Genomic DNA, 45,859 nt, shown 5'->3' on the forward strand with positions numbered 1-45,859 from the left:
GATTTCACTAATTGCAAACAGGTAAAAAATGACTTATTTGGACACAATCATCTATATGTAACACTTCCAACTATCAATGTTTCTTCACAATAATGTAAATAATAATAAACATAAGGCAATATTTTTATACTTTGCTTTTGAAAACTAAATATTAACAAGCATAATTGGGGTTTATAATATGGAATTCAACATAGTCAGGGAATTGAATGGGAAATTTGACCCGATAGTTTTAATCAAAAGCGACGAAAAGCCGGATGATGCACTTTCACCTAAAGCCGGAAGAGGAGGATGCATAATGGCATTCATCGCACAGACAATTGCCAAAAGAAAGACAACAGCATTCGGACGTGAAAACATTACCTGCGGAGGAATCGCAACAGGAATGGGGTGGGGTGACGGCTTTGACAGCCCCGAAGCAATGGAATTTCAGGCTACATTTTTATCTTTAGGTAAGGATTCGGCTAAAGATAAGGATAAGTACCTTAAAAAATTAGAAAATCGGCCAAAAAATGTGTATGAGATGTTTAAGCATGGTGAAAGAATATATTGTGACTTTGATACAGCTTTGGCACATATCAAAAACAGGCCGGTTTATGATGACAAGCAATATGTCATCTTCAAGGCAATTGAAAACCTGAAAGAAGATGAAATTCCTGATTCCGTTGTATTTACATTAAACACGATGGAATTGTCTGCAATATTGCAGCTGAACGGATCTTTCAGAACAGAAAATGCAAATGTTGTCACACCTCAGGCATCGGCATGCCAGGCAATCGGATCTTTTACATTCCAGCAGGATGAAAAGGACATTCCAGATCCAGTTTTAAGTCCGCTTGACTTCGCCGCCAGACGCCACATGAAGCATTTCATACCAAATGATTATCTATGTTTGTCAATGCCGTGGAGATTGTTCTTGAAACTGGAAGAGCTAAGCAAAAACAGCGTTTTCCAGACTGACTTCTGGTCAGAATTCGGAAATGAAAAATAGAAAAAATAAAATGATTAGCTGATTCAACTAATCATTCTGGCCTTTTAGTGTTGAATTCGTCTTTGGATTTAATTCCAACCAATGATGCGAAAATGGCCAATATGCATGCAGCAGTACATATTCCGCATATTATCCTGGATGACTGAACAATCATGCTTGCATATTGCGGAGCCAGATCCAGGCTGCCCATCACCCATGCAAACACCAAGGTCAAAAGACCCAAACTCATTGTCTGGCCTATTGTCCTCATCGTAGCCTGTGAAGCGGATGCGGTTGGCGCGTCCTTTGGAGGAACCGAACTCATTATGGCATTCATGTTCGGGCTTGAGAACAAACCCATGCCAAGACCCTGCAAAATCATGGCCAGTACCACAAGATACAATGGTGTATCTGCATTCAGGAATGTCAGTATTGAAAGTGCAACTGTTGCAATCGCCATTCCAATGGCTGCCAGTTTCTGCGGATGAATCTTATCCGAGAGCTTTCCTGCATTCGGAGCCATTATCGCCATGATGATAGGTGTTATGATTAGTATCATTCCGGACATCTGGGCATCCCATCCCCTGACATACTGGAAGTGGTAATTCAGGATTGTTGTAACCACCATCACTGCAATATAGCTGCACAATGCGGCAATGTTGGATGAGGTGAACTTCGTATTCTTGAACAGCTTCATATTGAATACCGGTGATGTCTGCCTTAGCTCATAGGCACCAAATCCTATCAGTATTATCAATCCCAAAACGGTCAGAACCAATCCGTTTGCTGTGGTCAATGTTGTAAATCCATAGATGAATGCCAATATCCCGATGCCGTAGAGTATGGATCCGAGTTTATCGATCTTGTCCTTTTCATATGTCTTCCACTCGCCGGGTATTTTAAGAAGCATTAACGCTATGCACAGCACAAGGAATGGAATCACAAAGTAAAACATTGATCTCCAACCAAGATTATGCACCAGAAATCCGCATAGCACCGGCGATAGGGATGTAGCCAGGTATACTCCTGTTACCGTGAAGCCCAGTGCCTTTCCCCTGTTTTGGGGTTTGACTGCCTGAACCACCATTGCCATTGCTGACACGTTTAGGAATGCAACGCCCGCTCCCTGAAGAATTCTGAATATCAGAAATGATTCGGTTGAAAAGGACAGGCATGCCCCGACAGATGCAATCAGATACACGATAACGCCTGCAAGCAATGATTTCTTGACGCCGAACTTTCCTGAAATCTGTCCTGCCGGAACTGTAAAGACAGCCACAACCAGGAAGAATATTGTCGGCACCCAATTCTGTATCACATTATTCATTGCAAACTCCGCTGCAATGGCAGGAACACCTATAATTATCCCGTTTGACAGGAACACTGCAAAAAATGATGTGATAAATGACACAAATATTACATATGTTTCCAAATTCAGTTTCATAATTTTCCCTCTTTTATATGTTGAATGAATCCTTTGATTTGATGCCCACCAATGATGCAAATATTGCGATTATGCATATTGCTGTGCATATCATGCAAATCAGTTGTGAAGATTGAACGACCATGTCGGCGTATTGGCCGGATATTTTTAAGCTGCCCATTATCCATGCAAACACCAATGTCAGAATGCCCAGGCTCATAGTCTGGCCTATTGTCCTCATGGCTGACTGGGCTGCGGATGCGTTTGAGGTTTCCTTGGGTGGAACCGAGCTCATGATTGCATTCGTATTTGGGGAAGTGAAAAGTCCCATTCCCACTCCCTGAAGAATCATCGCCGCAACAATAAGGAAAAGCGGTGTGTCCGCATCCAAAAACACCAATATCAATAATGCAGCTGTCGTGATGCTCATCCCAATGGCCGCAAGCTTTTGGGGATGTATCCTGTCTGACAGCTTGCCGGAATTTGGAGCTATCAGGGCCATCAATATCGGTGTGACAATCAGCATAAGCCCTGAAATTTGCGCATCCCATCCCCTCACGTATTGGAAGTGATAGTTCAGGATTGTTGTAATCGATGCAATAGCTAGATAGCTGCAGAGAGCCGCAACGTTTGATGATGTGAACTTCATGTTTCTGAAGAGGTTCATGTTGAATGCAGGGCTGTCAGTCCTCAATTCATAATATCCGAAAATAACCAGAAGAACCATTCCGATGACTATTGATATGACTCCAAATCCATTCATGAGATTTGTAAATCCGTAAATGAAAAGCATTATTCCGATTCCGTAGAGCACATATCCCACCGTGTCGATCTTGCTTCCCTCATGGGTTATCCACTCGCCGGGTATCTTTAAAATCATGAGCACCACACAAAGCGCCAAAAACGGAAGCACAAAATAAAACATCGCTCTCCAGCCGAAATTGCTTACCAGAAATCCGCAGAATACCGGTGAAAGGGAGCCTCCCAGATACACTCCGGTCACTGTAAATCCGAGTGCCTTTCCTCTGTTCTGCGGTTTGACGGCTTGCACGACCATCGCTATTGCCGCAACATTTGAAAATGCAATTCCTATTCCCTGGGCGACTCTGAAAATCAGAAACATTTCTGTTGAAAACGACAGGCACGCCCCCAGGGATGCCAACAGGAATATTGAAACGCCGATAATCAGTGTCTTCTTAACACCGATCTTTCCTGAAATCTGGCCTGCGGGAAGCGTGAACACTGCTATCACCAGTGCGGTCAATGTCGTAATCCAGTTTTGGATGATATTGTTCATTCCAAATTCCGCCGCGATTGCAGGAACCCCCAGAACAATTCCCGCCGACAGGAACACGGCAAAAAATGATGTTATAAAAGCTACAGATACGGCATATCTTTCAGAATCAAGTTTCATGTTTATCAGTCCACCAGTCCCATGGCATTAATGGCTATCTCCTTAATTCTTTTCTTCACTTCATCGTCCCCTTCCGTTATTCCGACTTCCTTTTCCCAATCGCTTGAAATCTGTCTGATTTTTGGAACTATCTCATCACCCCTTTCGGTTGTCTTGAGTATGTATTTTCTTCTGTTTTCCGGATTTATTTCTCTTTTGATGTAATCTTGGTCTTCCAGCTTTTTTAGGGTCTTTGCAATGTTGGCCTTGCTGTGGCCGGAAATTGCTGCAAGGTCGTCCTGGGATATGTTGGGATTGTCGTAAATCATCATTATGAAACGCATTTCATGGCCCAAATCAAGTTCATCAATCTTTGAATTCAGGTATTTCATCTGATTCTTGCTTAGATTATGGATCCATGCGATAAACGGGGATGAATCATATATCCCCTCATAGCTTTTTTCACTCATGTTTTCCTATTTGTGCCGAATGCAATATAAATGTTTCTAAGTGAACAGTTAATATTGAAACAGTTAAAGTTTTAAATAAAATAATTTACAAATTAAGAGTAATGTCTTTTAATGTGATTTCAGTCTTTTTAATAGCTGTGGCATTGGCAATGGATGCATTCAGCGTATCGTTGACAAAGGGTTTTACGCAGAAACATCTAACACAATCACAAAAGTTATACTACGGAATATTCTTCGGTTTTTTCCAGTTCATGATGCCGATTATAGGATACTGCTGTGTAAGCACAATATCGGCGGCCATTGAGTCCTTCGCATCAGTCATCGCATTTGTCCTGCTGGTAGGCATTGGACTTAACATGATACGTGAAAGCCTGTCCAGCGATGAAGGGGAGGCTACGGATAACTTTTCATTTAAGGAAGTGACACTGCTTGCAATAGCCACCAGCATCGATGCGTTTGCCGTTGGAATAACAATCGCCCTTCTGAATGATCCTATATTGATATCCTCCATAATAATAGGAGTGGTTGCATTCGCATTCAGCATTGCCGGAATATATATTGGCTGCAAGCTGGGGGATTACTTTGGGGACAAGTTCCAAATACTTGGAGGCATCATACTGATTCTGATTGGAATAAAGACATTATTGGGACTTTAAATAAGCAGTTCATCGAAAAGAACCGGTCAATCAAGGAGGAATTCAATGACATCAATCAGACAATATCTGGAATATGTGCTGGACCAGCTGTCGGATTTGGATGACATATCATATAGGGCGATGATGGGGGAATACATCATATACTATCGGGGAAAGATTGTCGGCGGCATTTACGACGACCGCTTTCTGGTCAAGCCAGTTAAATCAGCAATGGAAATGATGCCGAATGCAGATATGGAACTGCCTTATGAGGGCGCAAGGGAAATGCTTCTCGTTGATGATTTGGAGGATAGGGAATTTCTGAATGAACTCATTGAGGCAATGCATGAGGACCTTCCAGCTCCAAGAAAAAGACGCAGATAACCTTTGAATCTATTTTTAAGAAATTTTCTGAAAGTGTCTATGTGATTTCCTTTCCGGTCCTGATGTAATGGCCTTCCTGAACTGCCGCGAATGTTGCAACGGCGCACACGGCAATGGCACTATATTCAAATTCAATGAACGGCAATGTCAAAGGCAATATGAAAAGCAGCAGACCTGTTATCTTGTTCATAATTGTATGTTCAACAACAATCCTTTTTTCAAATGCAATTCCCCATGCCATATTGAAGACTTTGATTGCGGCAATCATCAAAATCCAAAGCCAAAGCCAATTCGGAATGCTTAGGGCCGGAAGAATTTTTATCAATGCCGCCGCTGCAAATATTAAATCAGCGGAAGAATCGAATTTTGAACTAAAATCAGTGATGGAATTGGTTTTCCTTGCAATGATTCCATCAATCAGGTCGCTCAGTCCGCAAAACAGGTACAATATGTAAAATGGTATGGAAAATACCTGGAAAAACAGCATCAAAATGCTTCCCAAGATACGAAAACCTGTTAGAATGTTTGCTATATGCCTTTTCATGTTAATTCCAATTAAATTATTTTAATTTTGAAATTATTAAGAATATCGATTTATGGCTATTTCCTTGAATGGGAGCAATCATCGGGAGGAATCACGTTTGACTTTTTCAAGTATTTCAATAACCATAATGATCAATAAATAGAATACCAGGAAGTTGGGATATAAGTACCGCAGCTGCGGTGCGGGAGTGGAAAAGAAAACAATGATTATATTTATCATGTTCGGCAGATATACAAGGAACAGGTCCTTTGATTTGGTCATCAGATATACTGCGCCTAAAATAATCAATGACAGATACATGTATAGTGCCGGACTGTTGAACAGGGTGTATACCAGTTCATTGGAATTGACATAATCTACAAGAGATTTTATATTCTTATACTCCCGGGACTCCATATTGTTGAATGTAAGATTGTCATAGTCTGTGGAGGGGATTTGGTCCATTGAACTGTAATATCTTGTGTTGTACGGATAGACTGAAGGCATTCCCTGATAACGCAGCCAGTCATCCTCCTTGACAATTTTCCACACCATCGGTGAGGATTCAAAAAGATATTTTATAAAATGCTTCGGATGTTTCAGCGAATATTTCATCGCCATGAAAACATATGCCTTCTCATTGCTTTTAAAAACGTCCTTATGCATATTGTGCGTATATATCAAATCCGAACAGGTAACATGATAATGCTGGTCTAATCTTGACTCGTTGAACAGTTCACCCAGCATTCCCTTATCGTTTTCATCCAGTTTGAGATTCAAATCATAATCCGCCAACATATGTCCTGTCTTGGACATAATTGCATCCTTCTGATTATCCTCAACATCATATATCACATTTAAGGAGCAAATCAATAGGATGAACATCACTGTCATTGCAGGAATCAGGATATGGTAATTCCTCTTTTTATTGTTTTTGAAGAAATATGCGGACAAAAGAATTAATATTATTAAAACGATGAATGTCCCGTTGTATCTTAATTGGGATACGAATGACAATGTGACCGCCAATACCAATATGAAAGTGAAGCTTATCCTGCCCTTCTTATCGAGTATCACCTTAATCAGGAAGCATAAAAACATCAGGAAGTAACTGAATAATGTGTCCTTATAGAAATATAGGGAAAATAGGGGATTGAGAGGTATTGAACAAACGATTAACGTGACTATGCATTGCAGATAGAATGTCCTGTTGCTTTTTGAGGAATCGTCCCTGCAATATTTGCATATGACCGTCCACATTGTTGAAAATGTCAAAATCTGCAGTATGGGATATGAAATCGCCGCCCCAATCGTTTCGACGCATGTCATTAGAATGAAAGTGTGGAAGAACGGGTGCCAGTTGGTGAACTTATTGGTCGCTATCTGATGGAACTGGAAATACGTATCCCAGTTCATTATTCCAGGATTTAAGGCATAAAGATAATAGCCGAAGATGAACAGTGGAATGAGAAATATTATCAAATCCCTATAATTAAGTTTCCTCATTGCAGATATCCTTTCCATATTAAAACTATTGTTCAATTGAAAACCCCTATAATATTAATAATCCTTAACGGAATCAATCAGGTCATCCATATCATGAAAGAGATTGTCTATGTCCTCATTGTCCTTTTTGTTTGAGCTTAAATGGATCACAAGCTCATTTATCAAATCTTCAATCTTGTCAACAAATGCTTCCAGGGTTCTGATCTTATTTTCAAGTTCCTTTGCAACTATCTCATTGTCATCGTCATTCACTTCAAGCATTTTGCGGGTGATTTCAAGCTGGCCTGCAAACAGGTGATTGGATTTGCGGATGGCTGAGGTAAATTTTGAATAGGACATGTGGGTGGGGTCGAATGACTTTTCAACCAGTTCAAAAGCCTTTGCCTGCTTGAGATTGTATTCCTGCTCTATCTCATCTATCCTTGATTCATATTTGGAGGGGGTTCTGATTGCCTGTGGTTTTGGCTCATGATATACCGCCTTGCCGCATTGCGAACAGAAGTTTTGCCCCGGCTCCAATCTCTCGCCGCAGTATATGCAGAAATTATTGTGGTCCTCTTCAAAATCCATAAGAATATTATGCATTTCTTGTTTAATATATTTTAACTTTGGACTGGGTTATTTCGGAAATATTAAACCTTCGCTGATTTTATAGTCGCTGTAGTTTTGGGCTATCTTTTCCACAGTTCCGTCCTTGAACATGTCATCCAGGGTTTTTTGGACCTGGTCTTTTAGGTTGGTGTTTCCCTTTTTAAATCCGATGCCGTACTGTTCAACGGATATGGGATCGTTCAGAAGTTTGATGTCATCATGTTTCGCAGCCAGATAGTTTGCCATTCCATTGTCAAGAATCACGACATCGCATATTCCCGCCTGCAGATTCATTAATGCAGTGTCATATCTGTCAACTTCATTTATTTCCTTGAAGGTGGTGTTGAGGGTTTCATTGTTCCTGATGGTGTTTAGGACGGAACTTCCCTGCTGGACATCCAGAATCTTACCCTTCATGTCAGCAAGACCGTTGATGTTGGAGTCTGATTTCACGGCCGCGACCTGGGTGTTGTTATAGTATGGTTCGGACCAGGTGTAATTGTTCTCCCTTCCGTTTATTGTAAATTCACTCCAGATGCAGTCGATTTCATTACTGTCCAGTTCCATCTGTTTTGTGTTCCAGTCAATAATCGGCTGCGCTTTGAATGTCCAGTTATTTCTTTTGCACACTTCCTTTGCAAGCTCTATGTCAAATCCTGTGTAGTTTCCGTTTTCATCCTTGTATCCGAATGGAGGATAATCGCCGTTGAATCCGACAATGAATATGTCATCAGTATTTTTCGTATCCGATTTGTCACCAAACAAATCAAATAGGCCTTCTGCACTCACTGCACCAGCAGAAATGCAAATTGTAATCATGATTAATCCAATCATTAATATTTTTTTCATTTCTCCCCACCTTTTTAAGACAAATTGATATTGATAATATCTTTTTTTATCATAATTATTAAAATTTGCCATATCTTTTAGCCATAAAGTCCAACTCAATAGATCATTTTTGCATGAATTTGAAAAAGGTTATTAATAATGAGAATTATAAATATGCACAGAGGGGGTTTTTAAATTAGAAATAAAATGGCAATCCTGCTGATGATCATGATACCGCTCATAGGTTTGACATGCGTCAGTGCACATGACCTGAACGGAACAGACATGTCTATGGATGACAGGGATTCCTCTGATTTAAAAGCCGTCGATGAATCTACTTTTTTAACCACTGATGAATCAGATTCCCTTGGGTCAGCGGGTGAAAATCTCTCAGCAGCCCAGACTTCCTCTCAAACGGAATCCAAATCCTATCTGATACTGGACAATGATGCGGATATTGAAAACATCTACATCGGCGACCATGTGACATGGATTGTCAGTGTTATAAATAAAGGCCCCGACACCGCCAAGAACGTAAGGGTCTATGACGAGCTGCCTGACGGCTTGATATATGTCAGCCACACCACAACAAAAGGGTCTTTCAATCCTGAAACCGGAATATGGTACATCGGAGGCTTGTCTGTGGATGATGGTGAAGTCTTCTTATACATTACAACCAAAGCCATATCCGTTGGGGAAAAAATCAACAAGGCTACATTGACAAGCGATACACGCAATCTGAATGAAAATGAAAGTTTCGAAGAAGAGGAGATTGATGTTTTTGACCATGCCGTCAAAGCCCATACGGAAAAATCCATTGCCACCCTTAAGGCAACCGGCAATCCGATAGCTTTAATTCTGCTTTCATTGTTTGCAATATTTATAACCTACAAATCCAAATTATAGAATTATTTTTTTTAATCATTGCATGTTTTCCTTGTTGTACATTCTGAACTGCCTAATGAAATGATTGAGTTCCTCTTCAATTTGTGTCAGGGACAGGACAGGCCTGTAGTTCAAGAGGGCTGACAGTGCAATGATTAAGGGAATTGCTTCACCCACCAGTATGTCCTTGAAGGCCATATCCTGATAGGAGATATTGAAGTTGCCGTTTTCCATTTCATCTATCTGCAAGCCCGCAGGTATGAAGTTGAGCTCTTCTTTTTCAATCAGCTCTTCCATGACTTCTGTGCCTTCCATGATGTCTTCAAAATCAACCTTTTCCTTTTCCAGAAGAGGCGTGATGAAATCAAATTCAATGTCATACTCATACTTGGAATAATGGTGCCTGAAATAATTGTCCACCATCAGATAGTTGATGTACAGTTCATGGTTTAGGATAGAATATTTCCTGTTGTTTAAGATGAATTCCATTTTGATCACGTTAATATATCCGGGTTGGCAATGCCTATGTTAATTTGTTGTGAAATAGGCCTCAATCCTTTTGGGGAACATATTTTCGCAGGGATATCTCTTTGAATTTTCTGATGAAGAATTTTGCCCATATGTATCCTACTGTTCCTCCGACAAAACAGCCGAAGACCACTCCGCCGTAGATTCCGGCAACACCCCATCCGAATACAAAGCAGAATACATATGCAAATACGCTTTCCAGGAGCAATGACCTAAGCAATGTAATTATGAAGGAGTATGTTCCCTTGCCTACGCCCTGAAACATCATGGATGACATGATCCCATGGGGAATGGCCAGAACAAAGAGGCTCAGGACAGATATCGCTGAGGCAATTTCAGGCGCCAGCCCTGCACTCGCTTCAGTATATGCAAATAATCCGGCAAGCTGTGATGAGAATACGAACATCACCACGCCCAAGGCTATTGAAATTGCAAAACCCAATTTGATTGAGTAGCTGTGGGCGGTTTTCAGGTTATTGTAGTTATGTGCACCATAGGCAACACCGGCAACGGTCAGCACTGCTGTTCCAATACCCAAAAGCGGAATCATTGTAAATTGCACAATCCTCATGGATGCGGTATAAACAGCCACTGCAGTGGTTCCGGATGCCAAAACAAGCATGCTGTTGACAATAATTGCCAGGATGGAAAATACGACATTCTCCAGTGTTGATGGAATTGCAACCTGAAGGGTGTCAATCATAATCTGGCTTGAATAGCTGAAGTTCTTAGGTGACAAGTCAAGGAAGAGGTCCTTTTTGCCCCATATCCAGTAGCTCATTACAAGGCAGGACAGTGTAGCGGATATCACAGTTGCCCATGCGGCACCGGCGATTCCAAAATCAAGGATATAAATAAATATCGGATCCAAGATGATGTTCATGATGGCCGTAACCGCAATTGCAATTGTTGCCCTTCTCATATCCCCTTCGGACCTGAATATCGCGGAAGCCACACCTGAATAAACGAATATGAACAGGAATCCGAATATGATGTAGCTGTAGCTCATTGCAAATTCAATGGTGTTGCCCGCACCCATGAACTGTAGGATGGGAACCATGAAGACTTCAATTAGGATGGTGAATATTATGGACACTATAACTGACAACAGGATTGCATGAAGGGCGGCGTTGTTTGCCTGGGCAGGGTTTTTTGCACCGATGTTTCTTGCAATCAATGAATTGGCACCGGCACCGATACCGTTTCCAAGGCCCACCAATACCATGAACAGCGGTGTAATAAATCCGATTGCAGCAAGTGCGTCTCCGCCAAGACCTGCAACCCAAATGCTGTCCGCAATATTGTAAAGCATAATGAGCAGCATGGAAATCATCATTGGAATGGCCAATTTGACTATGGCCTTTTTAGGATCTCCAGTAATCATTTCAATATTTTTGCTTTTTGTCATCTAATCGCCCTGATTCAATTCCATTGTTTTGATTGATATTTCCTTCAGGACCTTTTGCAATAGCCCCTTTTCAACATAACCCTTTTCCAAAATCACTTCATTTTCCCAGCCGTTTAAAATTTTAACGGACCTGTCTAATGTTTCCCAGCCAGATTCAGTAAGGGAAACCTTATTCTGGCGCCTGTTGTTTTCATCAATTTCCCTTATGACCAATCCCTTATCCTCAAGCTTTTTGATTGACCTTGCAACGGCGCCCTTATTGATATTGCACCTTTCAGATACCTTTTCCTGATTGATGTCGCATTGATTTGAAATTTCAATCAGAAGATGAAGCTGGGTTGCATTGATGCCCAAATCCTCAAGATGATGATTCAAATAAATCTGAAGGCCTCTTGCAATCATCACGATCAGCTTTCCGACAGGAATGGATGAGGAATCAATTTGCTTGAATTCTTCCAGTGACATTTTAATCAATGAAGCCTTCCAATGAGTAGTCGTCCTTCTTAACTTCCTTGGTTGTTAACGCAAGGGTGGCCTGAGGTTTTTTGGTATTGTCTTCCAGCTGTTTTAGTGTTGAATCGAATCCTGTTCCTCCTGCTGTAACGAAGAATTTCACGTTTGAAAAATTGGTGCCGTTCTGCCTGATGTATGAATATAGGGGAGTTGATGCCTTGCCGGCCCAGACAGGGGTTCCCAGATAGACCACATCATAGTCCTGCGGGTCGTATTTTGGTGTTTCCAGGTCAATTACCTTTTCTCTAAAGGCGTCCTTTCCACCACGTGCATAACCTATTTTTCCCTGATAATTAACTTTAGGCTTGATTTCCTCTATATCTGCGTTGACTTTGTCTGCAATCTCTTCTGCAAGCTTTTTTGTAATGTCTGTTCTTGAGTAATAAACTACTAGTGATTTCATGGTATTGTTATTACTTCCTCATCATATATAAATTGTTGCATTGACAACTATTGCACAGACAACAATTAATTTCACAATGCTTATTAATCAAGGCTTTTATAAATTATTTCATGGAAAAGCTAAAGATTGCAGAGATAATATCAACAGTCACCAATCCTCCCATAATATGCATACCCTTATTTTTGATAATTTGTCTAACGTTGTCCTTTGATGCCAATGGGTTTGACCTGTCCGAATTCATGGTTTTGGAACTGGTTTCCATAATGTTTGCATCAGTCCTGCCTATGGCAATCATCTTATATTGGGCAAAAAAGCTCAATACGGATAAGGACATTTCAAATCGCGGGGACAGATATGCCCCATTGGTTGTCGGTGTTGTTTCCTATCTGGCAGGATTTTTCCTCTGCATGATCCTTAATCTGAACCGTTTCCTGACCCTGCTGCTTTTATGTTATGCCATCAATACGGGCGTTGTGCTTCTCATTACGACAAGATGGAAAATAAGTGTCCATACAACCGGTTTGAGCGGACCTGTCGGAGCCCTGATAATGCTTTTAGGACCAATCGGCGCATTGTTTGGAATCCTATATCCGATTATGATCTGGTCAAGAGTCCTTCTTAAAAGGCATACTCTTGCTCAGGCAATCTGCGGAGCCGTTCAGGGATTCTTTTTGGGAGTTCTGGAGATGTATCTCTTTATGTACCTCTTTAACATGCCGATTGAGGGATTAATCAGCCTTGAAATGTCCCTCCTATATATATTGGCCATCATAATTACACCAATTATTCTGGGCGTCTTAAGCTATAGGCCGGTCAACAATTCAAAAATAGCATTTTATCTGGCCGAAATTGCATTTTCAGTAGTGTTCCTGTTGTTTACACCAATCGAGGTCTTTGCAATTTATATTATTATTTCACTGACATCAATTCTGATAGGTCACTTTGCAGGTGAGGATTTTGTCTGGTTCAAGGTCCTGAACTCATCATAGTCATTTGACCTTAAAATGTCTGTGAAGAATTTCCATTTTACAGGCCCCAGATTATCAAGATAATCGTCATAATATGGAGTCAATTTAATCGCTTCGTAGTCCTTTTTAATCAGCATATAGAGTTGCTTTTTGTATTTTTCTTCAATGCCCATTAAAGCATATCGAGGACCATTGATTTTAAAGGCAAGCAGATCAAACTTATACATATCATAGCAGTCATTTTCAATAAAAATGTCCATTAAAATCTGGCCGGCAGGAACGGTATCCAAGAATTTGCTGTCGACAGATTCGGTGATGGAGCCGGGATGCTTCTGCCTGACATAGAGATGCCTTTTTATAATCGATATTCTCTCTGCCTTCAGGAACGTATAAAAGAAGAATGGCATGTCCTCAAAATAGATGCCTTCCGGAAACTTTGCGTTGATTTCATTCAGGAATTGCCTTTTAAAAATCTTTTGACAGGCACTTACGGATATGTCAAAGAGAAAATCCCTGCATTCATGGGGATTGAAGATTCTGTTTTCAAAGGTCTCGTCAAAATTGTTCAGGTTAAACCAATCGTTTTGGGAGTAGGTGCCCGAATCATATTTGATTATCTGAAATATTGAGATGTCAGTGTTGTTTTTTCTGGCCTCTCCGCAGGCAATTTCAAATGCGTCCTCGCAAAACCAGTCATCCGAATCCAAAAACATCACATGCCTGCCGCAGGCTATCTCAAGGCCCCTGTTTCTGGCAGCGCCAGGGCCCCGATTTTCCTGGTTGAGCAGAACAATCCTTTCATCATCGAAGCCGCTCACGATGTCTGATGTGCTGTCGGTTGACCCGTCATTGACAACAATCAATTCAAAATCGCCCATTGACTGATTAAGAACAGATTGAACGGCTTTCTTGATATATTTTTCACCATTAAAAACAGGTAGAATAACAGAAATTTCAGTCATGATAGTTATCTTTTGAGTTTACGCATGCTCCGTAAGGGTTTTGTAATCTTCCAACTTGTTGAATTCAGCAATTCGTCGTTGACTTTTTTATATTCATCCAGCTTTTCCTTCAGTTGCTTGTTTTCAATATTGAGTTTATCCAATTGGTCCTGACGGTCATAGTAGTCATTTCTTTCTTTAAGGTATATTCTCTTGAACAGGTCTTGCCATTCCATAGCATCATTCGAATTCACATCAATGATTTTATCGCAATCCTCAGCCACAACCAATGCATCCAAATTAAGTTCCTGCAAATCCGGCTTTTGCAGATTGCCATGAATCACTTCAATCTTATGCGCCAGACTGGAGTCAACATTTCTGATGTCATAATCTGTACTGTAAGCGCTGATTAAAAATGGCTTTTCAGATAAGTTGAGGCAATGTTGGCTAATGAAATAATCATAAAAGTCATTCATGCCTTCAAAGTAAATCCTGCCGTTGTTAAAACGGTCATACAGCTCATATCGGTCATTTTCCAAATCAAAGGTGAGGTAATTGAATCCATCTGAAGTGTAATAGCTGCTGTTCTCAACACGATAATCTTCACAATCGGGGTTTAGCGAATTCCTTTTGGCATAATACTCAAAACAGTTGATCATGTCGGGATGCCTGTTTTTCAATTGTCTGAAATCATCAGCGGGACTCACATCCAAAACAGACAGTGAGAATTCACTGTTCCCAAATAGCCCAGCCAGATTGAAAATCGATTCGTCATTGCCGGAGCAGTTCAATAGGATAATTTCCCTCTCTTTGACTTTGGAATATATGTTGAAATCATTTTCAGGAAGGTTTAAAGCTATTCTTTCACATAGCCCCACTGCGCCATGATAATCCTTTTCAACCACCCTTTCAAAGAAGGCTTCATAATCCCTGGGAGGATTCAGATTATCCAATTCCCCATATCTGACAAAAAGGGGCCTTGCATACCTTACAGCGTCAATCTTGTCATTTGCCGAGATGTTGGACACCGAAAGCTGCTTGACCCAGAAGGGCAGATTGGTGGAAAGCGCATACTTATGAAATTCCTCACGGTCTTCAAACAATTCCAATGCCTTGTTGAATGCAGTTATATATCCGAATAAAAGTTTTTTTGTCCTGTTTGAAGTCACTGACTTGTGCTTATCCTCATCCGTTCCCTGAAAATAGTTGATGACAGGCACATCAACAAACCTGATTCCATCAGCCCTCAAAAGGCTATTGACAACAAAGACAAAATCCTGGCCAGGTATGCCTTCAGGAAATGTGATGTCATTATTCAGGACAAATTCCCTTCTAAAGATTTTCGTCCATACCGATGGGGGCAGTGCGAACAGGTTAGGTTCCTCATCTATTGACCTGATTTCCAGAGCTCCATCTGTCAATTCAATATTGTGCCAGCGGTTGTTGAGTTTTATGTCGCCATGATTCCATATGTAATTTCCCGAAACCACATCCAAAGCTGTATCTGCGATATTGCCATACAGTGTTTCGCATGCGGTTTCCAGAAACATATCGTCAGGATCCAAAAACATCAAATAGTCTGTTGTGGCATTTCGGATGCCCAGATTACGGGGTTTTCCAGCAAAACCGCTGTTTTCATCAAGACGGACTGATTTCACATTGTCATATGAATCGGAAAACTCTTCAATAATTTCAGAGCTGTTGTCGATGGAACAGTCATCGACAAAAATCACTTCGATATTTTCAAAGCCCAGTGTCTGGTTTCTGATTGAGTCAAGCGCATCATGCAATTTGTCTCCAATATTGTACACCGGAATTATTACAGACAACTTCAACATATTTTCACTCATCTAATTTAACTTTAACTTATCAGCAATCTTAACTACCTTACGTGATTTGAATTCGGAAATTCTGCCGTTCAGTTCGGCATTCTCTCTTTTTAGCTTATCATTTTCCCAAGTCAATTTTGACTTTTCGCCTTTCAGGGATGAAATCTCGGATTTCCATTCCTTGGCCTGGTCATTGAATTCGTTTAATATCTCAAAAGGATTGTAAACGTCATGCTCGATCAATATCTTATTTCTTGAATTTATGAATCTGGTCTTGTCATGACTTCTGAAGAATTCAAAGGACCTTGATAGCCTAATTGAATTAGGGCATTCACTGCAGTTTATCTCCCATTTCTTAACTGCGGCATTCGAAAGGTCACTTCCAGAAATTCTGAATGTCAATTGGTCCTGATATTCAACAGGACAGCTTATCCGATTAAAGCTAATGACATTTTCAACATGAACCTGGCTGACCCTATCTCCTGAAGTTCCCCTGAGAATGAAATCGCCATCGTCATAGGTTATGTCAGTGATTTCAATTTCATTATCCGCCTTATGTCTTATGTCAATGAATAGATGGGAATTGATTCCCATATCCAAATCCAGATAGAAATCTTCAAATTCTATTGATTGCCTGTGCCTGTTTTTCAGGAGGCATTCCTTGGTAAAGTCATTGAACTTATAGCGGACTTCAATATTCGTGTGATTTTTATCCTTGATGACGTCAAACGGAATTACTATCCTGGAGCCATCAACCTCAAGGGGGCATCTGCTGCCGTTTTCCATGAGATCCGCTGAAACCTCATACTTATAGTCATCCGAAAGATAGTTGATCTTTCCGCTGAATTCCAGATATATGTTGCTTTCATCAGATTCAATATCCGCAAGCTCAGCAATCAGCTCCTCATCTTTCACGGATCTTTTGAAATCAAAATAACCTTTATACTCGTCATCGATAAAATCGGGAATGTGCGGATTTTCAAACAGCTCATTTTCCATGGGCGCAAAGCGAATGAAGCTTTCGAAATCCCTGTTGAGAACCATCTTAAATATTGCCTTCTTGTATGTGTTCAAATCCTCAATTATCTCGGTCGGCATCAGCTTGACCAGATCATATATCTCCTCAAAGAGCTCTTTGTGATATTTTTTGGGAAAATGGTCGAATCGTTTTATGAAAAACTTCAAGTCATGGTCAAGCCATTTCGAATATTCCTCATTGACTATATCCTGATTAACATCATAACTGATTAACATTTCATTTATCGCTCTTAATATTTCCAGCCTGTCCCTGATGTTTGACACATCCAGGTCCTGCTGTGTCGTGGAGGTTCTGTTGCTTCTTAGTCTCCAGTAATACCATACTTCCGGAGTGATGGAAATGTTGTCGGACAGTATATACGATTCCAGGGAAAATGGAATGTCTTCAAATGAGATCTTTTTATCCGGGAATCTGATGTTGTTTTCCAATAGGAATTCCCGCTTATAGAGCTTGTTGCATGTTATCGTATCCCATATCAGGGACGGCATCTGATCCAGTGATGTGGAATCAATCACTTCTGTAATGTCCCCGTAGCTGTTCTTGAAAAGGATATCATCCCATTCATTGTATCTGGCAAATCTTAGGACGTTTCCTATTGCGAAGTCGGAATCGTTTTTTGAAGCGATGCCGTATAATGTTTCATAGGCATCAGGAGGCAGATAGTCATCCGAATCCAAAAAGTGAATGTAGTCTCCATTTGCAAGGCCCAGGGCATAGTTTCTTGCAATCCCCTGACCCTCATTTTCCTTGTGGTAGGCATGAAAATTGTCATGGTCAAGGGCATACCTTTCAATGATGTATCTTGATTCATCGGTTGAACCGTCATCAACCATTATCACTTCGATTTCATCAATCATGGACTGGCCCAATATCGAATCCAATGTTTCGCTTAAATAATCCTCAACATTATATACCGGGAGAATAATTGAAATTTTCGGTTTAGACATAATTAAACACACTTAACATTTATTATAAGTAGATTATTTGTGTATATACTTATTTTTATGGTGGATTCTATTTATAAATATTTTCCATTTCCAAAAGGATAATATGCAAATCGGTTGCATCATGAAGAAAAGATATGATAGGGGGCGGCATATGAATTTATTCAGACACCTCTATGGTGGACTAAGAACCACAAGCCATGGCCTGGGGATTTCATTGGATGGGCTGAAGCCGGAAGATCATAATCCGAAGAGCTGTCCGAATCCGAATGATTGGTGCTGCCGCCGTGATGGAAAGCATTCAATTGTCCCATATTGCCATCCTCATAGGCAGAGGAAACGAATGCAACACCCACCAATGCAATGAACATCAAGCATGAAACCAGAATTATTCTTCTCATTTTAACACCTTTCATATATATCATAACATTAGTTTATAAAGTTTTTCGAGTGTAAGCACTCACCTGCATTGTCAATTGTTTAAAAACATGTCTGATTTTAATTTTTTAATTGAAAATGACAAAAATAAGATAGTTTAAAAGTTGATTAAATTAAAGGGCCCTGTTGAAAAAATAAAAAAGAGTACTCAATCAGAATGTTTGAGTACCGCTAGTTGGAGATAAAGATACACTCTGAGTATCTAATAAATTAGAATTGCTATCATATACATTAATTGTTGCATAATCCGGATAATATTTATATGCATCGGCACTGGACAGTTCCACATAACCGTCGGAATGCACTGTCACTGGAACCATATTACCATGGTTTAGTGTATTGCCGTCCCTGCTATACCAAATCTGGACTATAACCTTTTCACCGGCATGCTGCTTTCCAAGATAGATGGATGCATAAGTCTTATCTGCATCCGCACTTCCAGTAGAGAAACTTCCACCCTGTATCTTAATAGGATTTGTGGATTTTGCTGTCTTTTCCGGTTCGGAAGAAGTTGGTGTAGCAGATTTAACAGGATTGGATGCTGAATCACTTTGGCTGACAGATGAATTGCCTTTGCTGGCTGATGCATTCTGTGCCTGTGAATCATGATGGCCAAAGCCTTGAAGATATATGAAAACACCTGCCAGGACTATAGCCACAATAATCAATGCAACAATAATTATTTTGGTAGTGTTGTCTGATTTATCGTTACTCATTGACTTAATCATTTCTTCATGATTAATCTTGTTGTTTTTCAATGCGGTACCGCATTTTTTACAAAATTTGGCACCCTCATTGTTTTCCGTATTACAGCTCGGACATTTCATTAGGCTAACACCTTCAAAACAATAGTTTGATAATAATAGTTTACACACAATGTTTAATATAGTTATCCAATTATATGAATAGATTAACGGAAAAAAGTGTGGTGATGAAAAATATCAAAATAAATAAAAAAAATGTAGGTGGAATTCAGTCGTAGAATTTACCTAGGAAATCCTTCATTCTCTGATTGTCAGATGAGAAAACCTCTTCAGGAGAACCCTCTTCAACAATGACGCCTTCATCCATGAATATTATTGTATCGGCAACATTTCGGGCAAAAGCCATTTCGTGAGTGACAATCACCATTGTCATATTCTCGGCGGCAAGCTCCTTGATGACGTTTAAGATCTCCCCTGTCAGCTCAGGATCAAGAGCTGATGTCGGTTCGTCAAAGAACAGGATATCCGGATTCATTGCCAAAGCCCTTGCAATACTGACACGCTGCTGCTGGCCTCCTGACAATTCGCATGGATAAGCATCTTCCTTGTCTTCAAGACCCATTTTCTTCAAAAGTTCGCGTGCATGTTTGAAGACTTCATCCTTTTTCCTTTTCTGAACCCTAATCGGTGCATTGGTTATGTTTTTCATTACTGAATGGTGTGGGAACAGATTGAAGTTTTGGAAAACCAGTCCAAAAGTCCCTTCAAATTCGATTACTCCGCTATCCTCTTGCTCCAAACCTGTTATGCATCTAAGCAGAGTTGATTTGCCTGATCCTGATGGTCCGATAATGCCCAATACCTCACCCTTTTCAACACTAAGAGAAATATCCTTTAAGACAACATTATCATCAAAACTTTTTTTAAGATTTTTAATTTTAAGCAAACTCATTAAATATTCCCCCTATTCATAATAATCCAGTCTGTTTTCCAGATGTTCCATTGCAAAAGCAACGATTATATTGAATACGTAATAGAATATACCTGCCACCAGCAGTGCAGCGATGGATGCATCTGCAGCCGCAATCTGTTTGGCCACTGTGAACATTTCAGGAATTGCAATAACAAATGAAAGTGAAGTGTCCTTTACAAGAGTAATAACTTCATTAGTTACTGAAGGGAGAATGACTTTAACCACTTGAGGCATTATGATTATGAAAAATGTTTCAAGTTTACTGTAACCCAATACCTGAGCGGCCTCATATTGCCCACTATTAATTGACTCAATCCCCCCTCGATAGATTTCAGCGAAATATGCAGCATAATTAATAGTGAATGCAATAATAACGGAAACAAATCTGTATTCAGTTGAAAGACTAATTCCAAATACATAATATGGTGCAAAGAATACAACAATCAACTGTAACATCAAAGGTGTTCCCCGCATGATAGAAATATACAACTTCATCAGCCATCTGAGCGGTCTGAATCTGCTCATTCTTCCTCCGGCTACAGCCAAACCGAGAGGAAGAGAGAATAAAAGAGTAAGCAAGAATATTTCTATGGAGGTAATCATACCTTCAAGCAATTGTTGTATGACCGTACTCAATATCATTCCCATTCTCCCTTCTTAAACTAATTAACTTATGGTTGGATTAGGGCATCCTGTGAGATACCGTATTTTTCTGCGATTTTCACGACAGTGCCGTCTTTAAACATTTCATCTAAAGTGGATTGCACTTGGTCTTTCAATGCAGTATTGCCTTTCTTGAATCCTATACCATATTTTTCGGTAGTAATGTGTTGGTCTAATATTGTGAAGTTGGTTGTTGTGTTTTTGTTTGCAATATTATATTGTGCAACACCAATGTCCATTGCAACGGCCTGACATGCACCGGATTCTAAATCCATTAGTGCAGTGTTATAGTCAGCCACTTCGGTTAATTGTTTGAATTTGTCTGCAATAGTTTTGTTGTCTCCTTTAAGAGCAGCTAATGCAGATGAGTCTTTTTGTGTTTCAACAACTTTTCCACTTAGATCATCAATACTACTGATATTTGAGTCAGATTTTACAACGAAAATCTGTTTGTTGTCGAAGTATGGGTTGGACCAGAGGTATTCGTTTTCCCTTCCGTCAATTGTGAATCCGTTCCAGATACAGTCAATAGAACCTGAGTCCAATTCAGCATCTTTAGCATCCCAATCGATTGGTTGAGCTTTGAAAGTCCAGTTGTTCCTTGCACATACTTCTTTTGCTAAATCCAAGTCAAAACCTGTGTAGTTTCCACTGTCGTTCTTATATCCATATGGAGGGAATTCAGCATCAAAACCTACAACGAGAGTGCTGTTGTCGTTTGCGGTTTGATTGGAATTGTTTCCTCCCAGGAAGTCAAATAATCCTGCGCTTGCAGTACCTAGCATCATTAAAGATACGAGGATTAAAACTAATACAAAACCTATCTTTTTATTCATTTTTAAACACCAAATAGTTATAACTATATTGTAGAAAAAATCTACCATATAATTTTATGTTGCTTTATATATTTATGTATTTATATTCAGATTTGATGTGTTCTGCAATGTTGATTATTGAACGTTAATACGTTCAAATAAATAATTATTAAAAAATAGGAGGCATCTGGACTAAATCATAAGAAATTTTTTCCATAGAACATCACCCTTCTTGCAATGAAGTTCCAGAAAAGGACAATGGCTGCAGATATCACCTTTGAAATCAGATAGTACAACCCGCAAATGTCTGTGAAGAAATAAAGCAGGATTTCAGTAAAGACCAATCCGATTGAACTGATCAATATGAACAAATTGAACTCCAGAACCTTATTGTCGATGTTGTCCTGATTGAATACCCATCTGGTGCTCATTATGTAATTTACCAGAACGGATATTATGAATGACAAAACGGCTGAAATCAGATAGTATATTCCGCAGATGTCGCTGAAGAAATACAAAAAGAAAAAGTCAACAACAAAAGCCGTTCCGCCAACAAAGATATATCTGAAGAACTGAAGATATATGTTGTCAGTCCTTTTTCTGAATAGGGTGTCAATCAAGTTAATCCTCTTTGTTATTTATTTCATTGAGCAGGATGAGATGGTGTTCCAGTTCGTCTGCGTGCTGTTTTTTGAGAACATGCAGGATTACTCCTGTAAAGAATATTACTGTAGCTACAATAACTACTGTTGCGATGACTATCAATGATGGAATCCGCAAGACAACGCCTGTACTGAAAAACTTAAACAATATCGGGAAGAAGTGTATTCCTGCAATCACCAGAAGAATCAGGGAAACTGATGAGAAGTATAGCAACGGCCTTTCATCACGTATCAGGGAGAAAATCATCTTGATTACTTTGTAACCGTCCTTATATGTATTAAGCTTTGATTCGCTTCCTTCTATACGGTCCCTATATTCCACGGGGATTTCCTTGATTTTGAAATTGTTGATAAGTGCGAATACACTCATTTCAGTTTCAATTTCAAATTCCTTGGACGATATCGGGAATGACTTGACGAAATTGTAGCTGAATGCCCTCATTCCTGTCATGATGTCATTCAAGTCACTCTTGAAGAACGTATTGATGAACTTGCGCACCACCCTGTTCCCGGTATTGTGAAACGGCCTGTCGTTTTCCTCAAAATATGTGGAAGAGAGCCTGTCTCCGATAACCATATCCGCTTCGCCGTTAAGTACAAGCCGTTCGAATTCAACGGCGGCCTCCGCAGGGTATGTATCATCGCCATCCACCATGATATAGCAATCGGCAACGATTTCCCTGAACATCGTTCTCACGACATTGCCCTTTCCCTGCTTGTATTCATACTTGACAATTGCCCCTGCGCCTCTTGCAATCTCATCGGTTCCATCCGTTGAGTTGTTGTCATATACATATATATCGGCATCGGGCATGACACGCCTGAAATCCTTAACGACCTTTTCGATGGTGGCGGACTCATTGTAACAGGGAATTAAAACAGCAGTTTTCATAATAACACACTTAACAACCTATCTGGTATAATTCAAAATTCATTTTCCGTATTTTCTTATCATATATGTTTCTTCCGTCAAAGATAACCTTTTCCTTCAGTATATCGGATAGTGTATTGAAATCAGGGTTTCTGAATTCCTTCCATTCCGTAATAAGTATCAGGGCATTTGCATCAACGCAGGCATCATGCCTGTTGTCTGCAAATTCGATTGCATTCAGATATTCTTCACCGATGGCCTTTTTGAACTCCTCTGTTGCTTGGGAATCATATGCCTTAACCTTTGCACCTCTTTTGACAAGTTCTGATATTACAACAAGAGATGTGGCTTCCCTCACATCATCAGTTCCCGGCTTAAATGAAAGGCCCCAAACGGCAAAGGTCAGTCCGTTCAAATCCTCGCCGAATCTGTCGACAATCTTATTTACCAGAACCATCTTCTGTCTCTTGTTGACCTTTTCAACATGGGACAGGATTTCAGGTTCGTATCCATTGGTCTGTGCCGTATTGATCAGTGCCTGGACATCCTTTGGAAAACAGCTTCCCCCATATCCACATCCTGCATAGATAAAATCATATCCTATTCTCTTATCTGAACCTATTCCCAAACGGACCTTCTGAACATCAGCGCCGGTCACTTCACAGATGTTGGCTATCTCATTCATGAATGATATTTTGGTTGCAAGCATTGCGTTTGCAACGTATTTTGTCATTTCAGAGGATTTCACATCCATCAAAACGAATCTGTCATGGTTCAGTACAAATGATGAATACAGGTCCTTCAACGTTTCGAAGACTTCCGGATTTTCCGCTCCGATTACAATGCGGTCCGGATGCATGCAGTCTTCAATGGCCCTTCCTTCCTTTAAGAACTCCGGATTTGAAGCGATTTCTATTCTGACATCGGAGCCGTTTTTTGCCAGCAAGTCCTCAATATGTTTTTTGACCTTGAAGCCTGTTCCGATAGGTACTGTGGACTTGATTACGACCAAAGAATCATGTGTAATGTTTTCGGCGATGTCTGTGGCTGATGAGAAGATATAATCAAGGTTTGCACTTCCATCCTCCGCCATCGGTGTTCCAACAGCGATGAAGATGATGTCTGTATCATCAAGCGCCTCCCTGATTTCAGTTGTAAATATCAAATCCCTCTTTTCCTGGGAATTCTTAACGATTGTTCCCAAATGAGGTTCAAAAATCGGCAAAATGCCATTTTTCAGTCCTTCAATCTTTGCCTCATCGATATCCACACAATAAACCTTGTTTCCCATTTTAGAAAAGCATGCTCCTGTTACAAGACCTACATAACCTGTACCAATAACTGTTATATTCATAATTACCTACCTTTAATTCCTAATTCATCCCATCATTAATTTCCAGGCTGCTGACGGACCTGGATTTATGTAAGAACAGTGTTCCTGTGAAGTTTGCATGAACAGTGTAATTGCCGTTTTCCATACCCTCAAGCAATACGCTCGCCTTGCCTGTCTCATCGGTAGTGGCATTGAAGTAATGTGCCCATCCTGAATCATCAAGTATCTTCACGTTGATGACCTCATTGGGATAGACATTGCGGTAATTGTCCTTAAGGAGTACAGTGAAGAAGTCACCGTTCTTCAGTTTTGAACCGCTTGTAACCTCTATCATGGTATCATGCGAATTGGCGGAAATGTATAGGTATGAGCCGATACCTATTAGAAACACTGCAATTATTAGTATTTTAATCTTCTTATCCATAAGAATACCTTTTTCATTTGCTTGGAACCAACAATACATCGATTTCTGATGTTTTCAGAACCTTTTCGGTGACGCTTCCCAGAATAAACCTGTGAAGTCCGCTTTTTCCGGAAGCTGAAATGATAATCAGATCCACATCTTCCCTGTTTGCAACATCTATGATGGTTTCTGCCGGAAAACCAACTTCAACCATGCCGCGAACATTAACAGTCTCATCAAACTGTTTTAGCATGTGTTCAACATTATCCTCTGCTTCCTTGTACAATCCCTTATTGACCTTTTTCACGTTTGACCTTGATTGAAATGCAGATGATGTAAGCTTGCCTGCAACTGACAGGACAATAACTTCCCCGCCATCAGCAAGCAATTTTGTTGCCCTTTCGGCTTCCTTTTCTGCATAATTTGAACCGTCTGTCGGAAGTAAAATCTTTTTATACATCTATTACACCTTTTCCAATTCCATTACAAGATTTTGAGCTATTTCCCAATCTCTGTGATCATCAATTTCTGTCCATTTCAAACCGTTTGTCAGGACAAAGTCAATGGTTTTGACATTGCTTAAGTCCTTATAGGCGAAGTCATAATAATTTTGAGGGTCCTCGTCAATCAGTTTGGATAAGATTTCATTGAATTGGGCTATGTCACCGGCGATGACTTTTGAAACGCCAATGAACTCGCCGCTTGAAGACTCTATGTCAAGACCCTTTCCAATGGAGTTGATATTGCCATTGGATATGCTTTTGTCCTCATTGAAGGTTTCATCATCGATTATTATCTTGAAGGATTCCTCATTCAACTCCTTGAAGTTGTCTATTATCATCCCGGTATGCGGGCATTCCGCAATCCTCAGTATGATTTCGGGGTCGACCACATTGTCGCCGTTCACCAGAATGAAGTCTTCCGGATTTTCCCCTATCAAGCTGGATGCAATGAATGTTGAAACTGATGTGTTGGTCACATCATACTGTTCATTGACAAGTGTCCTGATTTCAACATCATATTTTTCAGCTATTTCAGGGCACAGGTCAATCACCTTATCCCTGTTGTAGCCTACAATTACAATGAATTTTGTTATGTCTGCACCAATGCAGTTTTTAATCATTCTTTCAAGCAATGTAGTTTCATTAATCTTAAGCAGGGCCTTTGGAATTTCTTTTGTAAGGGGCATCAGTCTTGTTCCCATTCCAGCAGCCAATATTACGCCGATCATTATTTCACCTGATATGTCATTCTATATTCGCCCATAATTTTTTAAAGGCGATTTTCGGAAGTTCATGCTCTACAATTATTTCATAAACAAAGTCAACAATCACGCTTTCAATGCCGTTGTTGTCACATATGTCCTTGATGGCCATGATGGAGTTCTTTCCTTCAAAGACTATTCCGCTTGCCTTTTCATCAACTATCAATCTCTGGCCGTATAACATTCCAAGGGTGTGATTTCTACTTTCAAATGAGGTGGAAGTTAAAACCAAGTCCCCAAAACCACAGTATTCACTTGCGGTTGTGGATTTGCCCCCAATACTTTCTATAATATTGATTGTGTCTTCAAATCCTTTTGTCAAGACACCATATCTTGCATTTTCATTAACGCTCATGCCCTCGCATATCCCGTTGGCTATGGCATTGATGTTCTTGATGATGCCGCTGATTTCAAGACCGATGACGTCATCGATTATCTTTACCTTAAATTGGTTTGTGGACAGCACTTCCTTAACAATTTCGGCATTGCCCCGGTTTTTGGATGCAATGTTTGAAACTGTCGGAAGGTTCAGGACAATCTCCGAAGCGAAATTAGGCCCTGACAGTGCAACATAACTGTCATCAAAGTACTCTTCAATGAGCCTGCCCATGGTTTTAAGTGAAGGATACTCAATTCCCTTTGCTGTTGTCACCAGAATCGTGTCCTTTGAGACAACACCCTTCAAATCATCCAGTGTCTTTCTGAATGCGGAAGATGGTATGGACAGGAATATGACTTTACAATCAACCAAAGCATTCAAATCGCAGGTTGCAGCAATGTTATCCAATAATTTCACGTTGGGATAATATTCTCTGTTGAATCCGGTATCGTTTATATCGTCTGCAAGGCTTTGCCTTCTCAAGTGCAGAATAACCTCTTCAGCATTTTTAGCTATTGTCTGAGCCAGTGCCGTACCTAAACTGCCCGCTCCGATAACACCTACTTTCATAATTTTTCACCAAAAGCATCTAATGATATAATATATGAATTCCATCCATTATTAATCTTTTTTAAAATGGCCGAATATCCAAGGTTTCATGGAAATATCCTACTCAATATTCTGCTCAGGATACCCTCTTTCTGGTCCTTCATCACGTCGGCAAATATTTTTTCGGATGAGTTGGCGCACTCGAATGTAAGGAATTCCTCCTGGAACCTATGTCTCAGGGCCTTGGAATCCTTTTCCGTCTGGTCAATATTGATTATTGCCTCTTCAAGTTCCTTTGAGGTATATACCAGCGGTCCCGGAGGCAGCTCCTCAATGTCAAAATACATTCCCCTCAATTTGTCCCTGTATTCCTCCATGTCATATGTGAACAAGAAGATTGGCCTGTCGAGAATCGCATAGTCAAACATTACAGAGGAATAATCGGTAACCAATATATCCGAAATGAGGTATAATTCCTCAACCGAATCATAATCCGTCAGGTCATAGATGAAGTCGTCCTTAGGAGGCTGCTTCCATCCCCGGGCTGAGAAATGATGGAGCCTCAATATCAGGATGTAGTCATCAGACAGTGATTTCTTGAACGAATCCAGGTCGATCATCAAGTCAAACTTGTTTCTGAGTCTCCATGTAGGGGCATAAAGTATGACCTTCTTGTCACGCGGAAGACCCATCTTCTCCTTCAAATCGGCAATGTCATCCGGATTGTTTTTAGTGTATAGGATGTCTGTTCTCGGATATCCATGCTTCAGGAAGGTCTTCTTGAATCTGAAACATCTCTGTGTGATGTTAGCCACAAAATCGCTTTGAACTGTCAGATAATCCCAGCGGCCACATTTGCGAAGGAACTTTTTCTCCACAATCTTTGTCGGAAAGTCGGCTGCCACATCAAGACCCAATGTCTTGAGGGGTGTTCCGTGCATGGTCTGTATCTCAATCTGGCCGGGCCTCTTTGCATAGTGCTCATGGAAATTGACATTGTTGACAAAATACTTTGATGTGGCCATGTAATAGAAATACTGCAGCGAGAATCTCATTGTACGGATTGCATTTCCGTTGACCGGGATGTGCTTGTCGTTCAACACCCACACACATTCCCAATCAGGATGGTTCCTGTCGATATACTCATAAAGGTATCTCGGATTGCAGCTGTACTTTTCCCCCCACATCGATTCGAAGACGACACGCTTCTTGTGCATAGGCAATTTCAGGAAAAGCCTGTAGCTCAGCTTCGAATGTTTCAGCCTTTTGCCGGGAGTGTCCTCATAAATAGGCCATATTCTTGTAACCTCCACGCAAAGCCTGCCCATTTCCCTTCTGCATACCCTATATGTATGCACATCCTTGGAGTAGACCTCATCATAATCCTTCAACAGGTGAAGACCCGTTGAAAATTTGCCTCCCTCATATTCATACTCAACATACAGGTCATGGATTTCATGATAAAGGTCCTTTGTAACTTTCTTGTTTGACAGATCCAGCTTGAAGAAAATGTCGCCGTTATCCCTGAATCTGCCTTTTGATACAACAGTATTCCTTTGGTTCAAAGGATTCTTGAAGTAAAGTGAGGCGGACTTTATGTTTTCATTTACGGAATATGCCCTTGCGGTGATCTCAAAAACCCCGCTGATTTTTTTGATATCCGTGATTTCAGTGGTGCTGTCGAATCTGCATATGTCCAGATAGTAATCTTTGGTTGCATCTATGACGCATTGGCCGTATCCTGAATGCAAGGTCAGCAGTTCCCTTGACATGTATACTGCAGGCTTTCCATCAGCAAACACAATCTTGCCTGCCAAATCCCTGATTCTGTCGACAGAAAGCTTATAGCATCCCTTTGCCTCATCATACTCAAAGGGGATTTTCTCCTCGGGATTGATCGAATCGGCCTCATAATATGCAAGAAGGTCCCCCTCATATCGGCCGGAGTGTATGCAGAGGTTGTCATCCTCAATGCCTATCCTTTCAAATTTGCTCTTCAAGGACATCACATCAATGACAATCTCATTTTTCGGTGTGTACTTGAACTGGAAATAGGTATCCCTGTAGATGTTTGCTTTCGAATCAGTGTCTTTGCGCACATCGGCTCTTGCCGAACCTGCAAAGAAGTTGTAATTGATGTCTTCCTGGGTGAATGACACCAGAATTCTGTTTTCCCCTTCAAAATCGGGATTATTGTTCAGATCCTCATATGGGATGATTACCTTATAGCCTGATGAGTCATATGAAAATGACCTTCCGAAACGGATGTCGAATGACTTTATGTCTCCCGTTTCGACATCCTCATGCCTCAATGGGATTTTCCTTCTGCTTCTGCTGTTTACCAGCCAGAACGAGTATTGCCTGTCCGAGAATTTTTTGATGTCCATTCCGGGAATCACACTGAATCCCCGGATTTCAATTGCCTCTTCGCCATATTGCACACTCTGGATGTACTTGAAGTTGGGGGATTCCCTTATGAACCGGTCAATGCAGAACGGGGATTTCTTGAATATGTCTGCATCGGCGTCAAACATCACATGTGAGTTTTTCTGATAGACCTTGGTCACCTTCATTGTTTCGTATTGGAAATCCAGCACCCCGACCAGTCTGGTGAAATCACCCTTCATCAGGTATTCGTATTTCAGGCTGTCGAACTCGTTCAGGTAATTGAAATCGTCGGGATTGATGTTGTCCCTGACATATTCCTGCATTCCTTTCATCAGCTCCTGAGATTCATTCTCATCAACACTTCTCAACTTGTTGATGAATATCATCAGGTCATTCTTGAGCCATTTCATGTTCTTGACATGGTGGAGGCGTTCGTCATCCACGTTTTCCCTGTAGAACCTGTCGACCTCACCCATTACAAAGAGCCTGTCCTTGAGGTTATTGGTCTCGGATGTTGTTTGGGTGATTGATTTGGACAGTCCCTCCCTTATCCTCCACATGTAGCAGTTTTCATGAACAAGGGAAACGTTGTTTGCCAAGAAGTGCATCGGTATGGTTACCGGTATGTCCTCATACAGGATTCCTTCGGGGAACTTGAAGTCATGCTCGTCCCAGAAGCTTTTTTTAATCATCTTGTTCCAGGCAGTGGTGTCATAGAACAGTTCAGGAGATTCTGTGATGTGTGTCACATCCTTCAGGCCGTTGAAAGCAACCTGGTGTATGTTGGACATCAGGGCTCCTGAAGACTTGAATCTCCACACGTTTCCTATTGTCATGTCGCTTTCGTTTTTGACGGCTGCTGTATACATCCATTCATAGGCATTCGGAGGCACCACATCATCCGAATCAAGAAAGATTATGTAATCTCCCTCTGCAAATTCGCATCCGTAGTTTCTCGCATGGCCCAATCCCTGATTTTCCTCATGGACATATTCCACATTCTCATGTTCGAGGGCATATCTTTTGGCTATCTGCGGGCTGCTGTCGGTTGATCCGTCATCAACCAGGATAATCTGAAGATTTCTTTCATATCCATCGTTCAGCTCCATATCATTGATGGTTTGTGCCAATACCGAGTCAACACACTCCTCTAAGAATTCATGGACATTATACACGGGAATAATAACACTAACTCTTGTTCTCATTTCAAAACTCCTGTAGGGATAGTAAAACCTCAATTTTACTAAAATTTCACAATATTAATAGTATGTTTTTAGTAATATAAAATATTTTTTAAAATCTGGCGGTTTATAGAAAAAAAGTGGAATTTACCAAACTTTTAAATTGTCTTTATTGGAAATGCTGGCGATTTTATCTGCCAGTTCTTCACTGTCAGCCACGACAAGGTCAAATTCGTCATAGATTTCCCTCAAGACATTCTGATTTATCCTGCCTGTCGGGTCTGTGTGCTGCCAGATTATCTTGTCCTGGGATGAATTGGCAAAAATCAGTGATACGTCCGGATTCAATCCGTAGAAGTCAAGAATGAACTCGAAGCTTATTGAGCCGTATTGCTTTTCAAATGACCTTTTGAACAGTTTCCTCAACGTATCCGGCATTTTCATGTCACTGCCTTTCCTGAAATATTTGTCATAATCAAGCTTCTCCTTAAATGTCGGAATCAGATTGGATTTGAATGGCAGATACTCAATGCCTTTCGGGAATTTGGAAAATATCGCTGAATAATTATTTTTGATGTTGTCATCCCATGGATTGAATGTCAGGAAGAAGTTGTAGCTGTCGAAATCCGCACTGTCCAAAAGTTCAATCAGCGAATCTGTATCCTCAAGTGGCCCTCCATAAATCAGGACATTCGGCTTGTCGTTTTGGATGCTGACCTCCCTGGATAATTTGTCTCCCTTGAAGATGTGCCGGCAGATGTTTGATGCAGCATGAGGATTGTCAAAAGTGCAGAACCTTTGGATGAATGCCCCGTCATCATATTCCTTAGGCGAGTTCAGCTCCGAAACCAGCTCATCGACATTTCTGACTTTGGGAAATGGCAAATCGCTTAAAGGGAAGTAGAAGCCGCGGTAGGAGAGATACTCCTCCTCGTCATAGTTGAAAATGACAATCTTTCTTGAGGTGTTTGCAAAATCAAAAAATACGCTTGAGTAATCGGTTATCAAAACGTCAGCCAAATTGACGATTTCATATATCTCATAGGCCTTGGGAAATGCCTTCACATGGCTGAACTTGGAAAAGTCAATCTGGGATTCATTATATGCATGCAGCTTGGCAAAAAGAACCTGATTTTCTGTTAGCTTTGAATCGATTTGCGACATGTAACCTTCAACGTCATCCCTTTGACCGACATCATCCATGTCCGAAAGGATTCCCCTGAATGTCGGCATGTAAACGAAAATCTCCTTATCCTCCAAATCCAATTCGGCCTTCAGGTCATGATTTTTGGTGAAGAATATGCTGTTTCTGGGATAGCCTTCAAACAATACCCTTCCCGGATATATCTTTTCAATCATGTATGCATTGGTCATCCTGTCCGCCATATACTCATTTGGATAAATCAGATAATCGGCACTCAGAAGGGAATGCTGGATATGGCCCAGGGAAGTGATTTCAGAGGCATTGTCACAGCCCATCAGCTTCAGGGGAGTTCCGTGCCAGGTGTTTACAAAGACCTGGCCGTCCCTTTTGACATATTTGGTCTGGATTCCGGAGTCCGTGAAAACATATTTTGCCTTTTCCAGTGAAACTGCCGCTTCCTTTTTGCCGGTGATGATTTTGGAAATCTTCAGGTTGTAGTTTTTCTCATATTCAATGATTCTATTTTTAACTGCCGGTGTGGCATATACATGGATTTTAAAATCTCCGTATTTGCCTGTGGATATCTCCTCAACAATCCTGAAGATGTTTCCTGTGAAATCACGGCCGTTTCTGGATTCGAAATAGATGAGATTCTCATCAATGGAGCCATTGTAGTATGCATCGTAGACTGATGAGTTGTCCAAACATTCCTTCAAATTTCTAATCTTCCTTAGAACCATAGAATCACAAAACAGTTATTTATAATATACCTTTTGCGGTTAATAGTTATAAATACTTTTTACCAAATTGAATCCAGATTTGCCATTTGAACGGGATTATAAGAGAGCCCTTATTGATTCCATCACCTCATCCAAATCTTCGGTGGGTTCGAATCTCCGAACAACGTTGCCCTTTCGGTCAACAAGAAATTTGGTGAAATTCCATTTGATGTCATCGTTGTCATTGTAATGCCTGTCCATGGCCTTCAGAACAATCTTTAGTTTTGTTGCCCCTTTCCCGGTAATTCCCTTAAACGGCTGGGCTTCCTTCAGATATTCATACAGGGGATGCGCGTTTTCCCCATTGACATCAATCTTGTCGAAGATTGTGTAGGGAACAAGCCATTTTGAACGGCAGACCTCCATGATTTCTTCTGTTGTTCCGGGGGCCTGGCCTCCGAACTGGTTGCACGGAAAGTCAAGGATTTCAAAACCTTCCCCGTTGAATTCGGCATACATCTCATTCAGCTTGCGGTATTGTGGTGTGAAACCGCATTTTGTAGCAGAGTTGACAATCAAAAGCACTTTTCCTTCATACCGGCTTAGGGAAACTGCGTTCCCGTCACCGTCACAGACTTCAAAATCATATATTGACATGCTTAACATCTCCATTATATGTTTAAGAATTATTGAAAAAAGACTTATTAATTATATGCAATATATGTAAAATCATGTCACGCCAAGATAAGATAGTCAAGACAAGCATCATAGGAATAGTCGTGAATCTGATATTGGTGGCGTTCAAGGCAACGGTCGGAATACTGGTCAACTCAATCGCCATCACATTGGATGCGGTAAACAACCTGACCGATGCGTTATCATCAATAATCACAATCATAGGAACAAAACTTGCAGGAAAGGCACCTGACAAGAATCACCCTTACGGATATGGAAGGATTGAATATTTCTCATCCGTAATCATAGCGGCCATTGTGCTGTGGGCAGGAATCACGGCGCTCATGGAGTCCTGGCCAAAGATATTCAATCCGGACGTTACCTCATACACCACAGTCTCACTGATAATCATTGCGGTTGCCGTAGTGGTCAAGCTGGCCCTTGGAAGATATGTCAAGAGCGTCGGCGAGAACATCAACTCACAGGCACTGGTGGCATCCGGAAGCGATGCGTTTTTCGATGCGATACTTTCCCTTTCAACACTGGCTGCGGCCATAATATCAATATTCTGGCACATATCCCTTGAGGGAATACTGGGAGTGATCATATCAGTCGTAATTATAAAGGCAAGCATCGACATGCTGAGGGAAACGTTGGACAGCATGATCGGGGCAAGGGTGGACTCGGAGCTGTCCCGAAAAATCAAATCATCAATCTGTGAGTTTCCGGAGGTGTACGGCGCATATGACCTGAGCCTGCACAACTACGGGCCGGAAGACATGCAGGGATCCGTTCATGTTGAGGTGGATGACACACTGACCGCCCTTGAAATCCACAACCTGTCCCGCGAGATATCCCTGAAGATATTTGAGGAGTTCTCAATAATACTGACGGTTGGAATATATGCGCGAAACGACAGCCACTCGGAAATAAGAACAGAGCTTGAAGACATAGCCGGAGAATATGACGAAGTCATAGAGGTCCACGGATTCATCGTCTATGAGGACAAGAACCTCATAACCTTCGACATCATCGTTGACTTTGATGCCGACAGGGACAGGGTGAAAGGGGAAATACTGTCAAAAATCAAGGAAAGGCATCCCGAATATAACTACTTCATAATAGATGACTATGACATAAGCGATTAAATACTTAAAGAACAAATATAATTAATTAGGTGAAAAAATATGGAACAAAGAAATATAATATTGATAGCCATTGCTGTTCTTGTCATCATTCTGGTTGGCGTCGGCATTTACGTCATGGGAAACGGGAACGGCACTGCCTTGAACAATATGACAGACACCTCAAACCACACCGGCAACAATGCAACCAATACGACTGCTGTGAATAAGACAGCCGACAATTCCACAAATCAGACAAACAAGACAAACAAGACCGTTGGGGACAACTCTCCAAGAAAAAACATTACCCACGTGAATAAGACATATAAGGTATATAACCCTCAGTCAGACTCATACGTTACCGTTATCGGCGAAAAATTCGATAAGGACGTCAACAGATGGTACACATATGACACTGACGGCGTAAGATACTACAACACAAGAATTAATTAACTTTAATTCTTCTTTTTTTCTTTTTTAATGATTATCCAGAAATACCGCACTGACCAGATTGTCCCTGTAGGTTGTCTCGTCCTTCAGGGATTCGATGTGATGAATGACATTCAGCTTCAGGTCCTCCAGCCTTATGCGAGTCTCCAGATCGTTAAAGTCAACATCAAAATGAATCAGATATCTGATTTCCATATCATAGTCAAATATTATCCAGTCGGGCCCGTTGATGTCAAGAAGCTGCACCTGCCATCGTGACATGATTCCGTTTATTTTTTCCGTCAGCTCATCAACGCCAAAGCCCGCATCGACCGTGACTTCCCTCATTGGTATAGGCTCTCCGGTTCTATTTCATTGACCACTTCGCTGAACTCGGCAAGATTCTTCTCGTTTAGAATGCCGAAGCTTACGATTTCATCCTTTCTGAGTGACATGATCTGGCTTTCAATGGATTCGTCCGGAGGGACAATCAGAAATGTGATCCAGTCCTCGTCCTCGGACACATATCTGCACGGCTCGAATACCTGGAACTTAAAGATGAATGTGAGTGACAAGTCTTCAACGTTTTCATAGGCATCGCGTGAATGTTCCTTTGCGAATGCCCTTTCCATATCCAAAATTTTTTCCTTGAAGTTCATAATATCTAATTTGGATTTATTGCTTGAAAAAGCTTTTTATCCCTTGGCGAATTCCTCCATGTATCTGTCGACCACTTCCATATCGACATTCTGGAACCCGTCAGTCAAAATCAGCCATATCGCCTTTAGGAAACCCTCATCAGAGAGTTTGTTGCAGCTTTCAAACTGGAGCTGTGAATAGTTCGGCCTTTCTATGGTATCTGCCAGGAACTGATCCTTGATTTCCTTTCTCAGGTCCCAGTCAAGGAATCCCTCCATCAGCTCCTTGATGTAAATGGAAAATGTGTTTCCGATTGTCTTTGCAATCTCGACATGTCCCTCATCCAGCTTGTCCTGAAGCGCCAGGAATGATGAGTAGTCCTGATATCCGAATATCGTGAACCTTCCCTCAACGCTGTGAGCGGCATATTCATCGATGAGGTTGTTGAAAACGGAGTTGCTTAATATATATGTGATTATCGATTCGACCTGCTCGTTTTTGGTGCAGTCAAGTATTTCACATACGATTCTTGTCAGTATCTCCTTCACCAGAAAGTGTGTAAGCTCATGGACCAGTGTTGTGATCTGAAGGGAGTTGCGCTGCCTGTCGTCAACATAGATTTTGTTGAATTCGAAATAGCCGAGCTGGCCACCGTATGACTTGTACTCGACATGGACGAATGATTTTGCAAACAGGATCACCTTGTCCAGAACGTCCAGATCATCAAGGTCAAGATCATAGTTCTTTATCATGCTGTCCAGATTCCTGAATGCCTGTGCCTTGATTGAAAACATCACGCGGTTGAAATCATCGATTGTGAAGTCGAACCTGTTTATCAGCAATAAATTCTCATCCGTCAATATGTTTTCCTGCGAATGGCTCTTGACGTATTCCAGATGGGGGTCGACCTGTATGCTTTTGATGTCAATGCTGTCTGTGATGCCCTTAAGGGTCACCAGGCAGTCCGGGCAGAAATTCTCATCGTTCCAGAATTTCCGACCGCATTTCGGACAGTATTTACCCTGCAAGACAGACATTACCGGTTCACAAAGTCGATAATCATCAAGGTCAGCTTCAACATATTGTCTGTCCTCCGCGCATCCCTTTTCGGCATCTATTTTGCTGTTCAATATGGATGCGTTCGCCCGGCGCAGGACAGGCTGCCTTAAGCTTTCAAGCAGCTGTGACTTTTCACTGTCACGCTCTATAAAATCCCTCAGCAAATTAAACTCAGACATAAAAACCACTATCTAAATACACTTAAAAATGACAATACCATCATGACGACTGAAACGATTAGGGCATACTTTCCGTGCTTTTTAGCACTTTCGGAGTCCTTTCTGGTCAAAAGGTAAAATCCCAAAATCAGCCCGAGCAACGGGAACAGCAGTGCAAGGGCATAAGCCACAATGATATGGACGGTATATGATTTTTCATATGCCGGGGGATTCGGAACGCTTGCCCTCGGAGCGCCGCTGTACAATTCGGTTCCGCAGCTTTTGCAGAACTTTGCATCATCCACAAGCTCTTCCCCGCAATTCGGACAGTATTTCACCATTCAATCACCTTTATTAAATACCTTTTCAATCAGCTGCTCCTCATTCTTGTAGAAGTCAAGCTTCATGACTGCCATCAGTGTTTCCGGAGCCCCTATCAGCTGGGTCATTGAAAACCATGGGATGAAAACCCTTTTCGCTTTGATTTCATAGCAGACCTTCAGGGTTTCGGGTAAATTCATTGATTGTTCACTGTTGAGTATAACTGTTGCTGGACCAATCGCCCGATTAAGTTTGATGGATTCATTTGCTATCAGTTCCTGTTCAGCAAAATTGCATGCGTCACGTGAACCTGTCAGATTATTGATGCTTGTTTCATTATTCTTGATGGATAGCCTGAAGACATTATTCTCCTCAATGAAATGGACTTCACCGACCTCACTTTCATCATCAAAAGCGAATGACATTTCAGGGGGTGTGAACTGTTTGGGCGCAACATAACTTATGGTCATCTCGCCCTCATTTTCTTCCCCGGCAATCCTTTTCAAAAGGCGGATGATTTCATCATTCTGCCTTTCGATGTTTCTGTTGATTTTTATTAGCTCGGATAGTTCGGACATAGTTAATAGTATCTACATTGTGGTTATTAAAATTTTACACTTCCAGGGGGAAAATATAAAAGATTGATGTTGACAGACGCTCGTCATTTGCAAACCTCTCGAAGCCAAGTGAGTACTTCAAAAGCTCGGACCTTGGAATCAGAACATTGTCGCTATCAGGATTGACTACAATGCCGTCCATGTCCTCGCTGAGTACATAATTGACCAGGGTGGCAATGTTTATCACCTGAGAATATTTGGAATGATTGGTTTTTACCTTCCTCATTTTGTCCTCCGATGTGAATATTGTGGCATACTCGCCGCCTATCCTGTCGATGTGCATCCAGGCCAGCGGGCCGGTTGTCTGCATCGATATCATGCCGTCCTTCTCATAGGCCGAAAGGTCCCGGTTGGACAGCATCAATCCCAGAACGGTTGACTTTGAAAGCTCCTCGAACAGCCCTTCGAAATGGCCGACGTTTGCCGGGTTTTCGATGAACCTCTCAAGGGGTCCGTTGTCTATGCCGTCTTTCAGGTCCTTGAGTTCGCTTTCGGTGTATGGGTTTGCGGTGTAGAAGTTGGTTTTCGGAAGGTTGGTGATTCCCAGAATGAATTCCCTGGTAAAAAGATACTTTTCGGATGCGGGATTCAGGATATATCCCTCGATTTCGGTTGTCCTTATTATGTTTTGATAAAGCTCAAAGGGGTTTTCCAATACCCGGATGTCCTCATCCCCATAGAACTTCCTGAACTCGTCCCTGTCCGTGAATAATGGTGTGATTTTGGCATCCTCATCATCATAGATGATGAAATTTAAGGTGCCGTTTTCCCTCTTGGCTGGAATAAGCAGATTTGAGTATTTGAATTCGTTGATCAGTTTCAAAAGCAGGTCTTCGGTAAGCTTGCCGTCGTTTGAGTCGATGTCCTCGATGACGGTTCTTAAATGTTTATGATTAGCCATTGATTTTATATTGTATCGGATATTATTTAAAGGTGGATGTGCCGTCAAAGCATTTCTCAACGCTTCCGTCGGATGTTGAAAATTCCACATAAATGTCATCGTCCTTTAGAAACAGAGCCTTGAACTCACACTCATCTGATGCGACCTCTCCAATGGCGTCATACAGGTTCTGCATGGTTTCATTGATGTCCGAGCCCAATCCATTAAGTTTATCGTAGACTTCTATGTCAATGTCGCCTAATCTTGGATTCGCCATGCCTTCGCCCCTTGAGGCCTGCATCACACTGATTCTTGAATCCTCTATGCGTGAGCGTATGTCCATCTTCTCATCAATGGAGCATGGCTTGTTGTCAACATAGTCCAGAGCCCTATAATAGCATTTGATGGCTCCGAATCCGTCTCCCAGTTGCCATAGTGCAGCAGCCTTCCATTCGTAGGCTCCTGAAATATTTGAAAATCTGTAAAATGAGTCCTTGTATTCTTTTATATATGCATCAAAACAGTTTGACGCATCCAGAAATCTGTTCAGATAATATAGGGATTTTCCACGTGCAAATGACAGGTCTGCATCTGACCCGATGCCAAGATTCAGGGCCTTGGTGGAATAGTCAAAGGACTTTTCATATTCCCCCTCTTCAAACGCTTCAATGCATTTTCCCTTGAATTCCTGAAACATTTCGACCTTTCTTGCTTCAACCGTCAAGAGATGTTCCAAATCATCATCATCTGAAGTGATTAAGGTTGTACCGCATGAACAGGTCTCGGTTCCCTTCTTAAGTACTGCACCACAAATAGGACATATTGGCAAAATAACTCCCCTCCATATAAACTATTTGTAAATCATATATTTAAATGGATAGTAAAATTTTTTTTATAAGCAGGGGAAAAATGGGATTACAGCAGGAATGCATAATCGATTGCCTTTTTGAAATTCGGATTGGAATAAGTCAGTCCGCCGTATGCCTCCAGTATATAGCTCCTTGGAATCAGATAGTCATCCAGACCAGGATTTATGATGATTCCATCCATATCGCTATACAGGACATACTCAAAGAACTCATCAAGCAGTGCTATCTGATAGTAGTAGTTTGCATCGCCGCTCTTGGTTTCGTTTATTGCATCAACGCCTGTAAAGAGGATTCCATATTCCTTGTCTTCATTTGATGCTGTGCACAGGTCAAATCCGCCGACATCCTCCGCATATATTATGCCGTTTTTGGCATATTCATCAAGGCTTGAGTCGCTTGCAACGACATCGAGAAGGCAGGCCTTTTCAAGCTCAAGCATCAGGGCTTCGAATTGGGTGTTTTCGCTTCTGATGAATTCGACTAAAGAATCGTTGCTTGCATCTTTGGCAATGTTTAAAAGCTCTTCGGGACCATAGCCTTCAATATTGTCCTCTTCTGTTATGATCGGGCCGAAGGGATAGTCGAGCAGCAGGTCTGATTCCATGAAGAATTCCTCGCCGGCGCTGTTTATCAGAATGCCGTCGATGCCTGTGCTTTCAATAAGCTCAATGTAATAGTCAAATTCGCATGCTATCGGATTGAAGTCGTAATCCTCGCCGTTTTCCCTTATGAACTCCTCGTCATCAGTGAAGAGCGGGATGACTGTCATGCCGTCCTCATCGGATGAGAGGTTTTCGAAATTGAGGCTGTCCCCTTCGATGATGCCAGGTATCAGCAGGTTGGATACCTTCAGTTCGTTCATGAGTTCTATGAAGAGTTCCTCAGGAGGCTCCTCCTCATTATCCATATATTTCAGGAATTCCCGGATTGCGGCTTTCAAATGATTGTTTGTAATATAGGTCTTTTCCATATCATCACCATTTTCAAAAGAAAAATAATTTACATATAATTTGTATCTGATAATAATTAAATCCTTTTATATGTTAACCTTTGATTTTCATCTTTTATAAATATTATATGCTTAAGTTGTTATTAAAGAGGGTAAACGTTAACTAAAAGCTTGAAATCGCTTTATAAACTAATAAATAAGCTAGTCTTTTATTGGAAATAAAAGATATATCATGCCTCAAAAAGTAAATGAAGAAGAAATATGGGAATTAATTGGATTTATCAAAGTCTCGCCCACAAGATACAAGACTTTGAAAACCTTAAGGACCGATTTTTTAATGCCATCTGAAATTGCTAAAACAACAGGCCTGAGAACCACACAGGTATCGAATGCCCTCGCCGACCTGAAGGAAAAGGATCTGGTTATCTGCATGAACGAATCCGCCAGAAAGGGCAGGCTTTACCAAAACACCGAACTGGGTTTGGAGATTCTGCAAAGGCTTGAAAGGTAATTACATCCGCGCATAATAGCCCATCTCTTCAAGCCGGGCCAACCTCTCATCAAAATATTCGGATTTGAAGCCGGACTTCATGAATCTCATGATGATTTCGATTTCCCGCTCGTACATTTCTGCCATTTCATATATCTTCGACAGCTGAACATAGGGATAGTCGTCATTGAAGAACAAATCATTGCCTAATAATTCGTTGAAAAACACGATTGCCCTTTCATATTCACCGCTTTCAACCAGTCCGTCACCTCTTTTCATCAGCTCCAGCTTTTCCCTTTTGTCCTTGGATGATTTTATTGCATCCCTGAAGGTGTCTGGAATGAACGGGTTTGTCATGACATAGCCGGAAAACCTCGAGTCGATAACATATGTCATGCAGTAGTCGTCCTCAAACCTCATCCCTCTGCCGTGGCATTGAACCAGGTTCAGCGCTGTCCTGTAGCTGTACCAGAGGGGGTCTATCGAAACGCGCCTCTGGATTTGCCTGTCGCCCCAGTCCGGAAAGGGTATCTTGTAGATTATCTGGAACCTGCACAGGTCTCCCGGCAAATCAACGCCCTCAGCAAGCGAAGGGGATATCAGAACCAGCGGGTCATTTGAGCTTTTGAACTCGTCAAGGCGTGCGACCTTGTCCCTGGTGCTGTGGGTCATCAGCCTGTCGGAATCGAGATTATCCATCAGAAAGTCCCTGCACCTATTGCTTACGGTGTGGATGATTCCCTTTTCCCCAGCATGGGCATTCAGGATTTCCCTTATCTGGTCCAGGGACCTTACGGAATTCCTGTCGATATACACCGATGACAGGTTGTAGTCAGAGAAGGTTTTGATCGGGTTTTTTGAAATGTCGAAGGGGCTCTTTCGCCTTATCGGATAAATCTCGCCCTCATCGATTCCAAGCCACTCTGCAAAGAGCCCGCAGTCAAGGATTGTGGCGCTCATGAGGATGACCGCATCGGCATAGTCAAAGAGAATGGATTTTGCATAATTGTCTACCTTCAGGGGCTTGAACTGGACGGTTTCAGACTCCTCGTCCCAGTCGAAGATCCATACGTCGGGGTCGGTTGCAAGATGGGCCATGAACCGGCTACAGTCGCTTATCTGGTTTCTGATGAAGGCGATTCTTGATGCCAGGCCCGGTGCGTCAAGGTTTTCAATCCTTATAAGTTCGCTGATGTAAGCCTCCCTTATGTCGCCTACAAAATCAAGCCAGCAGGTGCGGTTCTGGCTGTCCAGCCTCTCCAACAGCTCATCCGTCAGGCCCAGATTCAGATATTCCTTCAAATCAGATTTCGAAAACTCGAGTGTTAGCTGGTCCATCAACGTCGATTCCAGGTTATGTGCCTCATCGCAGATGAGAAGATTCCTTTTTTGAAAGTCCTTAACATAGTTGAGCTCGAGAATCATGTAGTGGTAATTGGAGATTACGCATCTTGAGTTCAGCGCCAGGTACTTCTGGTAATAGTATGGGCAGGTGTTGTCCTCGGTTATCTCATCATCCCTGTCCTTGAGGGAGAATCTGCATCTGTGGCCCTCGGCAATGCATTTTCCCATGCTGCAGTCCCGGGCGAGGTAATGCAGGCAGTTGAAATTGGACCTGCCCTTGACCAGAGTGATGCCATCGAAATCCCTCAGGTACTGGTCCTGAAGCTGCTTTGTGGAGGTCAGAATATATGAATCATCATAAATGTCAGTCAGGGTCTTGGCGATTGCAGACTTGCCCGTTCCTGTTCCCGCCTCGAGGACAATGTATTTGAATCCCCTCCCGATTGCATCGGTTATCTCTGAAATCGTTTCGATCTGTTCCGGGCGGGGACTTTCAAATGGGAAGTTCCTCACGGCTTCCGGGTCGACCTTCGAGTAGGTGCTGTAGTTCCATGAATTCATTGCTGTTATGTATATCCGTATTTAATAAATACAATTTTCCGAGAGCATGTGAAAAGTAATATCCTTTAAAATCATTATTCATTTTAATCCATAACATTGCATTTGAATGCAACGAAAAGCCATCCTATTTCCAACAGGTTCTTAAATTAATTATCATTATTTTCAACCATTGATTTGATGACTCGGATATCAAATCTGAATCTGTAACCCTTTATAATTTAACAGAATTCGCAAGCAGTCAATGAAACACTATAAAAAAACCAATCTTGAAAATTTTTGTCCAAAAAAAGCTGCAGATATGGGAATGGGAAAAATCCCATTCGCCAAATCATAGAATATTTAACTATTACAAGAAAATTATCTCAATTAATATATAAAATCGACATAGCATATATACTTTTTACCATCATGATGGAATTCCTAAAGCACCTCGATTCTGTCGGCATCAAAGACATATCCTGCAAAGGTTCCGTTCGGTGTGGAATGTATCCTCATTTGGGAATCATTGAAAACGCCTTCGGCATGAACCGTCTTTCCGATTTTGCCCGTCAGATTGTTGGAATAGTACGGGTCGGCCAAAAACACATATCCCCCGTCGACACTTATCACGTCATAGTTTTCGGGAGGGACATAGTAGAGGACATCACCGCTGCCGTAGGTTGTCCTTGTGACATACACCCCGTCAAACTGCACCTTCTCGCCGATGTCTGGATTGAGGACATATGCCCTGTCCGCTTTTTTGTAGGGGCTTGCAAGGCCCATCATCGGCGAGGCAGCAATGAACACCACCAGAATCAATGCCAGAACAATAATCAGAAGATGTGCTGTTGAAAAATGTTTATCTTTCATTCAAAATCGCCTATCCATAGTTTTCGCCAATCCATCCCCCGTTGATGTCATCATCATAATCGCACCATTGACAAACCTCATCACAGTCGTCATTTATGTTTCCACAGTATGGACATTCCCAAACCATCTTAATCACCTTATCATTCTAACTCAACATAATCAACATCAAGCCAATAACATTCATTCAAAATAATCCTCGTCGTCACAGTACCAATCAGGACTGTCTGACAAATCTGATCCGCATTCTTCACAAATTAAATTTGATACATCGTTTAAATGACCGCAAACGCTACATGTTATCAATTTTATCCCCCATTTAAATTCTATTTATGAATTTGTTTAAATATTTACTTAATTGATTGTTCTGATAAATAAATATTTTTATGTTAAAATTGTTATTAAAAAAATATAACTGATAATAAAGTAGTATTTATTTCAGATAATTCTCAATGAAATTATTGAAGGCAACATTATCGACAAATCCTGCACTATATACGATTCCAGCCCGCTCGTATCTCCTGTGATATGTCTGCAGGCTTGATTCGTATGATGAGTCCAGTTCACGGTCATGCCTTTCATGGGCAAGTTTTTTGCAGATTGACGGTATCATATTGGAGCATCTGTAGGACTTTCCCCTAGAACGCTGACGGTTCGGTTCATATTCATCAGAAATTGATACAACACGATAAATTATCCTTGAATTGCTTAAAAATTTCCTGATATCCAGATACTCAACATCGTTTTTGCCATAATATTCCTCATAAATTAAAGGAAGTGCAATTGTAACTGTCTCCAGAGGCTTTGCGGCAAGTCCGTTCAGCATCCTATCAGAATATTTGTCTAAAACCTTATCCAGTTTTGCAATCTCTTTTGAAAATTCGTTGTTGTACTGTTCGTTTTTTGTTTTTAGATTATCAACGACATTGACAAGCAGGCATTTGCTTGAAGTCCTGCACAAAAAGTCTCCCTTAAACTCAATTAAAAAAATGAAGAAATTGTCGTTTTCCTTTTTATACCAGATTGCATCGGTTGTCTTTGGAGTAATCAATAAATTACCATCTCTAAATATCTGGCATGAATGGCATATTTCATCAAGAGAATACATTTTGAACTCGTTTTTGCCATCCCCCATCGGCAGGATTGATATTCCCTTTGAGTTTTCAGCTATTTCATGAGCCTTTTTGTAGTATTTAGTGAATGAATTCAGGAAGTCTACAAACAGTGTTTCCTCTTTGGTCAAGCTCATGAAATCACCCCTTGAATAGGATTTCGGCCTTTATTTTGTCAAGCTCATCGTAAGGTTTGGTTAGATTTTCATAGACCTCACCCATGTTTTTGGGATTAATCTTTTTAAAGTTATATTTATTGTTTTCCTGCTTTTGAGTTAAATTAAATGAAGTTTCATCCAATAAATCATAATACTGTGCGTAAAGTGAAATCGCCTCGATAAACATCGGACTGTGTGAGTTGAGATATATGTAAATGTTCAACTGCTTAACTAAAAGAGTAAGGATTTGGGCAAACTTGATTTGCCATTGGGGATGCAGGTTGCTTTCAGGCTCATCAATGATTAAAAAGGAGTTTTTCTTAAGTGAGTTGTTTTGAAGCAGGATTTCAATTATTCCAATCTGTTTTATTCCCGCTGCTGAAAGGTTGGTGCAGTCATTTTTTAGGATTTTCTGGATTTCAGTTGGTTTTGTGGAAGTGTTTTCGTTTTCTAAAGCTTCCTTGATGTGGATTATATGGTCAACTCTTAAGATGTCGAGATCCTTTAAATCAAGGATGGAGATGTTGTCGATATAAAACACCTCTGAAGGGTTTAAATCCGCCTCGAAGCTGATGTCAGAATCTTTTAAATTGGACAAACCTTCACTGTCCATTAAAAAGTCAAGTGATTCATCGTCCTTTTGTGATTTCAAATAGCAATATAATAGTTTTGAAACTATTGATTTTCCGCTTGAGTTGACTCCTCCAACAACATTGATTTTTGAAATGTTTATGTCTGCATTGTTGATTGAACCTACATCATTCAGTTTTATTTTCATTTTATCTCCCACACTAGATTTGATATGTTTAATTATTAATTTTAAATCACTTAAATATTATATTTAAACAAAACTTAAGTTGTTAAACTATTACATACTTTGAATTCAATAATTTCTAAACAGGAAGTATCAATTTTAGATATTGCTTCAATCATCTTAATATCATTTGAAATGAATATTAAATCT

50 protein-coding genes are annotated in these 45,859 nt (G+C 41.0%); 8 read left to right on the forward strand and 42 right to left on the reverse strand.

The features are described from left to right. Positions 1 to 178: 178 nt before the first annotated feature. The gene (locus ACKI4K_RS09240; RefSeq protein WP_407424446.1) at positions 179 to 988 is read left to right on the forward strand and encodes a DUF169 domain-containing protein; all 810 of its coding nucleotides are present in this window, start codon (positions 179 to 181) and stop codon (positions 986 to 988) included. 31 nt (positions 989 to 1,019) lie between these two features. Here the strand turns inward: ACKI4K_RS09240 and ACKI4K_RS09245 are convergent, their stop codons facing one another. The 3 genes from ACKI4K_RS09245 to ACKI4K_RS09255 are packed head-to-tail and all read right to left on the reverse strand — an operon-like array spanning position 1,020 to position 4,253. After that, complete coding sequence (locus ACKI4K_RS09245; protein ID WP_407424448.1) at positions 1,020 to 2,411, reverse strand: MFS transporter; 1,392 nt, start codon at positions 2,409 to 2,411, stop codon at positions 1,020 to 1,022. A 13-nt stretch (positions 2,412 to 2,424) separates the two neighbouring features. Beyond that, positions 2,425 to 3,804, reverse strand: coding sequence for an MFS transporter (locus ACKI4K_RS09250; RefSeq protein WP_407424450.1), 1,380 nt, complete (start codon positions 3,802 to 3,804; stop codon positions 2,425 to 2,427). Positions 3,805 to 3,809: 5 nt separating this feature from the next. Continuing rightward, positions 3,810 to 4,253, reverse strand: coding sequence for a MarR family winged helix-turn-helix transcriptional regulator (locus ACKI4K_RS09255; protein WP_407424452.1), 444 nt, complete (start codon positions 4,251 to 4,253; stop codon positions 3,810 to 3,812). Between the two features lie 101 nt (positions 4,254 to 4,354). On the opposite strand from ACKI4K_RS09255, the gene ACKI4K_RS09260 reads away from it, so the two are divergent. Then, positions 4,355 to 4,909, forward strand: a complete 555-nt coding sequence (locus ACKI4K_RS09260) for a manganese efflux pump MntP family protein (RefSeq protein WP_407424454.1) — start codon at positions 4,355 to 4,357, stop codon at positions 4,907 to 4,909. Positions 4,910 to 4,954: 45 nt separating this feature from the next. Then, positions 4,955 to 5,272: a TfoX/Sxy family protein gene (locus ACKI4K_RS09265; RefSeq protein ID WP_407424456.1), complete on the forward strand. Its 318-nt coding sequence runs from the start codon at positions 4,955 to 4,957 to the stop codon at positions 5,270 to 5,272. 37 nt (positions 5,273 to 5,309) lie between these two features. Here the strand turns inward: ACKI4K_RS09265 and ACKI4K_RS09270 are convergent, their stop codons facing one another. The 4 genes from ACKI4K_RS09270 to ACKI4K_RS09285 all read right to left on the reverse strand — a co-directional run bounded on the left by ACKI4K_RS09270 (position 5,310) and on the right by ACKI4K_RS09285 (position 8,741). Then, positions 5,310 to 5,816: a CDP-alcohol phosphatidyltransferase family protein gene (locus tag ACKI4K_RS09270; protein WP_407424457.1), complete on the reverse strand. Its 507-nt coding sequence runs from the start codon at positions 5,814 to 5,816 to the stop codon at positions 5,310 to 5,312. 78 nt (positions 5,817 to 5,894) lie between these two features. Beyond that, complete coding sequence (locus ACKI4K_RS09275) at positions 5,895 to 7,337, reverse strand: hypothetical protein (protein ID WP_407424459.1); 1,443 nt, start codon at positions 7,335 to 7,337, stop codon at positions 5,895 to 5,897. A gap of 18 nt (positions 7,338 to 7,355) precedes the next feature. Next, positions 7,356 to 7,871, reverse strand: a complete 516-nt coding sequence (locus ACKI4K_RS09280; RefSeq protein WP_407424461.1) for a zinc ribbon domain-containing protein — start codon at positions 7,869 to 7,871, stop codon at positions 7,356 to 7,358. Positions 7,872 to 7,919: 48 nt separating this feature from the next. Beyond that, positions 7,920 to 8,741 (reverse strand): amino acid ABC transporter substrate-binding protein, encoded by an 822-nt coding sequence (locus ACKI4K_RS09285; protein WP_407424463.1) that lies wholly within the window; start codon positions 8,739 to 8,741, stop codon positions 7,920 to 7,922. A gap of 207 nt (positions 8,742 to 8,948) precedes the next feature. Here ACKI4K_RS09285 and ACKI4K_RS09290 point away from each other — a divergent pair, with 207 nt between their 5' ends. Beyond that, the gene (locus ACKI4K_RS09290; RefSeq protein WP_407424465.1) at positions 8,949 to 9,626 is read left to right on the forward strand and encodes a DUF11 domain-containing protein; all 678 of its coding nucleotides are present in this window, start codon (positions 8,949 to 8,951) and stop codon (positions 9,624 to 9,626) included. A gap of 15 nt (positions 9,627 to 9,641) precedes the next feature. Here ACKI4K_RS09290 and ACKI4K_RS09295 read toward each other — a convergent pair whose 3' ends face one another. The 4 genes from ACKI4K_RS09295 to ACKI4K_RS09310 form a co-directional block, all read right to left on the reverse strand. After that, positions 9,642 to 10,094, reverse strand: a complete 453-nt coding sequence (locus ACKI4K_RS09295) for a hypothetical protein (RefSeq protein WP_407424467.1) — start codon at positions 10,092 to 10,094, stop codon at positions 9,642 to 9,644. 61 nt (positions 10,095 to 10,155) lie between these two features. Then, complete coding sequence (locus tag ACKI4K_RS09300; protein ID WP_407424469.1) at positions 10,156 to 11,541, reverse strand: MATE family efflux transporter; 1,386 nt, start codon at positions 11,539 to 11,541, stop codon at positions 10,156 to 10,158. Then, positions 11,542 to 12,006, reverse strand: coding sequence for a MarR family winged helix-turn-helix transcriptional regulator (locus tag ACKI4K_RS09305; protein ID WP_407424538.1), 465 nt, complete (start codon positions 12,004 to 12,006; stop codon positions 11,542 to 11,544). A gap of 1 nt (position 12,007) precedes the next feature. After that, positions 12,008 to 12,457, reverse strand: coding sequence for a flavodoxin family protein (locus ACKI4K_RS09310; protein WP_407424471.1), 450 nt, complete (start codon positions 12,455 to 12,457; stop codon positions 12,008 to 12,010). Positions 12,458 to 12,567: 110 nt separating this feature from the next. Here ACKI4K_RS09310 and ACKI4K_RS09315 point away from each other — a divergent pair, with 110 nt between their 5' ends. Continuing rightward, positions 12,568 to 13,446, forward strand: coding sequence for a hypothetical protein (locus ACKI4K_RS09315; protein ID WP_407424473.1), 879 nt, complete (start codon positions 12,568 to 12,570; stop codon positions 13,444 to 13,446). On the opposite strand, the gene ACKI4K_RS09320 is transcribed toward ACKI4K_RS09315, so the two are convergent. From ACKI4K_RS09320 to ACKI4K_RS09405, 18 genes are all read right to left on the reverse strand, one after another. After that, positions 13,395 to 14,387, reverse strand: coding sequence for a glycosyltransferase family 2 protein (locus ACKI4K_RS09320; protein WP_407424475.1), 993 nt, complete (start codon positions 14,385 to 14,387; stop codon positions 13,395 to 13,397). The two genes, ACKI4K_RS09315 and ACKI4K_RS09320, sit on opposite strands and share 52 nt — an antisense overlap. A 5-nt stretch (positions 14,388 to 14,392) precedes the next feature. Continuing rightward, entirely contained in the window at positions 14,393 to 16,204 is a 1,812-nt protein-coding gene (locus ACKI4K_RS09325; protein ID WP_407424477.1) for a glycosyltransferase family 2 protein, read from the reverse strand. Positions 16,205 to 16,216: 12 nt separating this feature from the next. Then, entirely contained in the window at positions 16,217 to 18,181 is a 1,965-nt protein-coding gene (locus ACKI4K_RS09330; protein WP_407424479.1) for a glycosyltransferase family 2 protein, read from the reverse strand. 161 nt (positions 18,182 to 18,342) lie between these two features. Beyond that, positions 18,343 to 18,579 carry a hypothetical protein gene (locus ACKI4K_RS09335; RefSeq protein ID WP_407424481.1) on the reverse strand — a complete coding sequence of 79 codons (237 nt, stop codon included), beginning with the start codon at positions 18,577 to 18,579 and terminating at the stop codon, positions 18,343 to 18,345. A 189-nt stretch (positions 18,580 to 18,768) separates the two neighbouring features. Beyond that, on the reverse strand, positions 18,769 to 19,443 hold the full coding sequence (locus ACKI4K_RS09340) for a zinc ribbon domain-containing protein (RefSeq protein WP_407424483.1): 675 nt from the start codon (positions 19,441 to 19,443) through the stop codon (positions 18,769 to 18,771). 145 nt (positions 19,444 to 19,588) lie between these two features. Beyond that, positions 19,589 to 20,272, reverse strand: a complete 684-nt coding sequence (locus tag ACKI4K_RS09345) for an amino acid ABC transporter ATP-binding protein (protein ID WP_407424485.1) — start codon at positions 20,270 to 20,272, stop codon at positions 19,589 to 19,591. A gap of 12 nt (positions 20,273 to 20,284) precedes the next feature. Then, complete coding sequence (locus ACKI4K_RS09350; RefSeq protein WP_407424540.1) at positions 20,285 to 20,935, reverse strand: amino acid ABC transporter permease; 651 nt, start codon at positions 20,933 to 20,935, stop codon at positions 20,285 to 20,287. A 29-nt stretch (positions 20,936 to 20,964) separates the two neighbouring features. Further along, a complete protein-coding gene (locus ACKI4K_RS09355; protein ID WP_407424487.1) occupies positions 20,965 to 21,792 on the reverse strand; it encodes an amino acid ABC transporter substrate-binding protein in 828 nt (275 codons plus the stop codon). 176 nt (positions 21,793 to 21,968) lie between these two features. Further along, on the reverse strand, positions 21,969 to 22,391 hold the full coding sequence (locus ACKI4K_RS09360; RefSeq protein WP_407424489.1) for a GtrA family protein: 423 nt from the start codon (positions 22,389 to 22,391) through the stop codon (positions 21,969 to 21,971). A 1-nt stretch (position 22,392) separates the two neighbouring features. After that, positions 22,393 to 23,325 carry a glycosyltransferase family 2 protein gene (locus tag ACKI4K_RS09365; protein WP_407424491.1) on the reverse strand — a complete coding sequence of 311 codons (933 nt, stop codon included), beginning with the start codon at positions 23,323 to 23,325 and terminating at the stop codon, positions 22,393 to 22,395. A gap of 10 nt (positions 23,326 to 23,335) precedes the next feature. Continuing rightward, positions 23,336 to 24,658, reverse strand: coding sequence for a UDP-glucose dehydrogenase family protein (locus ACKI4K_RS09370; protein WP_407424493.1), 1,323 nt, complete (start codon positions 24,656 to 24,658; stop codon positions 23,336 to 23,338). Between the two features lie 19 nt (positions 24,659 to 24,677). Continuing rightward, positions 24,678 to 25,061, reverse strand: a complete 384-nt coding sequence (locus ACKI4K_RS09375; RefSeq protein WP_407424494.1) for a hypothetical protein — start codon at positions 25,059 to 25,061, stop codon at positions 24,678 to 24,680. A 13-nt stretch (positions 25,062 to 25,074) separates the two neighbouring features. After that, positions 25,075 to 25,500 carry a universal stress protein gene (locus ACKI4K_RS09380; protein WP_407424496.1) on the reverse strand — a complete coding sequence of 142 codons (426 nt, stop codon included), beginning with the start codon at positions 25,498 to 25,500 and terminating at the stop codon, positions 25,075 to 25,077. Between the two features lie 3 nt (positions 25,501 to 25,503). Further along, complete coding sequence (locus ACKI4K_RS09385) at positions 25,504 to 26,271, reverse strand: sugar phosphate nucleotidyltransferase (protein ID WP_407424498.1); 768 nt, start codon at positions 26,269 to 26,271, stop codon at positions 25,504 to 25,506. A gap of 16 nt (positions 26,272 to 26,287) precedes the next feature. Further along, positions 26,288 to 27,253 (reverse strand): NAD(P)H-dependent glycerol-3-phosphate dehydrogenase, encoded by a 966-nt coding sequence (locus ACKI4K_RS09390; protein ID WP_407424500.1) that lies wholly within the window; start codon positions 27,251 to 27,253, stop codon positions 26,288 to 26,290. A gap of 86 nt (positions 27,254 to 27,339) precedes the next feature. Further along, positions 27,340 to 30,825: a CDP-glycerol glycerophosphotransferase family protein gene (locus ACKI4K_RS09395; protein WP_407424502.1), complete on the reverse strand. Its 3,486-nt coding sequence runs from the start codon at positions 30,823 to 30,825 to the stop codon at positions 27,340 to 27,342. A gap of 123 nt (positions 30,826 to 30,948) precedes the next feature. Beyond that, the gene (locus ACKI4K_RS09400; RefSeq protein ID WP_407424504.1) at positions 30,949 to 32,685 is read right to left on the reverse strand and encodes a CDP-glycerol glycerophosphotransferase family protein; all 1,737 of its coding nucleotides are present in this window, start codon (positions 32,683 to 32,685) and stop codon (positions 30,949 to 30,951) included. 96 nt (positions 32,686 to 32,781) lie between these two features. After that, the gene (locus ACKI4K_RS09405) at positions 32,782 to 33,321 is read right to left on the reverse strand and encodes a glutathione peroxidase (protein WP_407424542.1); all 540 of its coding nucleotides are present in this window, start codon (positions 33,319 to 33,321) and stop codon (positions 32,782 to 32,784) included. A 74-nt stretch (positions 33,322 to 33,395) separates the two neighbouring features. Here ACKI4K_RS09405 and ACKI4K_RS09410 point away from each other — a divergent pair, with 74 nt between their 5' ends. Beyond that, complete coding sequence (locus ACKI4K_RS09410; RefSeq protein WP_407424506.1) at positions 33,396 to 34,487, forward strand: cation diffusion facilitator family transporter; 1,092 nt, start codon at positions 33,396 to 33,398, stop codon at positions 34,485 to 34,487. 39 nt (positions 34,488 to 34,526) lie between these two features. Then, positions 34,527 to 34,916: a hypothetical protein gene (locus ACKI4K_RS09415; protein WP_407424508.1), complete on the forward strand. Its 390-nt coding sequence runs from the start codon at positions 34,527 to 34,529 to the stop codon at positions 34,914 to 34,916. A gap of 24 nt (positions 34,917 to 34,940) precedes the next feature. On the opposite strand, the gene ACKI4K_RS09420 is transcribed toward ACKI4K_RS09415, so the two are convergent. The 8 genes from ACKI4K_RS09420 to ACKI4K_RS09455 form a co-directional block, all read right to left on the reverse strand. Further along, complete coding sequence (locus tag ACKI4K_RS09420) at positions 34,941 to 35,240, reverse strand: hypothetical protein (protein WP_407424510.1); 300 nt, start codon at positions 35,238 to 35,240, stop codon at positions 34,941 to 34,943. Continuing rightward, positions 35,237 to 35,551, reverse strand: a complete 315-nt coding sequence (locus ACKI4K_RS09425) for a hypothetical protein (RefSeq protein WP_407424512.1) — start codon at positions 35,549 to 35,551, stop codon at positions 35,237 to 35,239. The genes ACKI4K_RS09420 and ACKI4K_RS09425 overlap by 4 nt, the downstream gene beginning before the upstream one ends. Positions 35,552 to 35,587: 36 nt before the next feature. Next, positions 35,588 to 36,769, reverse strand: coding sequence for a hypothetical protein (locus ACKI4K_RS09430; RefSeq protein ID WP_407424514.1), 1,182 nt, complete (start codon positions 36,767 to 36,769; stop codon positions 35,588 to 35,590). Positions 36,770 to 36,777: 8 nt separating this feature from the next. Further along, positions 36,778 to 37,089 carry a zinc-ribbon domain-containing protein gene (locus ACKI4K_RS09435; RefSeq protein ID WP_407424516.1) on the reverse strand — a complete coding sequence of 104 codons (312 nt, stop codon included), beginning with the start codon at positions 37,087 to 37,089 and terminating at the stop codon, positions 36,778 to 36,780. Then, positions 37,090 to 37,647 (reverse strand): hypothetical protein, encoded by a 558-nt coding sequence (locus ACKI4K_RS09440; RefSeq protein WP_407424518.1) that lies wholly within the window; start codon positions 37,645 to 37,647, stop codon positions 37,090 to 37,092. It lies immediately after the preceding gene. 34 nt (positions 37,648 to 37,681) lie between these two features. Beyond that, the gene (locus tag ACKI4K_RS09445) at positions 37,682 to 38,587 is read right to left on the reverse strand and encodes an SseB family protein (RefSeq protein ID WP_407424520.1); all 906 of its coding nucleotides are present in this window, start codon (positions 38,585 to 38,587) and stop codon (positions 37,682 to 37,684) included. Positions 38,588 to 38,609: 22 nt separating this feature from the next. Then, positions 38,610 to 39,395 (reverse strand): tetratricopeptide repeat protein, encoded by a 786-nt coding sequence (locus ACKI4K_RS09450; RefSeq protein WP_407424522.1) that lies wholly within the window; start codon positions 39,393 to 39,395, stop codon positions 38,610 to 38,612. Between the two features lie 86 nt (positions 39,396 to 39,481). After that, positions 39,482 to 40,405 carry an SseB family protein gene (locus ACKI4K_RS09455; protein ID WP_407424524.1) on the reverse strand — a complete coding sequence of 308 codons (924 nt, stop codon included), beginning with the start codon at positions 40,403 to 40,405 and terminating at the stop codon, positions 39,482 to 39,484. 211 nt (positions 40,406 to 40,616) lie between these two features. On the opposite strand from ACKI4K_RS09455, the gene ACKI4K_RS09460 reads away from it, so the two are divergent. Continuing rightward, the gene (locus ACKI4K_RS09460) at positions 40,617 to 40,895 is read left to right on the forward strand and encodes a MarR family transcriptional regulator (protein WP_407424526.1); all 279 of its coding nucleotides are present in this window, start codon (positions 40,617 to 40,619) and stop codon (positions 40,893 to 40,895) included. Here the strand turns inward: ACKI4K_RS09460 and ACKI4K_RS09465 are convergent, their stop codons facing one another. The 5 genes from ACKI4K_RS09465 to ACKI4K_RS09485 all read right to left on the reverse strand — a co-directional run bounded on the left by ACKI4K_RS09465 (position 40,896) and on the right by ACKI4K_RS09485 (position 45,673). Then, positions 40,896 to 42,779, reverse strand: coding sequence for a helicase C-terminal domain-containing protein (locus ACKI4K_RS09465; protein ID WP_407424528.1), 1,884 nt, complete (start codon positions 42,777 to 42,779; stop codon positions 40,896 to 40,898). It abuts the gene before it with no gap. A 420-nt stretch (positions 42,780 to 43,199) separates the two neighbouring features. Continuing rightward, positions 43,200 to 43,457, reverse strand: coding sequence for a hypothetical protein (locus ACKI4K_RS09470; RefSeq protein ID WP_407424530.1), 258 nt, complete (start codon positions 43,455 to 43,457; stop codon positions 43,200 to 43,202). A 351-nt stretch (positions 43,458 to 43,808) separates the two neighbouring features. Next, positions 43,809 to 43,931, reverse strand: a complete 123-nt coding sequence (locus tag ACKI4K_RS09475) for a hypothetical protein (RefSeq protein WP_407424532.1) — start codon at positions 43,929 to 43,931, stop codon at positions 43,809 to 43,811. Positions 43,932 to 44,058: 127 nt separating this feature from the next. Beyond that, on the reverse strand, positions 44,059 to 44,874 hold the full coding sequence (locus ACKI4K_RS09480; RefSeq protein ID WP_407424534.1) for a hypothetical protein: 816 nt from the start codon (positions 44,872 to 44,874) through the stop codon (positions 44,059 to 44,061). Positions 44,875 to 44,878: 4 nt separating this feature from the next. Then, positions 44,879 to 45,673 carry an AAA family ATPase gene (locus ACKI4K_RS09485; protein WP_407424536.1) on the reverse strand — a complete coding sequence of 265 codons (795 nt, stop codon included), beginning with the start codon at positions 45,671 to 45,673 and terminating at the stop codon, positions 44,879 to 44,881. Between the last annotated feature and the right edge of the window lie 186 nt (positions 45,674 to 45,859).

The sequence above is a fragment of the Methanobrevibacter sp. genome (genome assembly GCF_045644645.1).
Classification (GTDB): Archaea; Methanobacteriota; Methanobacteria; order Methanobacteriales; family Methanobacteriaceae; genus Methanocatella.

What these genes read in the sequence shown, in the direction of transcription:
- ACKI4K_RS09335 (WP_407424481.1), bottom strand. Translation starts at nt 18,579, where the DNA reads ATGAGAAGAATAATTCTGGTTTCATGCTTGATGTTCATTGCATTGGTG.
- ACKI4K_RS09265 (WP_407424456.1), top strand. Translation starts at nt 4,955, where the DNA reads ATGACATCAATCAGACAATATCTGGAATATGTGCTGGACCAGCTGTCG.
- ACKI4K_RS09460 (WP_407424526.1), top strand. Translation starts at nt 40,617, where the DNA reads ATGCCTCAAAAAGTAAATGAAGAAGAAATATGGGAATTAATTGGATTT.
- ACKI4K_RS09365 (WP_407424491.1), bottom strand. Translation starts at nt 23,325, where the DNA reads ATGAAAACTGCTGTTTTAATTCCCTGTTACAATGAGTCCGCCACCATC.
- ACKI4K_RS09485 (WP_407424536.1), bottom strand. Translation starts at nt 45,673, where the DNA reads ATGAAAATAAAACTGAATGATGTAGGTTCAATCAACAATGCAGACATA.
- ACKI4K_RS09340 (WP_407424483.1), bottom strand. Translation starts at nt 19,443, where the DNA reads ATGAAATGTCCGAGCTGTAATACGGAAAACAATGAGGGTGCCAAATTT.
- ACKI4K_RS09280 (WP_407424461.1), bottom strand. Translation starts at nt 7,871, where the DNA reads ATGGATTTTGAAGAGGACCACAATAATTTCTGCATATACTGCGGCGAG.
- ACKI4K_RS09250 (WP_407424450.1), bottom strand. Translation starts at nt 3,804, where the DNA reads ATGAAACTTGATTCTGAAAGATATGCCGTATCTGTAGCTTTTATAACA.
- ACKI4K_RS09410 (WP_407424506.1), top strand. Translation starts at nt 33,396, where the DNA reads ATGTCACGCCAAGATAAGATAGTCAAGACAAGCATCATAGGAATAGTC.
- ACKI4K_RS09375 (WP_407424494.1), bottom strand. Translation starts at nt 25,061, where the DNA reads ATGGATAAGAAGATTAAAATACTAATAATTGCAGTGTTTCTAATAGGT.
- ACKI4K_RS09290 (WP_407424465.1), top strand. Translation starts at nt 8,949, where the DNA reads ATGATACCGCTCATAGGTTTGACATGCGTCAGTGCACATGACCTGAAC.
- ACKI4K_RS09315 (WP_407424473.1), top strand. Translation starts at nt 12,568, where the DNA reads ATGGAAAAGCTAAAGATTGCAGAGATAATATCAACAGTCACCAATCCT.
- ACKI4K_RS09390 (WP_407424500.1), bottom strand. Translation starts at nt 27,253, where the DNA reads ATGAAAGTAGGTGTTATCGGAGCGGGCAGTTTAGGTACGGCACTGGCT.
- ACKI4K_RS09445 (WP_407424520.1), bottom strand. Translation starts at nt 38,587, where the DNA reads ATGGCTAATCATAAACATTTAAGAACCGTCATCGAGGACATCGACTCA.
- ACKI4K_RS09425 (WP_407424512.1), bottom strand. Translation starts at nt 35,551, where the DNA reads ATGAACTTCAAGGAAAAAATTTTGGATATGGAAAGGGCATTCGCAAAG.
- ACKI4K_RS09300 (WP_407424469.1), bottom strand. Translation starts at nt 11,541, where the DNA reads ATGACAAAAAGCAAAAATATTGAAATGATTACTGGAGATCCTAAAAAG.
- ACKI4K_RS09400 (WP_407424504.1), bottom strand. Translation starts at nt 32,685, where the DNA reads ATGGTTCTAAGGAAGATTAGAAATTTGAAGGAATGTTTGGACAACTCA.
- ACKI4K_RS09270 (WP_407424457.1), bottom strand. Translation starts at nt 5,816, where the DNA reads ATGAAAAGGCATATAGCAAACATTCTAACAGGTTTTCGTATCTTGGGA.
- ACKI4K_RS09420 (WP_407424510.1), bottom strand. Translation starts at nt 35,240, where the DNA reads ATGAGGGAAGTCACGGTCGATGCGGGCTTTGGCGTTGATGAGCTGACG.
- ACKI4K_RS09370 (WP_407424493.1), bottom strand. Translation starts at nt 24,658, where the DNA reads ATGAATATAACAGTTATTGGTACAGGTTATGTAGGTCTTGTAACAGGA.
- ACKI4K_RS09455 (WP_407424524.1), bottom strand. Translation starts at nt 40,405, where the DNA reads ATGGAAAAGACCTATATTACAAACAATCATTTGAAAGCCGCAATCCGG.
- ACKI4K_RS09325 (WP_407424477.1), bottom strand. Translation starts at nt 16,204, where the DNA reads ATGTTGAAGTTGTCTGTAATAATTCCGGTGTACAATATTGGAGACAAA.
- ACKI4K_RS09395 (WP_407424502.1), bottom strand. Translation starts at nt 30,825, where the DNA reads ATGAGAACAAGAGTTAGTGTTATTATTCCCGTGTATAATGTCCATGAA.
- ACKI4K_RS09245 (WP_407424448.1), bottom strand. Translation starts at nt 2,411, where the DNA reads ATGAAACTGAATTTGGAAACATATGTAATATTTGTGTCATTTATCACA.
- ACKI4K_RS09260 (WP_407424454.1), top strand. Translation starts at nt 4,355, where the DNA reads ATGTCTTTTAATGTGATTTCAGTCTTTTTAATAGCTGTGGCATTGGCA.
- ACKI4K_RS09355 (WP_407424487.1), bottom strand. Translation starts at nt 21,792, where the DNA reads ATGAATAAAAAGATAGGTTTTGTATTAGTTTTAATCCTCGTATCTTTA.
- ACKI4K_RS09320 (WP_407424475.1), bottom strand. Translation starts at nt 14,387, where the DNA reads ATGACTGAAATTTCTGTTATTCTACCTGTTTTTAATGGTGAAAAATAT.
- ACKI4K_RS09435 (WP_407424516.1), bottom strand. Translation starts at nt 37,089, where the DNA reads ATGGTGAAATACTGTCCGAATTGCGGGGAAGAGCTTGTGGATGATGCA.
- ACKI4K_RS09465 (WP_407424528.1), bottom strand. Translation starts at nt 42,779, where the DNA reads ATGAATTCATGGAACTACAGCACCTACTCGAAGGTCGACCCGGAAGCC.
- ACKI4K_RS09330 (WP_407424479.1), bottom strand. Translation starts at nt 18,181, where the DNA reads ATGTCTAAACCGAAAATTTCAATTATTCTCCCGGTATATAATGTTGAG.
- ACKI4K_RS09415 (WP_407424508.1), top strand. Translation starts at nt 34,527, where the DNA reads ATGGAACAAAGAAATATAATATTGATAGCCATTGCTGTTCTTGTCATC.
- ACKI4K_RS09295 (WP_407424467.1), bottom strand. Translation starts at nt 10,094, where the DNA reads ATGGAATTCATCTTAAACAACAGGAAATATTCTATCCTAAACCATGAA.
- ACKI4K_RS09405 (WP_407424542.1), bottom strand. Translation starts at nt 33,321, where the DNA reads ATGTCAATATATGATTTTGAAGTCTGTGACGGTGACGGGAACGCAGTT.
- ACKI4K_RS09430 (WP_407424514.1), bottom strand. Translation starts at nt 36,769, where the DNA reads ATGTCTGAGTTTAATTTGCTGAGGGATTTTATAGAGCGTGACAGTGAA.
- ACKI4K_RS09240 (WP_407424446.1), top strand. Translation starts at nt 179, where the DNA reads ATGGAATTCAACATAGTCAGGGAATTGAATGGGAAATTTGACCCGATA.
- ACKI4K_RS09385 (WP_407424498.1), bottom strand. Translation starts at nt 26,271, where the DNA reads ATGATCGGCGTAATATTGGCTGCTGGAATGGGAACAAGACTGATGCCC.
- ACKI4K_RS09480 (WP_407424534.1), bottom strand. Translation starts at nt 44,874, where the DNA reads ATGAGCTTGACCAAAGAGGAAACACTGTTTGTAGACTTCCTGAATTCA.
- ACKI4K_RS09440 (WP_407424518.1), bottom strand. Translation starts at nt 37,647, where the DNA reads ATGTCCGAACTATCCGAGCTAATAAAAATCAACAGAAACATCGAAAGG.
- ACKI4K_RS09380 (WP_407424496.1), bottom strand. Translation starts at nt 25,500, where the DNA reads ATGTATAAAAAGATTTTACTTCCGACAGACGGTTCAAATTATGCAGAA.
- ACKI4K_RS09345 (WP_407424485.1), bottom strand. Translation starts at nt 20,272, where the DNA reads ATGAGTTTGCTTAAAATTAAAAATCTTAAAAAAAGTTTTGATGATAAT.
- ACKI4K_RS09310 (WP_407424471.1), bottom strand. Translation starts at nt 12,457, where the DNA reads ATGAAATCACTAGTAGTTTATTACTCAAGAACAGACATTACAAAAAAG.
- ACKI4K_RS09285 (WP_407424463.1), bottom strand. Translation starts at nt 8,741, where the DNA reads ATGAAAAAAATATTAATGATTGGATTAATCATGATTACAATTTGCATT.
- ACKI4K_RS09350 (WP_407424540.1), bottom strand. Translation starts at nt 20,935, where the DNA reads ATGATATTGAGTACGGTCATACAACAATTGCTTGAAGGTATGATTACC.
- ACKI4K_RS09255 (WP_407424452.1), bottom strand. Translation starts at nt 4,253, where the DNA reads ATGAGTGAAAAAAGCTATGAGGGGATATATGATTCATCCCCGTTTATC.
- ACKI4K_RS09305 (WP_407424538.1), bottom strand. Translation starts at nt 12,006, where the DNA reads ATGTCACTGGAAGAATTCAAGCAAATTGATTCCTCATCCATTCCTGTC.